This window comes from Bacillus cereus group sp. BfR-BA-01331 (assembly GCF_022663915.1).
GTDB classification, from domain to species: domain Bacteria; phylum Bacillota; class Bacilli; order Bacillales; family Bacillaceae_G; genus Bacillus_A; species Bacillus_A mycoides.
The window spans coordinates 745147-802817 of record NZ_JAKUGJ010000001.1 but is presented as its reverse complement, the minus strand read 5'-3'; the positions used below and the strand labels follow the sequence as shown (position 1 = coordinate 802817).

The following is a 57671-nucleotide window of genomic DNA, read 5'->3' as shown; positions in this document are numbered from 1 at the left end:
ATTAGGATATTTACTTGATATCCATGTTATCGGAACAATGCCAAAATCTTGGGGATCATTTACTAGCTTTTTAGGTGCTGCCGTATTCCCTATCGGTCTTATACTCGTTATCCTTGCAGGCGGTGAATTAGTAACTGGCAACATGATGACCGTTTCAATGGCATGGCTTCACAAAAAAATCGACTTATTTCACTTCATACGAAATTTAGTTATTGTTACGTTTAGCAACTTCATAGGTGCTATATTCGTCGCTTATTTTTTTGGTCATATCGTCGGCTTAACGGAGGGAGCTTTTTTAGCAAAAACAGTTTCTATTGCACAAGCTAAACTACAAGATACACCACTGCAAGCCTTCATTTCTGCAATCGGGTGTAATTGGCTCGTTTGTTTAGCTGTTTGGCTCAGTATGGGAAGTAAAGAATTTATCGGAAAGATTGTCGGTATTTGGTTCCCTGTTATGACTTTTGTTACGATTGGATTTCAACACGTTGTAGCCAATATGTTTGTCATCCCAGCTGCAATTTTTTCTGGTCATTTAACTTGGGTTAAATATTTTCCAAACTTCATTTTTGTTTTCTTCGGAAACTTAGTAGGGGGTATGTTATTTGTAGCATTACCTTATTTCATATCTTATAATAAGAAACTACCTTCCAATAAAGAGCAAACTGCATTAAAGAAAAAATCTGTATCCGCTTAAATTGAATGTCTATAAATTGGTCCTAAAAAATATTACAAATTTCATTTTTTTTACGAATATATGTGCGTACACTTGTTCTCGAATGTTTTATACGTTATAATAACAACTTAAATAGCATTATTTACATATGAGGTGAAAACATGAATAAAACAGAATTAATCAAAAACGTAGCACAAAACGCTGAGATTTCTCAAAAAGAAGCTACTGTAGTTTTACAAACTGTAGTAGAATCAATCACTAACTCTTTAGCTGCTGGCGAAAAAGTACAACTTATCGGATTCGGTACATTCGAAGTTCGTGAAAGAGCTGCTCGTACAGGCCGTAACCCACAAACGGGTGAAGAAATGCAAATCGCAGCTTCTAAAGTACCTGCTTTTAAAGCTGGTAAAGAACTAAAAGAAGCTGTAAAATAATGAAAAATAGCCTTCTCATTTATGAGAAGGCTATTTTTTTCATGACATAATTAATAAAAATTTGACCATTATGCTGCTTATTTTGTTCCTTTATGCAAATAAAACCTTTGCTTTCAAAGAAAGGTTTTGCTGTAATACTCGCCTCTGTATATATATCCCTATGCTGCAAGTTCACTGCTTCTTTTTCTAACTTCTGTAGTATGTATGATGCTATCCTTTTTCCTTGATAATCTTTATGCGTAAATAAGCGATCTACGTAATGATCATCATTATAATCCCCAAATCCCACTATCACACCTTTATAATCAGCAACGTAACAAATATTCTTTTCTAAAGACTGTAGCCATCTCTCTCTATCTAATCGCTCTGGGGCCCACGCCTGTAGCTGTAACTCGTTATAATCTTTTGCATTCACCGTATGAACCGTTTCATAGAACAATTGTAATACTTGCTCTAAATCCTCTTTCTGGAATGTTCTAATTTTAATATCTTTAAACATATGTAAAACTCCTTATCAAACTAACTCTTTTATTTCGGTTATTCCGATAATTATTTCGTGTTTATTTTCGAAACAGTTTCTACCACTATATATGATTCTACTTCTGCTCTTTCTATATTATATCGACTTTTCTTTCTAAACGAACAATAAACAATACTTATACAAAGTATTGTTTATTGTAAAAAGCATATTAAATTCGCTTTATAGCTGGAAGTGTTTAAGATTTCAATTTAACTCTTTGTAATCTTAATGCATTTAATACGACTGATACAGAGCTAAATGCCATTGCTGCACCTGCAACCCAAGGAGCTAAGAAACCGAGCGCCGCAATTGGAATTCCTAGGCCGTTATAAGCTAACGCCCAGAATAGATTTTGCTTAATATTTCTAATCGTCATTTTACTCATAAAAATTGCATCTGCAATACTATTTAAATCGCCACGGATTAACGTAATATCTGCCGCTTCCATTGCTACATCCGTTCCGGTTCCAATTGCCATACCGATATCCGCCGTAGCCAGTGCAGGAGCATCATTTATTCCATCTCCAACCATTGCTACTTTCTTACCTTGCGCTTGCAGTTTTTTCACTTCTTCTGCTTTTCCTTCTGGTAATACTTCTGCAATTACGTGATCAATACCAACTTGCTTAGCGATTGCCTGAGCAGTTTGTGTATTATCTCCTGTAATCATAACAACGTCTAGACCCATTTTCTTAAGTCTTGCGATAGCTGCTTTTGAAGTATCTTTTACAGTATCCGCAACAGCCACTATACCAGCATATTCTTTATTAATCGCAATAAGCATTGCTGTTTTTCCTTCTCGTTCTAGCGCTTCCATCGATTTAGAAACTTCTTCAATATCAATATCGAATTTCTTCATTAATCGACGTGTACCAATTAATAATTGTTTCCCTTCTACAACTGATTCGATGCCGAATCCCGGAATCGCTTCAAATGTTTCTGAACTTGGGATAACAATTTTCTTTTCTTTAATTCCTTCTACAATCGCTTCTGCAAGTGGGTGTTCAGAATTTTTTTCTGCTGCACCGACTAATTTTAATATTTCCTTCTCTTCAAATCCATCTGCTACAATTATATCCGTTAATACCGGCTTTCCATTTGTCACTGTACCCGTTTTATCTAAAATAATCGTATCTAATCGATGCGTTGCTTCTAAATGCTCTCCACCTTTAAATAAAATACCGTATTCAGCTGATCTTCCTGATCCAGCCATAATAGATGTAGGTGTCGCAAGACCTAAAGCACACGGACAAGCGATAACAAGTACTGCTATCATTTTCTCAAGTGCTCCGCCAAAATCACCAGGTGTAACAAATAGCATCCACACTGCAAATGTGATAATAGCAATCACAACTACAACCGGTACGAAAATACCTGAAATTTGATCTGCTACCCTTTGAATAGGAGCTTTTGAACCTTGAGCCTCTTCTACTACTTTAATAATTTGAGCTAATGCAGTATCTCTTCCTACCTTAGTTGCTTTCACTTTTAAAAAACCATTTTTATTTATTGTAGAACCGATTACTACATCCCCAATTGTTTTATCAACCGGAATACTCTCGCCTGTTAACATCGATTCATCTATTGCTGACTTTCCTTCTACAATTTCCCCGTCTACCGGGATTTTTTCCCCTGGTTTCACATAAACGATATCACCGGCTACCACTTCTTCGATTAAAATTTTTATTTTTGTTCCATCTCGTACAACAGTAGCGGTTTTCGCCTGTAGTCCCATTAATTTTTTAATTGCTTCTGACGAGCGTCCTTTTGCTTTCGCCTCAAATAATTTACCTAAAATAATTAATGTAATAAGTACTGCGCTCGTTTCAAAATACAAGTCTGTCATATGTTCCGAAGAACCAATCGACCTAATACTTAAATACACACTGTAGAAATATGCTGCAGACGTTCCAAGTGCCACGAGAACATCCATATTGGCGCTTTTATTACGTAACGCTTTATAAGCTCCAACATAAAACTGCCCACCAATGATAAACTGAACTGGAGTTGCAAGAGCTAGCTGCACCCAAGGGTTCATAAGCATATCAGGTAAATAAATAAAAGATGTAAATGAAAAATGACTCACCATTGCCCACAATAACGGAAATGATAAAATAAACGAAAAAATAAACTTCTTCTTTTGTCGCTCAATTTCTTTTAAGCGGTGATCTGTTGATGAATCTTGCTCATCTGATTTTACTTCTAATTTATATCCTAACTTTGTAATCGCGCTCTTCATTTCATTTACATTAATTTCATCAGGATTAAAGTCAACTGTAGCCGATTCTAAAGCAAAATTTACTGTTGCTTTATTCACACCTTCTAGCTTATTCAAACGTTTTTCTACTCTATTCGCACATGCTGCACATGTCATTCCCGAAACAGTAAACTCAGCTTTATCACTTACAATTCCATATCCTAACGATTCAACTTTTTCTTTAAATTGTTGCGGATTAGTTTTAGTTGGATCGTATATAATTTTTGTTTTTTCAAGTGCAAAATTTACATTTGCATCTTGAACACCTTCTACTTTTTTCAGGCCTTTTTCAATTCTATTTGCACATGCTGCACATGTCATTCCTGATATTTGAAGATTGGCCTCTTTTTGTTCATTCATGTCTCTCACCTCTATATACCCTTATAAGGTATAATTATTAGCAAAATAAATCGTACTTCGTTTAAAGTACGATTTATTTCCGTATCTAAAAATAATTATTGAACATCGTATCCTTGATCTTCAATTACAGCAACGATATCTTTTAACGTTACAACTGATGAGTCGATAGTAACTTCAACAGTTCCTTCTGATAATTGAACTTTCACTTGTTCAACACCGTTTAGTTCTTTCACGCTGCCTTCGATAGAATTTACACAATGTCCACAAGACATACCTTCAACTTGTAATGTTAACTGTTCCATTTAAAATCCTCCTCTTGTTTCTTCATTGTTTGTTAATCACAACTAAATTTTACCATACCCCCCTAAGGTAATCAATGGTTTTGTATCATGATTTTAATTCTTTTCTAAAATCTTTATTTTTTTGCTCCAATTATGAATTTATATACCTTCTCCTATATAAACAAAAGCCAAGCTAGTCAAATACTAGCTTGGCTTTTATGCTTTTGAAAAACGTTCAAATACTGTCATTAATTCTTCAATTGCTTCGTCACCATTACCATTTTTAATAGCTCCTGAAACACAATGACTCGTATGATTTTTTAAGACACCCATTCCTACTTTTTTCATCGCTGCATTAATCGCAGAAATTTGAACTAAAATATCCACGCAATAACGATCATTTTCAATCATATTTTGAATACCACGGACTTGGCCTTCAATTCTCTTTAATCTATTTATAATTTGTTCTTTTTCTTTTTCTGATCTATGTGTTACTGATTCATGGTCCTTATGATCCATATTATCACCTTCTTAAAGTTTCTCTTCATCCAATAAAACAATTGCTTTTATGAGTATACCAATTATATCATCAAATATCTATGTAGGATACCCCATATGAGTATATTTTCGCTTTATGATTATTCTTAACACATCATTAGCTTCTCAGTCTCAATTAATATGATACCCTTTCTTTTTTTCAAAAAAACAATAATAAGCAGGGATTGTCCATCCCCGCTTATTATTCATCCACAAATATAAAAGTCTCAATTTTCACACGTGTAAATTGAGACTTTTTTCTTCCTATATATAATTATTGCTGATCACATACTTTTGTATCATTCACTACTGAAGTTCCTTCAACGGTTACCGTATGAAAACAGTCATTTACACGAACTGTCACAACATTATCTTGCCGATCAATGATATGATAGTCATTAAAATTTTTATTCAGAGCACTGCGAATTTGTTCTCCTTCATAAATTGGAATACCATGTGATAAAACCCAAATAAGCCCAGCGATAGCAAGAATAGTTTTCATACGATCTACCTCCTTGAGAATATAGTGAACTTTTAATCCATGCTTTTTCAGCTCTATTAATCATGAATGGAATGAATCAAGCCTTTTTGGAAATAAGTTCATTTCGTCTATTTTATGTTTATGCTAATTGTGACCGAATTGTGACAACTTTTTGTCTATTTAGACGAAAAGTTGAAACAAAACTTTCAAAAAGGACAATTCTACTTATAAAAAAAAGGTTATGGAATGTTTCATCCATAACCTTTTTTCAGCCCTATTCTACAACTCATCCACCGTACTTCATGTGATTTTTGTAGAGTTATTTTATTTTTATTCATCGACATCAAAACAAAATCTTGAAAAAACTTCCCACACGAGTTCATTTCTACTACTTACCCCAGTCTTTTCAAAAATGGATTTTAAATGATCTTGTACCGTGTATATAGATATACAAAGTTCATGGGCTAATTCCTTTGTCGACATACCTGTAAGAATTTTACGTATTACTTGCTTCTCACGTGTTGTAAAACTATACACTTCCGTAATAAGCGGAAAGATTTCTTCCGGTCTTGCTCTTTCGAATAGAACAACATAACCACCCTGAAAACTACTTGTACGTTCTAACTTACTGGCCCGAATGATTAAAAAATGTCCATAGGCTAAAGGTATACAAACTTTTTCTTCTCTATTCATACAACCTACATTATATTCGTTAGCCTTTACTTTCGAACAAACCGCACGTATTGGCCTTGGTATTTCTTTTATATTTAACTGTTCATACTTTCTAAGATTTGAAAGCCAATCGCTGCCATCTTGATTCCAATATAATAAATTAAAATCCTCATTTAATATAATCGTGCCTGTCCCTATTACCTTATCTTCTGAAAAAGGTTTAGGAAATGCCTTTTTTAAAGCCTCTCCAGCAATCGGGACTATCGTTTCCAAATACTTACAATCATCTATATGAAAAGCGGGACTTGTACTCCCTCGAAATAAACTAAGATGCCCAAAACAGTTCCCTTTACTCATACAAACGCCTCTTAATTCATCTCCAAAACTTACTGGTTTTAAAATATTTCGGTATCTAGAGCTTTTCTTTTGTTCACCATTTGTCACCATACTAAGAGAAGCAACATGAGGATAGTGTTCTGATAAATATTTAAATTTATTAAAATCATCTTCTAGAAATTCATTCATAAACAATTGTGGATGAATCTTTTCAACACTTTCATCCGTAAATGCCCCAGTAGATAAAAAAGAAATTGGGTCTATAGCTGTAAAACAAGCGGCGTCAAAATCAATGACTTTACGTATTAAGTGGAGAAATGACTCTTGAAATGTCCTTATAGAACTTATACGATTCGCTACCATTGTAATTTCTTTCGTTATTTTTTCATACATCCTCTTCCCCCCAGATTTACGGGATTGTTTCCCTTCATAATTTCATTCCATAATAAACCTATAATACACATACTTAGGAGGTTAAAAATGAATTGGAATGATACTACCGTAAATTCATATGAACAAAGAATTCCATGTAAAATCCCAGGCTACTACAACCTATATGAAATGATGAATCATTTCTTGTTTACTACACTCCCTAAAGAAAATATGAATCCAAATTTACTAGTTATAGGTGCTGGTGGCGGACAAGAAATTCTTTCAATAGGCAAACAAAATGGCAACTTATCTTTTACAGGTGTTGATCCATCTGAAAGCATGCTACAGCTAGCTAAAAAAAGAATTGAAAGCGAAGGCATACAAAATCAAATTCACTTTGTACATGGAACTGTCCATTCATTATTAACCAATCCATTATTTGACTCTGCTACTTGTATGCTTGTTCTTCATTTCATACCAACTATTAAGGAGAAAAAAGAGCTTCTTAATGAAATCAGTAGTCGCTTAAAACCTGGTGCTCCATTCTTTCTCTCTACAATAAATGGTGTACCCCATACAAGTATGTTTTCTGCACAATTGAATGCTTGGCGCAACCACATGATGCAAAATCAAATTCCATTAGAAGATTGGAACCGATTTGAAAATTCTTTTGAAACAGAAATATTTCCTATTTCCGAAACGAATCTACTAGCTATCATGGAGGAATGTGGATTTACTCAAATCAATCGCTTTTTCACAAGCCTTTTAATTGATGGATACGTAGCAATAAAACAATAATGAAAAAAGGTAAGCAATTGCTTACCTTTTTTCATATACATCTTCTACACTTGACTAATAAATCTCAATCCTTTACTTAAAGAAGTCGGCACAACAGATGCATGATTCTCCCCTTCAGCTTCATAAAACATAAATCTAAACTGATCGTGTTTTACTTGGAGAAGGCGCTCTGATAATTCGTTTGCACCTACAACCATATGCTCTCGTTCCAATGACCCAACTGTAAGGAATACTCCCGTTTCAACCTTAGCATTGTTTAATTCATTTATAAGATTCTTTTCTTTTTCAAGCACGGATTGGTTATTCCACCAAATAGATGGACTACTTATAAAATAATTTTGAAAGGCATTTACGCTTGTGAATAGTATATGTAAAGCAAATAGACCACCTAAAGAATGTCCAAATAACGTTTGCTTTCCTTTATCAATCTCAAATTCCTTTTCAATTTGTGGTTTCAATTCTTCTTCAATAAAAGTAAAGAAGTTATGTGCTCCCCCTGTTTTAGGCCACGGTTTACCGTCCGGTTTTAACGGGGCATCTTTTGAAATTACGACAGGTGTAAGATCATAACATCTTTCTTCTCCTGAAAATGCGCCTTCAATTGGATAACCAATACCTACTATAATTGCTGGTGACACACCTGTTTTTTCTGCTCTTACCGATTGTATTTTAATAGCTTCATGGAACGTTTGGAAAAAGGCGTTCCCATCTAATACATATATAATAGGATAACCAGAATCCGGTGCTGGCTGCTTCGGTTTTGAAATATGAATTTGATACTCACGATTCTCTAATGTCGAATACATTTTCCACTGTTCGGTATTAGATACAATAATTTGTTGTTTTTCAATAGCAGTATTCATTATGCACATCCCCCCTTAACTCGTTACATACATCTCTACTTTTTCCTCTTGAAATACACTATCATAACCGAAGCAAACGGGAGCTCCGTTATATGGATCTATCATGACACGCGCATCGATATGAAATACCTCTTTTAGCACCTCGTTTGTAATAATTTCTATAGGACTACCAGTTGTAATAATGTTTCCTTCTTTCATTGCGATAATTTTATCTGAAAATCTAGCTGCGTGGTTAATATCATGTAATACCATTACGACCGTACAATTATGTTCTTTATTCAGTTTCTCAACGATTTGCAGTACATCTAATTGGTGTGACATATCAAGGTATGTCGTTGGCTCATCTAATAATAAAACTTCCGTCTCTTGCGCTAAGGCCATTGCTAGCCATACTTTTTGTCTTTGTCCACCTGATAAATTCGCAATTTGTCTCGTTCGAAACGCTGATGTTTTGGTAATATCTAATGCCCAATCAATCATTTCTTTATCTTTTGAAGTTAACTTATTCACGTTATTACGATGTGGATAACGCCCATAAGAAACCAACTCTTCTACCTTAATCTCTCCTGGGGCAATCGGATTTTGCGGAAGCAAAGCTAACTGTTTCGCGATTTCTTTCGTTGAAATCGTATTTAAATCTTGTCCTTGTAAATATACTTTACCGCTTTTTTGTTTTAAAATTCTTCCCATCGTTTTTAATAATGTCGATTTTCCGCATCCATTTGGACCTATAATTGTCGTTACTTTTCCCTTTTGTATTTCCACATTTAAATCGCGAAACACTGTAAGTTTTTCATAATTTGCTTCCAAGTTTTTTGCACTTAAAATATTCACTTATGTTTCCTCCTCTTACGCTTTCGCCTTATAAAGTAAATATAAGAAATACGGTACACCGACAATAGCAATAACAATCCCTACAGGCAGTTCTGCAGGCATAAAAATTGTTTTTGCGATAAAATCTGAAGCAATTACAAGTAGCATCCCAATTACTCCGCATGTAGGAATTACATATTTATGTTGAATGCCAACAAGTCTTTTGGCTATATGTGGCGCCATTAGACCAATAAATCCAATACTTCCTGAAACAGCAACACATGCACTTACAAGTCCAATACTGCTTAATAATAGAATAGACTTCTCTCTTTCTACTGAAACACCTAGACTTGTAATACTCGTTTCTTCCAATTGAAATAAATCTAGCAAATAAGCTTTCTTTTTTATAATTGGAATTAATATAATAAGCCATGGCAACATTGCAATAATGTATTTCCAGTTTGCATTATATATGCTACCTGAAACCCAGACAGCTGCCATTTCAAAGTCAGTTGCTTTCATTTTCAATGATAAATACATAGAAAGCGCTCCGAAACCTGACCCTATTGCGATCCCTGTTAGTAACAGACGCTGTGAATCTAACTTTCCATTTCGCCAAGAAAATATATAAATTAATATAGCCGCGCCTAACCCTCCAACTAAGCCAAACATCGGCATCATCATTATAGAAATCCAATCCGTACTCTTTATTTGTCCTTGGAAAAAGAACATAAAAATTACGATTGCAGTTCCTGCACCAGCATTTACTCCTAAAATACCCGGATCTGCTAAACCATTTCTCGTAATCCCTTGAATAACAGCGCCAGCTATCCCTAGACCTAATCCTACTAGGCCAGCAATTATGATTCGCGGCAGTCTAAAATCAAATATAACTAAATCATGTTCTGGGACTGGATCAATCCGAAAAATTGTTCGAAAGACGTCCATAATTGTAATATCAAATGTACCATTCGTTAAGCTAATATAAATGGTACATAAAATTAAAAGTATAATAGTCCCCATAGTCATTACAAAACGCTGATTTGAGCCTTTAAGCATGTCTCTCTCCCCCTCTTGTACGAATTAAATAAAGGAAGAAAGGAATTCCAATTAGAGACGTAACAACGCCTATTGGTGTTTCAAATGGATAGTTTACAAATCTGCTTAACACATCACATAAAGCAAGAAACACACCACCAATTACTCCAGCACAAGGCACAATCCATTTATAATCTACACCGATTAAAAAGCGGGTAATATGAGGAATAATTAGTCCTACAAAACCTATTTTCCCTACTAAAGCAACTGCTGTACCAGTCAGAAATACAACAGATAAAATTGCAGTCACTTTTATAATTTTCGTACGCTGCCCTAAATTAATAGACACTTCTTCTCCCAGTGAAAGGATTGTAATAGATTTTGAAATGAGAAGTGCTAAAATAATACCAACTATACCAAAAGGAATTGCTAATTTAAGTATATTGGGATCTACTTGATCTAATTTCGCGTTGTACCAAAAACTAATATTTTGAGAGACTTGAAAATAAGAAGCAATTGCGGCAGAAAGACTACTTAAGAATGTCCCTATCACGGTTCCTATAATTGCTAATCTTACAGGTGACAATCCGTTTCTAAGCAGTGAACCAAATCCAAAAACAATTCCCGCACCTAATGCTGAACCCAGCATAGAACATAAAATCATGTTGACTGAAGACATTCCTGGAAGGAATACCATACACATTGTAATAACAAAAGCAGAACCATCCGTCACACCCATAATAGAAGGGGATGCAAGATAATTCCTTGTCATCCCCTGCATAAGTGCTCCTGATATGGCTAGAAAAGCTCCAACTAAAAGAGCTCCAATTACCCTTGGTAAACGAGATGTAACAATAATATTATGATTTACATTACTCGAATCAAAATGAAACAATGCATTCCACGTCGTTTCAAAATCGATATTTTTTGTCCCATATAAGATAGATAAAATAACAGTAAGTAAAATACATATGGGTGCTAAGCATAAAATTATCATTGGAAGTGAATTTATTTTCCGCATATCATTCAACGCACCTTACTAATTTTATTATTTAGTCAAATTTTTCACTGCTTCTTTTAAAAATACTGTTTTACTCCAAGCAGTACCACCTTGTGCAATAGGATCTACAGTATTTACAAATACTTTCTTCTCTTTTACAGCATTTACACTTTGCCAAATTGGATTACTTTCTATTTCTTCTAGCACTTTCGGTTTATTATTTTCACTTGCTTCATATTGTAAAAATACGTAATCTGGATTTATTTGAGCCAGTTGTTCTAAAGAGAGTTTCTCTTGCGCTTTTACATTTTTAAGTTGTTCTGGAGCAGTTAATCCAAGGTCTTTATAAATTACAGGGTTGAAGTATACTCCTTCTGGATAAACGAATAATGTATTCGCTCTTAATCTTATTACAAGTACCTTTTTATCTTTTAACTTATCTCCAATTTTTGCTTTCGCTTTTTCAGCGTCTGCTTTATAATCCTTAATAATTTTTTCTGCTTTGTCTTTTTTACCAGATAGTTCTCCCATTAATTTTAAGTTTTCTTCCCAATCTGTAGAAACATGTGATATTGGGATTGTTGGAGCTACCTTCGTAAATTTCTCAGCCGCTTCTGCTGGGAATTTCGTACTTGATGTAATAACATCAGGTTTTAATTGAAGTAATGTTTCAAAGTTGGGTTCCATTTTCTCACCGACAGATTTCGCACCTTCTAAATCTTTTGCAACGTTCCCTGGTAATTTCCCACCAACCGTAATTGCACCTACCGGTTTAATTCCAAGTACTGCCGCATCTTCCATTGACTCTAAACTAGCTGTCGCAATTTTATCTACTTTTGCTGGTACTGTATATTCTTTACCTAAATATGTAATCTTTCGCTTTTCGTCTTTTTTCGTTTCCGTAGCCTTTGTCTGTTGTTTTTGTTCCCCAGAAGTTTTGTCTGCACTATTACATGCTGCTAAACCAACACTTAAAACTGTAACCATCCCTAATGTAAATAACTTCTTGTTCATCTTTATATATCTCCTCTCGAAATCTTCAAATATATTATTTCAACAATGAAACTTAATTATATGAAACATAATCCTCATCTATATTTCACATCATTAATAAATCTACGTAAAATGGAGAGCCATTCTCGTTCACTTCCCCTAGTATTAAATTCTTTACAACCCTCATCCCACGATAATCACTAACAGTGATAATGATTATCGTTATTAAGTATATATTTAATATCAGATTATTTCAAGAATGATTTGAAAAATTTTAACAAACTGAACAAAAAAGAAGTATCTCCTTTTTTCAGGAAGATACTTCTTTTTTTAGAAATCTATATGTAATTCAACTGGACAATGGTCCGATCCCATCACTTCACTATTAATTTTCGCATCGGTAATTTTATGTTTTAGCCTTTCAGAAATCACAAAGTAGTCTAAACGCCAACCGATATTTTTCGCTCTTGCACCCATACGATATGACCACCATGAGTACGCTCCTTCTTGATCAGGATAAAGATAGCGATACGTATCAATGAATCCCGCCTCTAAAACACATGTGAATTTCTCTCTTTCTTCATCCGAAAAACCAGGATTTTTCCGATTACTTTTCGGATTTTTTAAATCGATTTCTTTATGAGAAACGTTTAAATCACCGCAAAAAACAACTGGTTTCTTCTCATCTAACCGCTTAATATACGCCCTGAAATCATCTTCCCATTCCATTCTGTAATCTAAACGTTCTAATCCTCGTTTAGAATTTGGTGTATACAGCGTTATCATATAAAAATCATCAAATTCTAACGTAATAACTCGTCCTTCTTGATCATGCTCTTCAATCCCTAAACCATATGTAACAGAAATCGGTTCTTTTTTCGTGAAAATAGCCGTTCCTGAGTAGCCTTTTTTCACAGCATAATTCCAATATGTATAATATCCCTCGGGATTTAAATCAATTTGTCCACTTTGTAATTTAATTTCCTGTAAACAAAATATATCTGCATTAGATTCTTCTAGATATTCTAGAAATCCACCTTTTGCAATAACTGCTCGCAAACCATTTATATTCCATGAAATCAACTTCATCTATGTTCCTCCTCTTGATGTGCATTTTCAATTTTCATGCTAACACAAAATAGATACCCTATCATAGTTTCATCTTTGTAATCTTGCTCTTACATTCGTAAATACGTACATACGTACTTTATTCAGGTTATACTAATGCCAGAGGTGATGTTCTGTGCATAATGAAGAGTTCACAGTAACAAATGAGTATTGGCAAGCAATTATTCATAATGACTCCACATATGATGACAAATTCTTTTACGCTGTAAAATCAACCGGTATTTTTTGCCGACCATCATGTAAATCGAGAATACCGAATAAAAACAATGTACGTATTTTTCTTAAGGCAGAGCAAGCATTACATGAAAATTTTCGTCCGTGTAAACGTTGTAAACCAAACGGGCTAACTTTACCTAATGAAGAATGGGTAGAGCAAATTAAAGAATATATCCAAAAACATTATTGTGACGTGCTAACCCTCGACTTACTCGCAGAAATATGCCATGGTAGCCCTTATCATCTACAACGCACTTTCAAGAAAATTGTAGGGATTAGTCCAATAGAATATATACAGCAATTCAGAATTAAAAAAGCGACAGAATACCTTTCACATACAAATCAATCCATTATGGAAATTAGTACTGATGTCGGGATAGAAAATCCGGAGTATTTCGCGACTTTATTTAAAAAGAAGACAGGATTTACCCCTACTGAATATCGAAAAAAGAACGGAATAAAAGAGGTATGAAATAATGAAACCATATGAAAATAAAACTATATATTGGACATTGCTTATTCATAAACATTGGCGTATGCATATTGCAGCTACTTCAAATGGATTATGCTTCATCGGATCGCAAAATGAAACTTTTGAAGAACTAAATACGTGGGCTAGCAAAAAACTGCCACAACATACATTCATCCAAAATCCAGATCATCTGCAAACATATACAAAAGAACTTATCGAGTATTTGGAAACCAAACTAGAAACCTTTACAATTCCTATCGATGTTTACGGAACTGCATTTCAATTAGCTGTTTGGAATACAGTACGTGAAATTCCTTATGGGGAGGCACATTCTTATTCAGAGATTGCGGAAAGAATTCAAAAACCTAACGCTGTACGTGCAGTTGGGACTGCCGTTGGGGCAAATCCTCTGCTTATCACTATTCCTTGTCACCGCGTTATTGGGAAAAATGGTAAACTTACCGGTTTTAGAGGTGGTTTAGAAATGAAAAAAGAATTGCTCAAATTAGAAGCGCTTCGGGAGGAGTAAATATGACAGAGGGCTGTAATGAAATATTGTCTTTAGTCGTTCCAAAAGAATTTAGTTTTCAAGAAAACTTACGCTATCTATCGCGTTCTAAAAATGAATGTATGTTTCATATTGAAAACAATAAAATCTATAAAGTCATTCCTGTTCAAAACATAAATCCATTAGTTGAAATTGGTTTGAATGCCGATAGTAATATTCAAATACGTTTTTTAGGAGAATCATATGTCTCTGAAAAATGGGCACACGATGCCGTATCTAACTATGTAAAAGAGTGGTTTGATTTAACTACTGATTTAGCTCCCTTCTATAAATTAGCTAAACACGACCCACTCCTTCAAAAACCCATTAAAGAATTTTACGGTCTTCGTACTTTGGGAATTCCGGATTTATTTGAAGCACTATGCTGGGGGATTCTAGGTCAACAAATCAACCTCACATATGCCTATACTCTAAAAAGAAGATTAGTCGAAAATTTTGGCGATTATGTAGATTGGAACGATAGAAAACATTGGATATTCCCCTCACCTGAAGTAATAGCAAATCTACGTGTAGAAGATCTCGCAATGTTAAAAATGACTACAAGAAAGTGCGAATACTTAATTGACGTCGCGCAGCTCATTACAGAAGGTAAATTATCAAAAGAATCTCTATTACAAATACAAGGTGTGAAGCAAGCTGAAAAACAATTAACTAGCATTCGCGGTATAGGGCCATGGACAGCTCACTATGTTTTGATGCGTTGTTTACGATTCCCTTCAGCTTTTCCAATTGATGATGTTGGTTTGCATAATGCAATTAAATTTATAACAGGTTCCGAAAAGAAACCGACTAAAAATGAAATAAAAGAATTTGCAGTAAATTGGATACATTGGGAGTCTTACGCGACTTTTTATTTGTGGCGTGTTCTATATTAAAAAAAAGCATTTTTAAGTGCTTTTTTTTAATATATTTTCAGGCGATATTTCATCATCGCTTTTTGTATAATAGTTTTCATCATGATATGGTAAAGATAAGTGTTCTAACTTCTCATCGTCTTCTACACACATGACTTTTAAAGTATATCCTTCGAAATCAACTGGAAAGAAAACTTCTTCACTTTGATTTTCATTTATTGCCAAATCAATCATATCCCTTAATTGCTCTAACCCTTCTTTATTTCCAATAATAATAGCTTGATCATGCCACATTTGTTGTCCATATATATGACAGACCTTATAATCTTTGAAATTCATAAATGTTCTCCTATCTACTTTTTCACATGCAAAAACTTCACACATACCGGTTCTGGCGCACTTATTCCATCCTGTAAGAGCACTAATTTCCCCGTTAATTCATTTCTAGAGAATAAAGTCAATGTATTAGATTTTTCATTCGCAGCAATTAAAAATCTTTCTGTCGGATCTAAAGAAAAGTCCCGTGGCCAATCCCCTTCTGTCGATACTGTTTCAATAAAAGCGAGCTCTCCATTGTGCTCATTCACTCGGAAAACCGCGATACTATTATGTCCCCTATTTGCTGTGTAAACAAACTTGCCATCAGAAGAAATGTGAATTGCACTTCCGTAACTATCTTTTCTAAAATCTTCAGGTAATGTAGAAATGTATTGTTTTTCTTTAAAACTGCCACTCTTTGCATCATATTGAAGTACAATAATCTCTGAACTTAATTCTGTCATAACGTATGCAAGATGTTTATTGGGATGGAATACAAGATGTCTCGGACCGCTACCAGGTTTAACAGATAAACAAGCAGCTTCCATTAATCCTCCGTCACTTTCTTTATATGTAATCACCTTGTCTATTCCTAAATCAACTGCTACTACATATTTTTCATCAGGAGTAAAATCCATATAATGAGCATGTGCCTTTTCTTGCCTTTCCTTATTTGGTCCTGACCCTTTATGTTCTACAATTACCGTAGCAGTATTTAAACTTCCATTATCCTTTTTCACTAAATAGGACTCTACTGTTCCTTTATGATAATTAGCTGCTACTACTATACTATTCTCCCGATTCACACTTACATAGCACGGCGATACCCCTTCTAAAACTTGCATGTTAATCGAATTTAGATTACCGGATTTATTATGAATGGAAAAACTAGCAATTCCACCTAACCCATTATCTTTCGCAACAGAATAAAGGTACTCGTTGTTATGACTAATCGTTACATATGTCGGACTTCCTATATGAGCTGCTAATTCAATCCCTTTAAGTTCTCCGATGTTCGTATCAAGTATAAATTTATAAATCCCCTTACTCTCTGCTTTTGTATATGTCCCTATATAACCATGAAACTGATTTTCACTCATAACATTTCCCCCTTTTACAAACGTCTTGTAACAAGTTTCACTTTGTATTTTTTACTATAGAAAAGAACCAAGTAGCACTTCATTACTACTTGGTTCTCTTTTTAAGCTTGTTCTTCAAATCGTCTTGCAATTTCTACAATTACTTGAACAGCTTTTTCCATAGTATCTACCGAAACATACTCAAATTTACCGTGATAGTTTTCACCACCAGTGAAAATATTTGGCGTTGGTAATCCCATATACGATAATTGTGATCCATCTGTTCCACCACGAATTGGATGGATGTTCGGTCCGATATTTAAACTTTTCATCGCTTCATATGCAATATCAACAATTTCTCGCACTGGTTCAATTTTTTCAAGCATGTTATAGTACTGATCATTCATCTCTAAAACAATCGCATTTTCACCGTACTTCTCTTGCATGTTTTTCACAATATCTTTAATGTTATTTTTACGCGCTTCAAAATGAGTACGATCAAAATCTCGAATAATATAGTAAGCCTTACTTTGCTCGACATCACCATTTAAAGAGAGTAAATGATAGAAACCTTCATACCCTTCAGTATATTCTGGCGCCTCTTCTACTGGCAACTGTCTATCGAATTCCATAGCGAGTTTACTTGCGTTACGCATTTTGTTTTTCGCTGTTCCAGGATGTGTATTTGTCCCTTTAAAAGTTAATTTAGCGCTTGCAGCGTTAAAACTCTCATATTCTAAACCACCTAATGGACCTCCGTCCATCGTATAAGCAAACGATGCACCAAACGCTTCTACATCAAAATGCGCTGGTCCACGACCAATCTCTTCATCTGGTGTGAATGCTACTCTTATTTTCCCATGCTTAATTTGCGGATTATGTATTAAATAGTTCATTGCTACCATGATTTCTGTAAGACCAGCTTTATCATCTGCTCCAAGAAGTGTTGTACCATCAGTTGTAATAATTGTATGTCCTTTATATGATGGTAATTCCGGGAACTGTTCAGGTGTTAACACAACATTTAATTCTTCATTTAACGTAATCGCATTACCATCAAAATTTTCATGAATTTGTGGGTTTACGTTTTTCCCTGTAAAATCTGTTGCTGTGTCTAAATGCGCTAAAAAGCCGATTACAGGAACATCTTTATCTGTATTTGCAGGTAATGTTGCCATTACGTAACCATTACCATCCATCGTCACTTCTGATAATCCAATCTCTTTTAACTCTTCCACTAATAACTTACCAAATTCAATTTGTCCAGGTGTTGTTGGTACTGTATGACTTTCTTCATTTGATTGGGTATCAATTTTTACATATCTCGTAAATCTTTCAATAAGTTCTTGTTTCAAGTTCGTTCACTCCCTTTTCTGTTTCTTTCTCCATTATAATCCTTAAAACGAAATATTTTAACTTTTTTGACTGTGAAAATATATATCCATTTACATTTTTAATAAATCATAAAAAGACATAATATTTGTACATTAAAATTCAAACATGTAATATACATCATTATATATTGGGAGGTTTTAAAGATGAGGCTAACTCTCTTTCGCTATTTTCTTTTTTTCCTAGGATTAATTTTTTTTGGACTTGGAAATGCTCTCGCAGTCAAAGTTAAATTCCTCGGGTTACATCCTTGGGAAGTATTAAATATGGCTCTCTATGAACGATTCGGATGGACACTTGGTACTTGGAGTGTCATATGTGGATTATGTCTCGTTCTTATCTCTTTATTAGTAGATCGAAAATATATAAACGTAGGTACATTTTTAAATGCACTACTTATCGGTCCTATTATGGACTTTTTCTTACGATCAAACATCCTTCCAAACGCTAGTGATTATTTATGGATAAACTTACTCATTTTATTTTCTGGTATTGCAATTACAGGAATTGGGGGAGGGATGTATGTTGCGGCTGGGATTGGTGCTGGACCTCGCGATGGATTCATGCTTACTATTTCTGACAAAACTGGGTTATCTATTAGTCGTGCTCGAATCATTGTAGAATGCTTTGTACTAGTCATTGGATACATGCTAGGAGGTCCTATTTTTATCGTAACTTTTCTATACACTTTTATTCAAAGTCCAATATTCCAGCATTCATTTAAGGTATTTCAAGCACTCTTACATACTTTACATAGCAAAAACAAAGAGCAAATTAATGAAAATATATAAAACATAACTTAATACCAATTACTCTTTTCATTAACTTTCTTACAAATAATTCACCCTATTTACGATTCCCACCGCAAATAGGGTGTTTCTTTTTTCATCCGATAATATATATTTAATTAAACATCAAGAGCATATACTACTCATTCACAATAAAAGTATATACATCATTATAAATACAACCATTTACTCTAATAACATACTTACCCGGTTTATTGAACTGAACTGTATAATTACTTAATTGTACCGCTTCTTTATCTCCTGAAAGAATATCAATACTTCTACCACTCAATAAATAAGATTCACTTTGATTCATCGCTACATTAATAGTATTGAACTTCTCCTCTTTCACTTGCATTGTTTCTGCAGCGCTTACACTTGGTTCTAAAAAAAGTAATCCACTTAATCCAATTGAACCCGCTAGAGCTACTCCTGCAAATTTTTTCATTTTTTTCATCACAATGACCTCCTTATAATTTTAGTGTAAAGGCGATGTCCCCCCTTACACCACAAAGCCTATATGTTAAGAAATGAAAAGTAAACGTGTACAGTAAGACAAAATTCTACATTTTTTTCTCCTATTGAATATAAATCCAGCGTTTGGAGTTTTGTCACATTTAAAATTGTTTCCCTAAACCAATTTCTCAATAAACTATTCAAAAACTGAATAATTATTTATTGATTTAACATTCTAAAAATAGTTGATAAAGATGCTTTCTCTTCAAAAAAAGAGTGTGTGTTAAAAGTAACTTTTAACACACACTCCATATATCCCATTTCATTCTTCTCTCCATAATCTCTCTACATTTATTAATTGCTCGTCTTTAAATTCCAGCTTATATACGTCTGGCTTTGATGTATTCATTAAAAATTCAAGCCCATATTGGTTATCAAAATAGTTCATCATCAATGTCATTACAAGCCCATGTGTACCAACTACAATTTTATGTCCTTGAAAATCTATTAATATTTCTTTTAATATTTTCACTACTCTTCTCTGACAATCCACATACGACTCTCCTCCAGTTAGTGTGAAATCTGGATTAGAGAACATCTTCTTTACGAGTGGATACACTTCCTTATCTGATATAATCTTATCCTCACTTAAAAATCTACACTCTTTGAGATTTTCATATACTACTATTTCTTTTTCATGGGAATTAGCTAACTTTTCTATTGTTAACATTGCCCTCTTATACGGACTTGAAATGAAAGTATCAATCCCCTCTGTTTTTAATATCTCAGTTACTTTATGGGCATCTAAAGTTCCCTTCTCAGTTAATCCACGTGTTCTTTCATCTCCTTCTAATTTTGGTGATTCACCATGCCTAACCATATAGATATATGTATTCATAATTCCTCCTTGAAAATATTTATAAGTTAATTACTTACTTTAATCTTTTCCGTATCAAAACTTGAATACAATCAAAATATTAATTTATTCTTTTTTTATGAACTTTGCTGAGCAGTTCGTCTAACCCACTCCAAAACTAAATTCTCAAATAATTCAGGCTGTTCAATTTGTAAATTATGTCCCGCCATATCTAATACCGCTAATGTCGCTCTTGGATAATCTTCAATGATTCCTACAATATCTTGATAACCTACCGATATATCTTGTCTTCCAGCTAATAAAAGAACAGGTTTCTCATATTTTTTATGCTGGAAGTCCAAAGTAAGAGAGTAATTCTTTTGTAATCTTTCAATAAACCCATCATTAGCAATATCTAGCCCAGGCTTAATTTCTTCTTTGAAACGCTTATATGTATACTCATTCGCAACCACTGCTAACTCACAAAATTCTTCCCTTTCGGTTGAAGTAAGCGTATTTAAAAATTCTTCCTCTCTTACAATTACCTGTTTATCTGGGAGAAGCCTTTTTTCTCGTTGCGCTACAACAACAGGACATACTAACAATAATCCATTAACTCTATCAAACATCTTTGAAAGTATCCCGCTAGCTAAATATCCCCCGTAAGACTCTCCTACTAGTAAAAAATCTTTAGTTGGGATGATTTTCTCAATAAATGCAGTTAACAGTTCTAATATACAATCTGAACTATTTATCCAATCTGGGGCATTCGATTTCCCCATTCCAGGTAAATCAATATAAATTCGTTGATATCCTACAGACTTCTGAAACACTGTTTCCATACATTTCTTCATTAATCTATGGTCAGGAGAACACCCATGTATGATAAGTACTGGCTTTCCTTCTCCAATGATTTCATAGTATACTTCTGCATCCCTAATCCGGCATATCATAAAAAAACCTCCCTATTTTTATATTCACCTTTAAAAACAACCCGCTCAAACTCAAAAGAATACACGTTCTCATTTTACATCTTTTCAGAAGTTAATTTCAAATCTTAATTTTCAGATTACAAATACAAAAAGCTTCCCTATGAGTGTATCTCCTCCAAGGAAACTTTTTTATATTTTCTTATACTCTATCAAAATTCGAAACTTCTCTAGCCTCATTCTTCTATTTGCATCAATACAATTCTCCAACCATCTGGGTCCTCTATAGTAATCCCCTTTTCTTTCCAATATGGATTTTCTGGTTCTACTTCATCGTATCCCATTGCATGCAGCCTTTTACTCACTTTTTCTATTTCATTATATTCTCTTATATAAAACACAAGTAAATTATCTTTTGTTGGGGCTGGACATGGGCTTCCATCTATATGTCTTGTAAATTCTAAATGATATTCTTCATCCGGTAGACCAAACATGACTCCATCATAACCATCATGATCATAAAACTCACCTATACGTTTTAAACCTAATCCTTCTTCATAGAATGCAATAACCTCTTCAAATTTATCAGTTGGACGTGCTATTCTAAACTTCACCCATTTCATCGTGATTTTCCCTCCATATTAAAAATCAATTACTGTATTACATATTATTGTATATAATCAACACGTTTCTTTAATCCCTCATTAGTATGAGAATAGGTACATACAAAGGTCTTACTTAATACACTTTAATAACGAAAAACTCCCCTCATCTAGAGAGAAGTTCCCATCACTTTATATGCAATTTTACATCTCCGCTTGCAAATCACTAAAAAACCTTTAAAATCTAAAGGATGACTAAATATACAAATTCTATCTGCATTCCTTATAAATTGAAAAATCATTGAACTCAATACTTTTTCAATTTTAAGAAGTATTACATTCTTCATTTTTTCCTTATAAGCATGCTTTTTATAAGGAAATCTGATACAATCCTTAAGTAATATTATTATGTATAGATATTACGAATATAGTACATACTTAAAGAAGGTGATTTTTTTGAAATTAAATAAAAATTTACAGCTATGTATATTAATCACAACATTAATATGCTATTCAATCTATTTTATGTTTTTCTTTCTATTCCCTACTAATTTTTCAAATTTCAATGTACGCTTCGCTTCACTCATCGTTGAAGTCATTACATTTATATCGCTAATTTACTCTATATACTCTAAAAAAGTTAGTTCAAATCCTTTTTGGATATGTATTACAATTGCAATTGGTAGTTTTTTATTAGGAAAAGTAGTATATACGTATCAAGATACCTTTTTCGAACTTCCAATACATCATTTTACTATTTCTGATGTATTTTACATGTTTTTTCTATTCTTCTGCCTTATCGCTTTTTGCTATAAGATTTTAAAAGAATGCAATAAATGGGAAAAAGCTTTCTTTATTTGTGATATATGTATAGTACTTACTTCCATATTCACATTAGAATGGTATTTATTTAATCAGCCAAATTTAAATATATTCTCACTTTCACTCGCAGATATTTTCCTTTCATTTCTATATCCAATTGCAGATCTATTATTTCTTCTACTAGGTGTTAGTCTCTTTTTCCGCCCAACAATTTTTAAGTCCAAGCGGAAAATTTATATCTTTATTTTTGTATTAATTAGTTCTGCAACTTTTAACTATATTTATTTTTACTTAAATACCCATTTATCAACTGACACTATAACATTTTTACGTCTTTTATATAGAATACCTATATTGCTTATCGCAATAGCTGGGTCTATTTCAGAAGATGATAATAGCCATAAAAATTATTTCATTGTAAACCCTATACTAGGAAAGAAAGTTTTAGTCGTATTTCCCTATCTTGCTGTTGCAATACTAATCGGGTTTACGTTAAAAGAACAAACATCATCTTCAACTCTCATTACAGGAAATTGTATCGCTTTTGTTTTCGTACTTATTCGCCATTCTATTGTGCGTATGCAAAACGACACCCTAACAAAACGTTTACAAGTATTTAATGCTCAACTAGAAGAAAAAGTTACTTTAAGAACTTCTGATTTAGTCCATAAATCAGAGGCCCTATCTCAGAAACAACAAAAATTCAAATCATTATATGAATATCATCCTGATCCCATTTTTACGATTGATTTAAATGGAATATTCTTAAATGTAAATAAAGCAGGAAGTATACTACTTGGAGCACCAACGAACGAGTTACTTGGTGAGACATGTTTTTCTATTATTTTAGATGCAGATAAACATAAACTGATATCTGCATTAGAAAAAGTTAAACAACAAGAATCAGCATCCTTACAACTTAGTTCTCAATATAAAGATGGCTTTACTTATTTTTTATACGTTACCATCGTTCCTATTATGATAGATGGACAAATTTCAGGAAGCTATATTATGGTAAAGGATATTACCGCACTAAAAAAACAACAAGAAGAAATAAAATATTTAGCATTCCACGATACTGTAACGAAAATTGGGAATCGATCCTTTTTCCATAGGAAGCTAAGAAAATTTATAAAAAATGCTCAAACAACACAAAGTGAGTTTGCATTATTATATTTAGATTTAGATCGCTTTAAAGTAATTAACGATACACTTGGACATTCGTCAGGTGATTACATATTAGAAGAAGTAGCAAAACGTTTCCAATCATGTCTTCCATCACATACTCATCTGTCAAGAATCGGTGGTGATGAGTTTACAATCTTAATTGAAAACTATACTGACGAAGATTCCTTATTCGAGTTATGTAACCAATTATTTGAAAGCATGGAAAAGCCGTTTGTCATACATGAGCATAAATTAACTTTATCACTGAGTATCGGTATCTCCATTTATCCACATTCCGGAATCGATACCGCTACACTTCTGAAAAACGCTAATGTTGCAATGTATGATGCAAAGGCAAAAGAGCTCAACTCTGTCTCTATTTATGACGATGTAATCGCTAAAAAAATCGAAAGACGATTACGATTAGAAAAAGATTTACCAAACGCAATACAAAATGAAGAATTGTTCCTTTTGTATCAACCTCAAGTTGATAGTGAATCTAATAAAATTATCGGTGCAGAAGCTTTAATCAGGTGGAATCATCCTGAATTAGGTGTTATTTCTCCATACGAGTTTATTCCGATTGCAGAAGAAACACTACAAATTATTCCAATAGGAAAATGGACATTACAGCAGGCTTGTGAGCAAATGAAACGTTGGCACGAACTCGGATATTCGCATTTAAAAATAGGGGTAAATTTATCTGCTAAAGAATTTGAACAAGACGGCTTTGTAAAATCTATTTCTTCTACTTTAGCAACTACAGGCTTACCAGCAAGTTCCCTTGATCTAGAATTAACAGAACGAATTGCAATGATGGATGAGAGAGAAACATTGATAAAACTGCGTACACTAAAAAGTTTAGGGATTCACATTTCAATCGACGACTTTGGTACAGGCTATTCTTCCCTAGCCTACTTACCTTTATATCCAATCGATACGTTAAAAATCCCAAGAGAATTTATTACAATGTCTGAAACGTGTGAAGATGGAATGGAAATCATTAAAACAATCATCACATTAGCAAATACATTAGGAATGTCTGTCATTGCTGAAGGCGTAGAAACGAAAGAACACGTAAATTTCCTTCAAAAAAATAAATGTCAGTTTATTCAAGGTTACTATTACAGTAAACCTATTCATACTAATGCATTTACTGAGCTATTAGAAATCGGTATTCACCAATAGTACATAGCTAATCGGTATAAGTAATAATGAATTTGAGCAACTATAGTAAAAAGGAAAGAAGATACCTTCTTTCCTTTTGTATTTCTATTTAAATTTCTATTACTTCACCACTTCATTTATTATATCTATTAATTGATTAATCCCCTCATCATTTGTTTTCTTATATCCATTCATGTTTTGAATATATCTCTCCTTATTTGTATACAACTTATTTACTGCATGTGTAAATGTACTACTGTTTACTCTATCTTGAAGTAAAACTTCCGCATATCCTTGTCGTGCAAAATGGTCAGCATTTAAAACTTGATCCCCTCTACTGGAACCATTAGTTAACGGAATAAGCAACATCGGTTTCTTCAAAAATAACAATTCAGAAATAGCAGTAGAACCAGCCCTGGAAACTACAACACTTGCCATATTCAGTATATGTGGCAACTCTTCCCCTATATATTCAAATTGTATATAACCTTCCATTCCGATAGAAGGATCCACCTTCCCTTTACCACACATATGAACAATATTAAAATTTAATAATAATGTATCTAAACTTTTCCTTACCATATCATTTATCCACTTAGCACCTTGACTCCCACCCATTATTAACAATACCGGTTTATCTTGCTGAAATTTACAATAGCTTCTTCCTCGTAATACGTTGCCTCTCTCAATTTCTTCCCTTACAATTGGCCCTACATAAACCTTCTTCTCAGTACTTACATTACCCCCTGTTTGAGGAAATGTTGTGCATAGTTTTTTAGAAAAAGGTAATGCTATTTTATTTGCCAACCCTAACGTACTATCTGGTTCACGTATTATTATAGGTACACGATTTAACCATGCCCCTATAACTACAGGAACTGAAACAAATCCTCCTGCCGAAAAGATAACGTCAGGCTTCATTTTCTTAATTAATTTATAACTTTGTAAACAACCGTTTATAATTTTAAAAGGATCTTTAAAGTTCTCCCAATCCCAATATCTCCTAAGTTTTCCTGTTGAAATACTATTATACTTAACATTCTGAACTAATAATTTTTCAATTCCATTTTGAGATCCAATATACTCAACTCCCCATCCTTTTTCTATAAATTTAGGAATCAATACCATATTAATCATTACGTGTCCGGCTGTACCGCCCCCAGTAAAGAGAATCTTTTTATTCATAACTTATATCCACCTTTATCATTAAAAGTCTAGCTTTATAGTAATCTTTCAAATGTACATTAACTTACTATGATTTATATAAATCTTTAACTCCAGACCTATGTCTTGCAAAAGATCTTTAATGAGTTCATAAAAATCATTTCCATACTCACTACATTCATACTGAGTAAAGACTTGGATTACAGGCCTAGTTCCTGTATATATTGTTTTGGGGTTTCGATTAACCTTTTCCACATATGCTCGACATGTATTTATCGCCTCATAGATGCGCAAAACATGTTCTTCTTCATCTTTCCAATCCAACGTATCCACAATCGAAAGAAATAGCGTACTTTGATTATCTATCGCTTCATAACAATTCATATATTTGTTACATCCTTTTATATTTTTATTGAATGCAGATTTCACTACACTTCGCATATTCAAGTACATCTTTTAATGATTGCTGAAATTGAATTTCTGGGATCCATCCTAATTTTTTTATATCCTCTAATAATAAATTTTCATTTGAGCTGCTCCCACTATTCTCTTTTTCTTTTATAGTAAAATTCAGCTGTGTTAATCCTTTAAATTGCTCCAATACATCTAATAAAGAGCGTTTTACTCCTGATCCAATATTATATTGTTTTCCATTTATACCATCACGTAATAACACATGATACGCTTTAACTGCATCACGTACATCCAGAAAGTCCCTACTATCTTTCAAACTGTTTATTTCAATAATTGGTTCACTTTTCCCCAACTGTATATCTATCATTTTTTTTGCAAGAATAGAACAAATGCCATTCGATACTCCTGGGCCAATTAAATTTGAGGGCTTTGCAATGATAATATTTGAATCCATTAATCCGCCCCAAGCCTCTGCAATAATGACTTGCATAGTTTTACTTAAACTATATGGATTTGAAACTTTTATGTTTTTCATACTATCTGCTTGCAATGCAGATCCTATAACTAATGTTTTACAATGCGAGGCTTCCTGCTTAATGGCTTCTAATAAATATAAAGTCCCTATTACGTTAATCTCTATATATTCCAGAGAAGCTGTCCAAGACTCATTAACTGAGTTTCTTCCTGCTAAATGCAATACATAGTCTGGTTTTATTTGTTTAATTACCTTCATTACTTCACTCTTATTTGTTAAATCACAAGTAATACCATTTTCGATTTTTTCTCTATGTGAACGATTTTGAAACATAGGAATTACATGAAAGCCCTGCTCTAAAAAATATTGGTAAGCATGACGTCCTGTGAAGCCATTTGCACCAGTTATTAAAAGGCTCGCATTTTTTTTCATCGTAAAAACCCTCCTTTTTCTAACATTTGTTTCACCTCGTATTTTGTAAGTAAGTCTTGTTGAGAACTAAAACTATTCACATCCACAAGCGGATAACTAGCATAATATTCTTGGAGTCCTTCTATAGGAATAGTCGGTAGTACCACAAAATAATTTTGATCAAAACTAATACTTGTTTTACTCTCTACCTCAGATAAAAGCATTTCACTTAATTTTTCACCAGGTCTTATTCCTACCTCTTTTATCTTCACGTTTTCTTTTTTTGAATCTTCAATCAATACTTTCGCTAAATCCGTTATTTTACATGCTGGCATTTTCATAACAAAGATTTCTCCTCCTCTTCCTTCAGATGCTGCTTTAAATAACAATCCAACAGCATCTTCAATGGTTAAGAAAAATCTAGTCATATTTGCATCGGTAATCCCTACTTTTGAAGATTGCTTAATTTGCTTTTTAAAAAGCGGTACCACACTTCCACTCGTTCCTAAAACATTTCCGCCACGAACACAAATGAATTTTGTTTTCTTCGTTTGCACATTCGCATGAACCATTAATTTTTCACCAATTGCTTTTGTCATCCCATACGTATTTGATGGATCGGCCGCTTTATCAGTTGAAACATATATAACTTTCTCAACTTGATTCTGGATAGATGCTTCAATTACATTTTGCGTACCATGTATATTTGTTTTTATAGCTTCATAAGGATAATATTCACATACTGGAACATGCTTTAAAGCTGCAAGATGAAATACATAATGTACACCTTGGCAAGCATATACTAGTTGCTCTTTATCACGAATATCTCCAATAATAAATTTTAATCTCTCTTCATTTATAAACTGTTGCTGCATTTCAAACTGAACCGTTTCATTCCTTGAAAAAACTCTAATTTCTTTCGGTGATTTTTCTAATAGTTGTTTTATAAGTTCATGTCCCCACGAACCTGTACCACCAGTAATTAAAATTATTTTATTAAGCATTCCTTTTCCTCCTACCATACATTTCAATTCAAATTGTATTTATTAAGGTTATTGAATTATTTTCAATTGATTCAAATCATAATCGTCGTTTGTTACATTTAATTGACAAAATAAAAAAACAGAAACTATTTTTTAATAGTTTCTGTTTTTCATTTCACTTCTTAGCAATTAGATTTTCTTTATACTGTTTGAATGATCACTATATTACTGATTTAAAAAACACCGCTCATTTATTTCTTATACTCGTAATAAAATAAAGTGAAACTTTAATTAGTGGGGATTTTGTCCATCCCCCACTGATTATTAGTTGAATCAATCGGGCTTTTACGAGCAGCCCCACCCTCACCTAACTTCTTTGCTTTAGCCGACTTTTGAGATGGGAGTCTTACTGCTCGTTAATAGCGGGATAAATGGAATGATTCATAACCAATACCACATTTAAACTCATAGCAAAGGGAGGTAATGGAATGTACCAAAGCAATTCAAACAATACATCTAAGGAATTCTCAAAAGCACTCCCTCTCTCCCTATTCGACGTGAAAAACGAGTTACAACAAAAAAGCGATCTCATCTCTTCTGTTACCATATATAAATTAACGAAAGAAGAGCAACTTATCATCGATAAAATTAAAGCTCAGACAAAAGAACTAAATAAAAATAACGTCACAAGAACACGTGCATACTACCAATTTTACATTCAATATCCAGAAATACATTGGGCACTACTTGGGCATATCGTATCACGTAACGGTGGCTGGAATATGACAGATTTAAAGGGAGATTTATATACGAGGCTTTTATCCGAGAAAGATCAAATTACATTTTTCTCTTTTTTAGAAAGAGGGAATTGGCTCATTTTCCAAGATGTATATCCTCAATTTTTACTATATGAGCAAAGTGTAAAAAAATCAAAAAAGCTATTTCACCTTCTCACTCACTTAAATGTTTCTACATTTATGGAAACAATGTGGAACGATTTTTGGAAAACAGGTAACAAAAAAACATTAGCGATCGCAACTATTGTTAATGAACAAAACTACTTAGAAAAAAGAGTTATTCAAAATGCACACTTTAAAAAGACTGTATTAAATAGTATTGGATTTAAACTCTTTGATTTTTTTCAGTTCAATCATATCCTTTTCCCATTTTACGAAAATGATAAAAAGCAAAAAGTATTACTATTTGGTGATACAATGAAACATTTCACTTCTTTGCATGAACGAATTTCACTTGGAAAACGTTTGTATTCATTGTTATTTCGGGATACACATATTTTATCTCAAATAATAAACTGGGTCGATCACCATCCACATACAGGCTCAAGAAAAGATTACTGGCCTCATTTATTTTCTAGTGTAAATGAATCTTTTTCGCGTGAGTTTTATAAACGCCGAATAAAGAAATGCCAGTTACGTAGTGACGCGTATCGTATATACAGCCCTGCACTCATCTATGCATGGCGGGATATGAAACATGAAGAAGTTGAAAATGAAGATTGGTTTAACGATTGGCAAGTTGTAAATTATTTAGTTGATAAGGAGGAAAATATAAATGGACAAATTACAGAAGACTACTGCAAAACACTCGAAAAAATTGAACTCGCAATTCTCGCGAAGAAAAATGTCCTCCTTCGAGAAGAAGAATGATTTTTTAGCATTATTAGTTACAGTCTTACTTTCTTCTATTATTGGAACTTGCTTAGATGCTTTCTTTGTGCATACACAAATATATTCCTTTCCAGTTAGACCTTTCTCATCTATATTTTCAGTTAACATAGGCTTTACGTTGTTTGTGCTACCAATTTTAACAATCATTTTCATACAAATTTCAAAAACATTATCTGCAGTTTCTAGAACTCTATTTATTATTTTAATAGGGCTTTGTGCTAGTATTTTTGAACAAGTTGCTGAGAGGTTAGGCTTATTTGTACATAGTACGGATTGGCAGCATAGTTATTCTTTGTTTGGATATATCATTTTCTTTTCTCTTATTTGGAAATTATATACTTGGATGCAAAAATAAAGAGACCGTTATAATAACGGTCTCTCCTTAAGCATAATCTTCAGTTACTGCTACTGAACGACTTTGAAGGCTTTTTGATCGCAAACGATATGCAACTACTTTCTTCTTATATTGCTTTACCACATCAACGTGTTCCTCGTAGCTATATATAGAAAATCTAATCTCTCTTTTTCCTTTCTTCGTCTCCATGACTATCGGTGTACCATTCCCTTGCGGCGGAAAATAATGTTTATCTAAAAATAAAGCCTCGTTAAATTCATGAATAACTTGAAGTTTCATTTCTCCTTCTATACTTTCCCCATCTACCGTTACAGTAGTATTTTCCTCATCAAGTTTTTGGTGTAACTCAAATCTACTAATAATTGATTCTACAACAGAAGTTGGCATACTAGAAACTAGTACTTTAAGAGCACCAAAAATACATAATGTAACTATAAACCATGTTGTCATTTTCATCATCTCCATTACGCTCTAAAATGAGTAGTGTTATACTCCTTATTACGATTCATTAATTTTCAAAATAAAAATTTCACTCCATAAGGTACTAATATACTAATAAGTATCCCTGTTACAATCATCGTTACCGAACCGATAGTTGCCTCTTTCTCTCCTTCTTTCACTAGACGGCTCACACCAATAATATGTGATGCGCAGCCCATCCCCACTCCTTTTCCAATCGTACTTGTTATACGGAAAAACTTAAGTACTGTCGGTCCGATAATAGCACCTGTTATTCCTGCAACAACTACAAAACTAGAAGTCATAGATGGAATGCCACCAATTTGATCCGCTAATGAAATGGCAATAGGCATTGTCGCTAATTGTGGTAAAGTTGTTAATATAAGTTCCTTATCTATATTTAAAATTTCACCAATCACTACATTCATACTCGTTAAAGCCACTATACCTATCACTACGCCGATTAGTATCGCTAAAAAGTTTTTCATAAGTATCTTTCGCTCTTTAAATAGAGGTATGGCTAACGCTACAATTGCAGGACTCAAAAAACCTGAAAGAATGTCTCCCCCATTTTCCTTATACTCATGATGAGAAATACCAAATATCAAAAATAAGCAAATCATAATTGCTGTAACTGTTAATACCGGTAACGTAAATGGAAACGTAAATTTTTTATATAACTTTGTCGCCAATAAATAAATTACTACAGTAATAATAATTAAGACCATTTGAATCGTGCACCTTGTCGATTTTATTTTTTTGATGTTACTAATAATTGACTTACATACCCTGAAACAATCAATGTTACTACCGTACTTGCAACTACTAAAAGGAATATAACACTCCCCTTACTTAAAAGAAAAGATCCATATTCCATTAATCCTGTTGTCGAAGGAATTAGAAATAACGGTAAAAATACTATTAACTTTTCTGCCCCTACCTCAAACCACTTTAATGGAAAAACACGAGTAGAAAGGAGTAGAAACAATATTAACATCCCTATCAAACTTCCTGGCATCGACAGATGGAATACTCCTTGAATCCACGTACCAGCTAAGCTAAACACATATAGCACGCCTACTTGAAGTAAAAGCGTCACGTACTTCATTTCTTTCCCTCATTTCCATATTACGCTTCACTATTATGAAATCTCATTTAATGTTTCCCCAAACCTTGTAACTCCAAGCTGAATTTGTTCTACATTCGCTCTGCCAAAAGTAAATCGGATATATTCACTTTTCGAACCTAGGACGCTTCCTGGGACAAATGCTACACCATTTTGTATAGATTCACCTAGTAAATGATATTCATCAAACGTTCCTTGCACTTTGCACCATAAATGTATTCCGCCCTCAGGAACAAAAAATTCAATCTGGTCCCCTAATATTTCTTCAAGCTTTCTAATTAACTCATCTCTTCTTTGTTTCAGTTGTCCACGAAGCATCGTAATATGCGTATGAAAATCCTCAGATTCTAAAAATTGGTTCGCTACCCACTGTGTAAATACACTATGACCGAAATCAACTTGCTGCTTCGCATCTGCCAATCTCTCAATTACGCGCGTGGGGCCAATTACCCAACCAATACGTAATCCTGATGCAACAATTTTTGATAATGAGCTCACATAAAGAACATTCCCATTTTGATCCATCGATTTCAATGTTGGATTCACTTCTCCATTAAAAGAAGTCAAACTATACGGATCATCTTCTACAATCGGTATACCAAATTCAGAAGATAGTTCTAAAACCTTTTTACGTCTTGCCAATGAAAGTACCGTTCCAGTTGGATTTTGATAATCCGGATTTAAAAACACCATACGAATGCGATGCTTTTTGTGCAAATCGATTAAGTCATCTGGATTCATACCATGCTGATCAACTGGTAAACGGAATATTTTTAAACCTGCTGATTTAAACATTGGAAGTGAATAACAATAGGAGGGATCCTCAATTGCAATCGCATCTCCAGGCTTTAACAAACATTGAACGATAAGATTAAGTGCTTGCTGAGCTCCAGATGTAATAAGAATAGAGCTTGAATCTGCTTCTATTTGTTTATATTGCTCGACATGTGCCGCAATGGTTTTTCGCAACATTTCATTTCCAAGCGGATGGTCATAACCGAGATTTCCCATAAATGTTTTCTCCGACAAAATTGTTCGAAATCTATCACTCGGAATTAAATCTGATGACAATTCACCACTCGCTAAATTGATTAAATCATCTTTTTGTGTTTCCGTTCGAATTTGTTGAACAAGTGGTACATTAGGTAAGAACGATCCATCCTCAACGTACCTACCCCAGTTCGGTATTCGTTTATGTGACACACCCCATATATCTGTATTCACCCGAGTGCCGCTTCCTTTTTTCCGTTCTACTACCCCAAGTGATTTCAATTCCTCATAAGCAGCTACGACCGTACTCCGGTTCACTTGTAAATTCTGTGCTAACATACGCTCGGAAGGTAATTTTCTATCAGAAGGGAATTCACCGGTAGAAATGCCTCTTTCAATGTAATCAGCAATTTGTTTATAAACTGGTATCTTATCTTCACGATTCGGTTGCCATTCCATTTAGTTCCCTCCTCTCCAAGCTGGTGTCCTGAACTCATTAATAACAGTATTCACTGCATAAATGGTATTAATCAAGCGCATGATTTAAAAATGCCTCTACCGTCACATTAAAGCTAGTAGGCTGTTCTAAATAAGGCAAGTGTCCACTATTTTTCAACTCAACGAAAGTCACGTTTCTCAGGTGTTTTTCAAATGCTCTCACATACTTTTCCGGAACAAAATAATCATTCTCTCCTCGTATTATTAATACAGGACATGCAATGTTAGAGAGGTATGGTCTTTGATCGTAATCAACTAATTCAGCAAATAACCTTTGAATATGAATCGGATGAATCGTTTGTAGGGATTGATGAAATCCTCGGACAATTGCATCATTATCTTCTACTCCCATTGCTCTCAATAACGTATCAGCCCAAGTTTTCCCTTTATCCTGCAAGCTAAGTAAATCATATACTTCAAGTCGTTCTTTACGATCTGCCGGTTCTAAATAGGGAAATGCATTTACAACAATTAAGCTAGAAACAAAACGTGGATATTGAATAGCAAAATCGATACCCACTCTAGCTCCTTTTGAAAGACCACAAATTGTTACTGATTTTAGCTTTAAATGATTACATAACTCATATAAAACATTTGAATATTCTTTAAAACTAATTTCCATCCCTTCGGATTTCCCATGTCCAGGTAAATCGAGTGAGATTACGGTCCATGTCTTCTTGAAGTATTTTCTTTGATATAACCAATTATTCGAATTTCCTCCAAGACCGTGTAAAAACAATATGACAGGACCCGATCCTTCTATATTGTAAAAAATCTTTCGATTCTTATATTCAAAATACATATTCATCACCTTCAGATGTAGCATCACATATTTTTATCTTTGAATGAATATATCCAAAACGGTTCTCTTTCTAACCACTCAACTGTTTCTGGAACACCATCTTCATACTCTCTTTTCAGTTCCGTTACCTTAGTCGCAAATTGTGATGCATGTGCTTGCAATGCCTCGAGCTTTTTTGGAACATATTCTTTTACTTCATTTTTAAAACTTGGAGGTCCTATTTCTGCTTCATGATTATTTGAAAAAGCTACAGCATAAAATGTTGGCCTTTTATTTTCTGGAATATTAGCTAACGCCCCGGCTACCGCTTCTCCTGTTGCATCATGATCTGGATGCACTGCATATCCCGGATAAAAAGAAATGACTAACGAAGGATTCAATTCTTCCACATATTTTTGTATTACACTTCTTAATTCTCCAGGAGTTTCAAATTCAAGCGTTTTATCACGATATCCCATCATACGTAAATCTTTAATCCCTAAAATATTAGTAGCGCTCTTTAGTTCTTTCTCTCTTATAGCATATAAGGATTCACGTGTTGCAAAAGGAGGATTTCCCATCGCTCTCCCCATTTCACCTAACGTTAAGCAAACATAAGTAAGAGGGACTTTCTGCTCAGTATAAGCCAAAATTGTTCCAGCCACGCAATACGACTCATCATCCGGATGCGGGAAAACAACTAAAACGTGGCGCTCATTTTTCATCAATATATTAACTCCTTCATCATATACAAACTTTATAAAATAACGACCGCATACCAAGTAACTCCTACAAGAAGCACTAAAAGAAGAATGATATAGATAGCGGATAAGTTTTTCACATTCCTCTTTGTAGACTTACCGTAATTCTCCTCTACATTTCGTGCGACTAGTACGGTCCCAAACAGTGATACAACTACAATAATAACAACTAGTGAAATCGCAAAACTCATTGTCTTCCACCTCTCTAAGGCCAGTCTATTTTAAAGCATGAATAAAATACTACCTTTCTTCTCTTATCATAATAGAAGTTTATAAAAAACGGACCAACCACTTTTGTGTTTTTTTGCTCATCCACTTTAAAAATAAAAAGCAACTGCTCACTTAGGACCAGTTGCTTTTTTACAAGGCTACTTATATTCATTTTCAATTAAAATTAATCCGATTTAAAAGTTTAGTCTTTTCATAATGAAACATTGATTGAGATAGCTCGAAAATTGTTCCATTTACAAGATAAACTGTATTTTCAATAAGAAGCGCTGGATCACCTTCATTTAGTTCTAAAAGCTTTGCATTTTCTTTATTTATTTTTTCACAACTAATAACTTTATCGGCAAAGCCAATATTTAATCGTAAATCCTCAATGAAATAACTGTATACAGAACTTAATGCTATTTCTTCATTCAAATATGGGATGATATCTTTTTTGAAATAACTTACTTCAATAGAGAATGGCTTACCATCTACAATTCTTAAGCGCTTCAAAAAATATAGCCTAGTTCCAATCTCACATTGCATCCGTTCTACTATCTCTTCATTTGCCTCTATTACTTCAATCTCTAGCACTTTCGTTTCAATATTTTGTGAAACGAGATTTTTCGTTAATCCACGTAAACTTCCTAAATTAATGTAATCTGTTACAGAAGTTTCACGTAAAAACATACCACTACCTTGCACTTGAAAAATATAACCTCTATTCACAAGTTGACTAATTACTTTACGTATCGTATTACGGCTTACTTCAAATCGATTCATCAACGCTTCTTCTGTAGGTAATTTTTTCGTTTCATTAAAAAGCCCATCTCGAATGTTTTGCTCTAACACATCTGCAATTTGTTTATACTTTGCACTCATACACTTTCTCCTAAAATACTCTTTTATCTGTTATAACTCTTCTCCTCTCGTTTCGATCACATGTTTATACCAATGAAACGAAAGTTTCTTCTTACGTTTTAAGTTATCATTATGATCGACAAAAATAAAGCCATATTGCTTTTTATATCCATTTAACCAACTTAACAAATCAATAACTGACCATGCATAATAACCTTTTAAATTAATTCCCTCTTGAATTGCACGCTTCATTACTTTTAAATGCTCTTCAATAAATTTAATTCGCGGAACATCTACAATTTCTCCGTCAATGATTGGATCTTCATCACCAAGTCCATTTTCCGTTACATACATCTTTATGTCACCGTAACGCGCTTTCAACATATGCAATCCATCTAAGAAACCTTCGGGAGATATTTCCCAACCCCATTTGGTATATGTTTTATCATCCATTTTTACTGTTCGATAAAAACCATCAAAAGAAGGATTACCTGGAGCAAGTGTTGAGTTTTCTCGAGAATGCTCCTCGCTCTTTATATCCATATCATATCTTTCTACTCGTATTGGCTGATAATAATTCAAGCCGATAAAATCATTTTTTTCGGCATTTTGTTTAATGATTTCTAATTCTTCAACCGTCCAATTAGGAGTCCACCCATTTTCCTTTAATTGTTGTACAACATAAGACGGATACTCACCTTTTAAAACTGGATCGTAGTACCAATACGTTTCATATTCATTCGCATGAGTTGCTGCTAGTATATTTTCTTTTTGATCATCCACGCTATAAGCAGGTAAGAAAACATGTGTAATCCCAATCTCCCCATACTGTTTCAGCTGCTTGTACACCGCAACTGTTTTCGCATGCGCATAAAATACATAATGAGTCGCTTGAAAATACTTTGGAACATCATTTTGTATTCCTGGTGGATGTGCACCTTTTAAATAGCCTAATCCACAAAACATTACTGTTTCATTGAAAGTAATCCAATGTTTCACTCTATCACCAAATGCCTTAAAGCAAATTTCTGCATACTTTACAAAAGCCTCTGCTGTTCGTTTATTCGTCCACCCACCATCTTTTTCTAACGGTAATGGTAGATCCCAATGATATAAAGTGGCAAACGGTACAATCCCGTACTTTAAACATTCATCAATTAAATTGTTATAAAATTCAATTCCTTTTTCATTTACCTCTCCATCTCCAGTCGGCAATATTCTCGCCCAAGAAATCGAAAAACGATACGATTCCAATCCCATCTCAGCCATTAAACGAACATCTTCCTTATATCGATGATAATGATCAACCGCTACATCACCATTTGTTCCATCGTATGTTTTGCCAGGAATTTTTGAAAACTCATCCCAATTCGTAACACCTTTTCCATCCTCATTCCATGCACCTTCTACTTGATAAGAAGCTGAAGCAGCTCCGAATAAAAAATCATGTGGAAACTTCATAGTATATACCTCCATTTCATTAGAATAAATCAAATTCATTATCACATATAAAATTTATAGGTACAAATCTAAAAATTTATCATATAATAAGTTTCTGCTTTTCACTATAATTAAACATAGCATTCACACCATTAAAAAAAAGAACCTATGAAGGTCCTTTTTCACATTGTGCAACGCAGCACTATATTAAGTATCTTAAAGTTTATACTAATGATAAATGTTAACAGACTTATTCTTCAATAATGAATTGTGAAATTAGCATTTCTAAATTTTCGACTTTCTTTTTCATTTCATTAGATTTCGTCGTTATTTCTTGAATCAATGTGGCTTGTGCTTGAATTGATTGTACCGTTCGATTCGTTTCTTGTGCGACTTGTGTTGCAGTTTCAGAAACTATTGATAAAGAGGCATTCACTTCTTCTGTCCCAGCAGACATTTCTTCTGTGGCAGCAGACACTTCTTGAATTTGGGACGTTATTCTATTAATATCTTGCATAATAGATGAAAATGCGAGTTCTGCCTTATGTGCTGCTTCTTTACCACCGCTAGCCTGTTGTTGACCTTTTTTTATTACATGAACTGTATCCTGTGTATCTTGATGTATAAAACGTAATAAATTGTTTATATCATTTGCAGATGTTTTAGATTTCTCAGCCAGACCTCTTACTTCAGCTGCAACTACTGCAAATCCTTTTCCATTTTCTCCGGCGCGTGCTGCCTCAATTGCTGCATTTAAGGCAAGTAAATTCGTTTGTTCCGCAATATTAGTAATAATATCTAGTGCTTCTTCAATTTGTTGTGTACGCGTAACAAGTCTATCAATGACCTTAGAAGTTTCTTCGACAACTTCATTCACACTATTCATTTGACGAATAGATTGTTTTATAACTTCACTACCAGAATTTGCTTGATCTATTGTTGCAACAGCAACTTCCGCAACCATCGCTGAAGATTCAGCTACTGTTTGAACTCCAGTTGCAATTTCTTCCATCGAAGTTGAACTTTCTTGAATACTAGTCACTTGTCCCTCTATTTCTTTATTTACTTCAGAAGTAGTTCGAACAACCTCGTTTGATATATGTGCTGCCGTTTTTGTCTCTTGTAGCATATTTTCAGTTGAAATAATCACTTCTTTCGCTGTAACCTTCACCTGACCGACTAATTGTTGCAAGTTATCTAACATACTATTAAAGGATTGTACAATACGGCCTAATTCGTTCTCTGATTTATAAGAAGTTCGAATTGTTAAATCTCCAGCAGATACTCGTTCCATATCTTTTTGTAATAATACAATTGGTTTTTTTATAACATTTTTTATTATAAAACCAATAAAAATGATTATTATGATTCCAACAAATGAAATAATTACAAATGTTATTATTGTATTTTTCACACTATTAACATTCTCTTTTTGTAGTTGTTCAGCCGCGGTATTATTATATAAAATAAGTTCACGAATAGACTGAATTGTTTTTCTCATATTAGGTTCAATTTCTTTTAAATAATAGCTATACGCTTCTTCATTATTAGTCAATCCCAAGTCCTGTGCTTTCTTCATTTGTATTCTTAAATCTTTGAATTGACTTTGAAATGCATTATACAAGTCCTTTTCTTTATGAGAACTAATTCTAGTTTCAAATTGTTTTAATAACTCATCACTTTCTTTCCTAGTCTTATCTATTTCAGATATTAGTTCTTTCATTCTTTTTTCATCTTTCGATATCATAATCTCCATAAAATTCATATTAGCATGGTAAAAATTTGATTCTACAATTCCTATCCATTGAATTGGTAATAGCCTTTCGTCATACATACTAGAAGATGTATTTTCACCTTTTTGAAGCCCTAAAAATCCCAGTGAAGATAACATGATACAAGCCAAACTCGATATAATGACTAACACATTTAATTTCGTTCCAATTTTACTATTTTTAATAAAAGACAATAAATTCACTTCATCTATATATTACGTTTATATGTTTTATATTACAATAATTATCGACATTTATTTCAAATCAATCTTATAAATACATTAAATTATTATATAAACTATATAAATCTATTCAAAGAACTTTGATTCTCATAGTATCAAATACTAAAAAGTCTTATAGGAATTCCACAAGACTTTTAATAGAGTTACATTGTTTTTATGAAATTATGGTAAAAATTAAAGTGACTTATTAGTTCTTATAACTTCTTGATAGAGAATCGGGGACCACTTATCACTAACATAATCTTGGATAACCCAACCAACTCTTTTTGGATCCTCTTGTTTAATATATGCCGCAATTTCGGGATTTATATAAGAGGCATAATAATATGGACTATTCCATGCTGTACCACCAGAAGACAAGCTTGTAAAATTAATATATAGATGATTAACATCTTCACTATTGTTAATCGTCTCATTTATTGTATCTTTAATAGCGTTTACTTTCTCATCATAACTCACTTTATATTGATCTTGTACTGTTACATTTACATTTTGATTTATAGTTGAGGTAAACGTCTCATTGTCTGGCCAATAGAAATTATTATATCCCCCAGATTCATTACTACCACTATATCTTTTTAGTAATACAATTTTCCCACGAGCATCTCCAAGCTTTATATTCCCTTCTGTTTTTAAAAAGATTGGATCACGAAAATAATTTTTCTCAAATGTACTACTAAATGAGTTTTCCGCCCCTTTCATATCCTCATACTCTTTTTTTAAAGACATAATAATCGTTTCACTTGGATTATCTTTTAAAAATTGTTTCGCTTCATTTATAAATTCATGCAATGTTACATAAAGATATAATGGCCCATGATGAAGAACTATCGTATTATCATCTGTTAAACGCCCTCTAATATCAAAAATTCTAGCTCCGTGATCCATTTGGTAACGAAAATTATATTCTTGCGTCATTCCCCATACTTGCTTTATCGGATTTTGCAACTTGAACGTTCCACTATCATGTGTTCCTGGAATTGAAATTCGTGCTAACGGTACGTTATCGGGTATAGGTTGCATCCATTTTGACCAATTTTCAAGTTCATTAATAGAGCTAGCTGCAACTACTTGCTTATCATTTAAAGCAAATACAAATGTACTAAATATAGTACTACATATGAATAATTTCAAAAAAAATTTCTTATTGCTCATTATTATTCCTCTCTTTTTCTGTTTTTATATCAAATTTATTGAATGCAATATAGGGTAGTTAATAAAAAAACATTCACATATTCTCAATGCATTAGGAAAATTTAAAGTCCCTTTCTACTAGATAAATTATAGTAATCAACAACATAAACTTCAATGGGCTTTCATATGCAATATTTCATATTTGGGTCCTACATGATATAAATAAAAAACTTATGATGATTATTTATTCCATACGTGCTAATATACTTATATTAAAATATAAATACGTACCTTATATACTCTGAACTACATTATTCAACAGCTAAAACTTAATTTTTTATTAGGAGGATTTACAATGAAATTATTAAAAATAAAACATATAATTCCTTTATCTGCAGTAGCACTTACATTCGTATGTAATCAAAGTACAGCTGAAGCTTCCACCATACATACAGTAAAAAAGAATGATACACTTTGGGGCATCAGTAAGCAATATGGCGTTTCCATACAGGCCATTAAACAAGCGAATAATAAAGGAAACGATCAAGCTTTTATTGGAGAACAGTTACATATTCCAGAATCTATGAAATCAAATGAGGTTACAGTTCATCAAAACGAAAAAACTACGAACACTTCTGGACAAATTATTTACCAAGTACAACCGGGAGATTCATTAGAAACGATAGCAAAGCGCTATAACGTAACCGTTCAATCTATAAAACAAATTAACAACACAGTCGGTAACAAGCTTTATACAGGACAACATTTGAAAATTAATTCCAGTATTTCCGAAAAAGAAAAAGACTTAATGGCACGCTTAGTTACCGCGGAGGCAGGTGGCGAATCATATAAAGGAAAAGTAGCTGTAGCAAAAGTTATCCTAAATCGAGTAAATGCAAAAGGATTTCCAAATACAATAACAGGTGTTATTTATGAACCTATTAAACGCGGATATGCATTTACTCCTGTTACCGATGGTAGAATTAATCAGCCTGCAAGCGCTGAAGCAAAAATGGCTGTAGAAGAGGCTATCTCCACAAGTGGAATACATTCTGATTGGCTTTATTTCTACAACCCAAAAACATCAACAGACAAATGGATTACGACACGTCAAACAGTAGCAGTAATCGGTAACCACGTCTTCGCTAAATAAAACTATAATTCCCTTCAAATTTATACACTTAACAACTATTTCAAATGATTAACAGACCTCTTTACTTAAAAGGTCTGTTCTTTTTATATTTAAGCTTTTTATTAACCATATGATAAAATGATTGTTTAAAAGTATCTCTCTTTTCAAATAAAAAACTGTTGTATCTCATTCATCATTTAGAGTAATTGAGAAAGTATCAAATCCACAACTATGACTTTATTAATACAAGCTATTTCTTAACTTCATAAAAGTGTTATACACTAAGAAAATAAAAAACAAACTATTCGTTAGCAGGTGAAAGAATATGTATGATGTTACAATTATCGGAGCTGGAGTGAGTAGCATTTTTATGGCTTATTCACTAGCTAAAAGTAATAAAAAGGTTTTAATTCTTGATAAAGGTAAAGCGCTAGAAGATCGCCATTGTCCTTTAGACCAAGGAAAAGTGTGTAATTGTACTACATGTGATAAATATTTCGGGTTTGGTGGTTTAGGAAAATCTGAAGGAAAATTTAATTATACAAACGGATTTGGCGGAGAACTTGAGCAAAAAGTCGGTAAAGAAGGCTTTTTACAACTTATGGCTGAAGTAGATGAGATTCTATGTCAGTTCGGAGGAAATTCTGTTTCAAAATATTCTACAGAAAATCCAACCCTTAATAAGAGAGCTGAAACGTGTGGTTTACAAATGCTCACAACAGAAGTAAGGCATCTTGGCACTACACTTTCAAGTAATATTTTTCAGCAGCTCTACGAATTTTTACTTACGAAAATAAATATCCGATTCCATATAGATGTAGAACATATCATAAGGCAGAAAGATCATTTTAAAATAGATACCAATCAAGGAATAGTTCAATCTAAGCAACTCGTATTTGCAACAGGACGTTCCGGGGCGGATTGGTTAAAAGAAATGTGCACTTCTCTAAATATTTCTCAAGAGCAAACTCGTGTAGATTTAGGTATTAGAGTAGAGATGAAAGAACACCAATTACGTTCTATATTAAAAAATACATTTGAGACGAAACTTTCTTATGAGCATGAACTTTTCACGGCTACTACTTACTGTATGAATCCAAAAGGACGCATTATTCGAAAGTACGAAGACGGCTTGATTATGCCTGACGGTCAAAATTTCCGAGAGCAAGAAACTGGCACTTCTAACTTAAATTTCACTTTATTTATCCCGCGCTATTTTCCAACTCTCAAAGAAGCAAATGTATACGCAAGTTCAATTATTAAAAACATTAACCAAGGACGAGATCGGATTGTTATACAGCGTTTAGAGGACTTAATAAAGAAACAACCTACAGCGGAGAACAACATGAAACATAATCGTATACAGCCTACACTACACGGAGATTATGGAGACTTGAATAAAGAAATTCCTTCACTATATATTGAAGGACTCAAAAAATTTTTATTACGTTTAGAACAATTTATCCAAGAACCTATCGATCAAGATACTTTATTATATGGAATTGATGGCAAGTTCTACGCTCCTACAATAAAAATCAATAACCATTTTGAAACAAGTATGAATGGGCTATTTTTAATTGGAGATTGTTCAGGCGTCACTCATTCATTATCTCAAGCAGCTGCAAGTGGCCTGTATGTTGGAAAATACTTGTCTGACATTTAATTGCTATAATTTAGATACCAATCAAACATTTTGAGTTTCACCAGTACTTTATTATGTAGTAATAGCATGAATGAAATCCTTCCCGTGCTACTGATTAACCCACAAAGAATCGGGATTTTACAAGATACATATTTAATATAACCATGTATGTAAAACTATTGACATTCAATTCTAACAAATTGAATGTCAATAGTTTTACAAGTCTCTATTCATTTTCACTTTTATTTGTTCGATATTTTGTAACATCGCCGTAGTGTTTAATATGTTAGGATGTCTATAAGTATTTTTTACTACAACTATGACTTTTTCTGCTCCGTTTCTAAAAAAATTGGATTTATGTTACTTCGCTTTAAAATTCTCCATTATATGTATATGAATACTTCAAATTATTACCTTTAGGAAAATATAATCTAAATGGTTCACCACACTCTAATAGTTATAAAAATATAATATATAACATTGGTTAAATAATCCATATAAAGAAGGTGTAAAAATGAAGAATAAAATAAATTTACAAATGCAAAATATAAGCTTTGTTATAATAATTGCTTTAGCAGTATGGTTAAAAACATACCTTATTACGCGATTCAGTTTTGATTTAAAAATTGAGTCTTCTACACAAGAACTTATTTTGTTTATTAGCCCTCTCGCTGCATCGTTAGCATTTGTTGGATTAGCATTATTTGCAACCGGTGAAAAGAGAAATTATATAGCGCTATGTATTAATCTCTTATTAACAATCGTACTTGTTGGGAATGTAATGTTCTATGATTTTTATAATGATTTCGTTACGTTACCAGTACTTGGACAAACATCAAACTTCGGCCAATTAGGCGGCAGTATTATAGAAATATTGAACTACAAAACTATACTCGCATTCGTAGACATTATTTTCTTCTTTATTTTATTAAAAAAGAAAGCAATAGTCTTTAAAACAGAACGTGTAACTCATTCTTCACGCTTATTATATTTTCTTTTAACAATTGGTGTATTTTTTGCAAATCTACAGCTTGCAGAAAAAGAACGACCTGAATTATTAACGAGATCCTTCGACCGCGTAATGCTTGTGAAAAATTTAGGACTATACACTCATCAAGTATATGATTTAACACTACAAGTAAAGGCTGGATCCCAAAAGGCACTTGCAGATAGTAGTAAATTACAAGAAACTGAAAACTACGTAAAATCAAACCAAAGTGAACCAAATCCTAATATGTTTGGTGCAGCGAAAGGAAAAAACGTAATTGTCGTTACTCTTGAATCTTTGCAAACCTTTTTAATAGGTGCATCAGTTAACGGTCAAGAAGTTACGCCATTCTTAAATGAATTCATAAATGAAAGCTATTATTTCGATAACTTTTTCCACCAAACTGGTCAAGGAAAAACATCGGATTCTGAATTTCTAATAGATACATCGTTGTATCCATTAAATCGAGGTGCTGTATTCTTCACGCACGGTAACAACGATTATACTGCGACTCCAGAAATTTTACGTCAGCAAGGCTATTTCACTTCTGTATTCCATGCGAATAACGCAACATTCTGGAATCGTAATATTATGTACTCCGCTCTTGGTTATGATCGTTACTATAATGAACTTGATTACAAAATTACACCCGAAACAAATTTAAATTGGGGATTAAAAGATATCGAATACTTTGATCAATCAGTAGATATATTAAAAACTGTTGATCAACCATTTTACGCTCGTTTCCTTACTTTAACAAACCATTATCCATTTACGTATGATGAAGATACAAAATTCATTGAACCATACAACTCTGGTAATGGCGTATTTGATCGTTACATCGTAACAGCACGTTACTTAGACGAATCAATTAAAAAATTTATTGAGCGTTTGAAAGCCGAGGGAATGTATGGTGATTCTATTATTGTGTTATACGGTGATCATTACGGCATTTCTGAAAAACATAATCGCGCAATGGCACAGTTTTTAGAAAAAGATCAAATAACAGAATTTGATACTTTAAATTTACAACGCACACCTTTATATATTCATATCCCTGGCCAAACAGAAGGTCAAACTATTTCAAAGCCTACGGGACAAATCGATATGAAACCTACTATTCTAAATTTATTAGGGATTGATACTACTAACGATATCCGTTTTGGCCATGATATGTTTTCAGATGAATATACCGGTTTTGTTGTTTTACGTGATGGTAGCTTTATTACAGACAAGTATGCATATACAAATCATACTTTTTATAATCGAGAAACAGGTGAGGTTGTAGATTTACCAAAAAAAGAAGCTCAAGAAATGATTAACCGTGCACAAAATGAATTACGAATGTCTGACAAAATTATTGAAGGCGATTTATTACGTTTCTCAGAAAGTAATAAAATTAAAACTGGAGAAGTAAAAACTAAAATTAAAGAAACTGAAAAATAATCTATATGGAAAAGGAGCAACTTATTAAAGGTTGCTCCCTTTTTACTTTCTTATAACACATGGTGCAATTTTATATAAAAACCTGATATATTTTACTTTTATTCTACGCTTGTTTCTAAAGTTACATCTGTATAGGAATTACCCTCACCTATATTCAAGATTACTTCACATTGACGTAATCTCAATTCAAAGAGCTTTATAGGATCATGGTAAACTTCAGGGTTTGATTTCATTTTATGCAATTTATCTTGTTTTTCTTTTATTTCTAAATGAGTGTTTTCTATAGCTTGTTCCAACGCACCAAATGGATTTCTAAAGAACATATTAATATCCCGCTCTTGTGTGTTTTCAAACAGCTCAAATTGCAAGAAAAACTTCTTCATAATAGAAGTCGTTACATCGGTATAATCTTCATTTTCTAAATACTGTTTGTATTTGTTATATAGCATAGCTTTATTTTTAGGAAGAACTCCAAATAATTTACCGGCACTTTTCAGTAAAAATTGCGCTGGTGTAAATCGGCGTAAAATATTTACTTCTTCCATTTGTATTCTAGTTGTCATTCTATCAGTATCTCTGCGCCAATCATCAATTACTTTAAAGTCACATTCTAACTGTATTCGATTTTCTCCAAATAAAGAATTAAGTCCTTCACTGGTTTCTGCTAAGTACAATTGACTTTGAAGGAGCTCGTTATTAGAAGTCGCAATCCAATTCTGCATAGAGCGAGCAAGATTAGGTAATACAGTTTGTTCTAGATATTGTTGCACTCTTCCATTCATCGCTGTGTTTAGTTCAATATCAATGTGACTAAAATCGCTTTCTTCACTAATTAAATCGGAACAACTCTGCAATAGTTTCGGAATATGTTCTTTAAGATCATTAGTAATTTCGCTTTTCATCGTACGATATGATTCTGTAATTAAATGAATTTTTTCCTTCTCAAAAGCAGTAAGGTTATTAATACAACCATTAAGTTTAACTAACATATCTTCATTCCAATTAATAGAATCCACTAAATCTTTTTCACTCTCAACGCGTTTATCCAAAAGATATGTAATTGTTTTTCGAATGAAAAACAATAGCTTTTCAGTACGTTCTGCATCAATATTTTTATGGTTAAAGTTAAAATGAATAAACTCAGTTAAATCGTTTAGTTGTTTACTATTTATATATAACGAAGAATAAGGGAAAACTCTTGCATTAGGGAAATATGTGTTAATTCTCACTTGCGTATCTTGTATAACTCTTTTTGCTTCTGCTTCATTGTAAATGTTATCAATTTTATTTAATAAAAAATGAACTTGTAGATTTGGTGTATGTTCTTGGATACTCAATAGAATGTCACGTTCTTTGTCAGTAAAAGGTGAATCCGCATTCAATACGAATAATAATTCATCTACAGAATTTAAATATTCAAACACCTCATCTCTCGCATCATTGTTCCTATTAAAGCTAGGTGTAACAACGCATGTAAGTTTGTTTTTACTTAAAAATCTGCACGGTAACTTAAATTCAACACATGCTCTATCTCTATATGTTTGACGGTGCACTGCCATCATGTTATGGAAATCAGAGAAATTCTCAGTTGTTGTAATTTCCGAATCTGTTATAGCGTTAATTTTTGTATAAGCGTCATTTTTAAAAACAACTACATTTGAGATTGAGTTTTCTAATATATTTTCTCCTAAAATAGAGTTAATAAATGAAGCTTTTCCGTTCCCTGAAGTTCCAGTTACTAATAGGCGATTTGTTCTTAAATCTGCAAGTTCACCAACTAACCAGCTAAATCGGTGACCCATTTCTAAATCATGTTCTTGTGCCCAGTGTGTAATGGATTCAAAAAGATGTAAACTATACTCTAAGCCATTCACATGATTAATAGAATATGAAAGTAGTTTTTCCGCATCTTTTATATCCGCTGAATCTATTTTAGAAGGAAAAATCTCATCCCATGCCAATACTGCTGCAGATGGAAATACAGCATGAGAGGGATTGACTACCTTTAACCAATTTGTTAACAGATTTGGAATGATATCGTGTAATTGTCTAAGCATATATTGACCTTGAATTAATTCAAAGTATGTTTCTTCGTAAAGAGAAGAAATTTCGTCCCATATATCGGACGAATGTATTTCGATATGTATGAAAAATTCATTTATTGTGTTAAGCCATAATAAGTAATTTTGTTCATCTTTATAGCTGCGCCAAAGTGATGAAACTATTTGCGTAAATTGTACTTGATCTACATTATTTAATGTTATTAATGCTTTATAAAAATAATCTGGTGAAATATTTTTAGTAAATCCTTTATCGATATATTCTTTTAGAACTTCAAACCACGGATAAGATTCTGTTCGAATTAACTCGTTCACAGCAAGCTCTACTGCACTATCAAAATCTTGCTGTTCTTCATAAAAGGAACGGGCAATTATTGTGACGTTTGGATAATCGGGATTTAAAGAAACTGCTTCTTTAATAGCAGCGAAAGCTGAATCAAAATTATTTTGCTCGATATAAAGAGACAGTAATTGCAGTACAATTTCGGTCATCAGTATTTTATTATCAGTATTAACAGAAGTATACACGTTTTCAGCAACTGATAATTGGTTAAGTTCGAAGTAAGCATCCGCAATATTTTTTTGTGCCCATGGCGCTAATTCATTACTAACTTTCTCCCATTTAAAAATAGCTGCTTCAAAATCTTGATGGTGATAATAAAATTCACCTTGTGCAAAACGAATATAAGATCCATCAGAAATCTCATTTTTTTCTTCGTTTACATAAGCTTCTCCAAGTACTTGAAGAGGTGGGTGTGTTTCATTCTCTATTAGGAATGTTTCATAATACATCTTTTTTATTAATTGTTTTTCTAATCTCATCTTTTCCCCCACTATATCTCGAAAATACATTTTTTGAGATATGTCAATACTTTTTTGTATGTATGCTTTTTATCTTAACAAAGAATTCCTTTTAGAAAATTTCATTTTCCTTTCATTTTTCAAGTAAGATTGAATTTTTATGAGAAAAGTTTCAGTTCTTTTTCAATTCCCTTTCAGTTGTGAAACAACATTAAATGTTCCTAATAACCTAATAATAATATAATATTTCACATTATATTATCAGGAAAACTCTATATATATTACATTATAAAAACAATCTATAACGAATATATATGCAAGACTCCCTTCGCTAATAAATAAAACAAATCATTATAATATATTTCTCACATTGTTTTCCTTTGAAATATTTCAGTAGTTACGTAATTAAATTCCATTAACCTATATAAATAACTAGTCCAAAAAAAATCTATATGCATATCATGTTATAGTAAAGAATTCAGGAAATCCTAAAAGGAGGCATTTTCATGTTTGAAGATAAATCTAAAATAAACTACCCATATGAATTTACTGAAACTACAACAATCCCTCTAAAAAACCCCATCAATAAAACATACAAAAACGGCTCTGGTACACATACTTTCCCAATAAAAAAACACTACAAAGAACAAGTTCTATACACTGAAAAAATTAATAATAATAATAATAAAAATAAATAATCATATAGATCCTTATAACAATTAACAAAGTAAGAATCTATTTTTAGCCGTGCATAGTTACGCTTTTAATAATGTACAACCTTTATTTTAAAATCCACGTACCTTTTAAAAAGTGCTGATATACAGCGCTTTTTTATACATAGATAATGGAAGAACTTGAATTATAAATATAAGGTATGGATTTTTTTCCATACCTTTTTTGTTCTTTGCTATTTATAAATGGAGTACGCTCATGTTTACTTTGCATAATAGCACTTTAATGGCCCTTCTAGAAGTCGTTGGATTGAATTTATATAATACCTTGAATATTTTACGTCTATTTTTTCTTAAGGGATATTTATTCAGGTTACTTATTAGATTATCAATTATATCCCTTCCGACCCCTACTTTTTATAGGCATTATTGCTCTATTATATATATTTAAAAATTTACCAAACGTTGTTTCAAAGCTACTTAGTTTTCATAAAATATTTTTTGTTTCCGTTGGAACGGATAGGCTTTAATCTCATCTGTATCTAAATTTTCATGAAATAAATGAATGGCTATAATTTGTCTACAATCGTAAGTATGATAATAATATGTTCCGGACTCCATACACATTACGCTTGTATAAATGGTATTATCTAATGCACCGTCTTCTGTTATTACTCCGCCTTTAGGAACCTCGCAATTTGATAAGATATGAAAAAGGGCCGATACTCCCTCTTCTTCACTATCTATACCTTGAATGTTTTGTTTGCCATATGCTGCCCGCACAAACCTTGATGGCGGGGTGAAATCCCCTGGAAGTCCCATTGAACCTGAGCCCTGACCAAAAGCACTTAATGGTACATTACTCCACTCAGTTGGCGCGAATGGCTGCGATTTAAGGCCTATATATTGTCTTAAATTTTGCAAATGCCAATTAAACTCTGGACTATTCGTCATCACTCCTAGTGGGTTGTCATACATTTTTAATCCTTCATTTGTCGGCTCCAGTACAATGCAATCTCCCCATTTATCCGCTAAAATCCAATGTAGTGGTGGCGTAATTCCTAAATCCGGTAATGGTATATCCAAAAAGGTAAGGCTATCTACAGATTTCTTTAACTCTTTGACAGAATTGAATTGTGTGAGACTCCAAGTCACAAAATCAAATGGAGCCAAATTCGTTTTGTTGTCATCTATGCTTTGACTATAAGTTGCGAATCCTGGAAAATAGAGTGTTGCACATGTCATACCTGCTTCATTTACTCCGTCCGCCATAATGATCCTTCCTTGATGATTAATTCCCATTCCGACCGTAGCATGTTTCGTATTAATGATTTCACCAGTTATATTATTCCACTGGTAATGCCGAGGAATGATTATTACTTCTTGATTCATATCTAATGTAAAATCCATCGTTCTTGCAAAAAGATGCTGACCGTTTTTTGTCTGTAATGTCAAACTAGTACACATAAAGAACACCCCATTTTATGGTTTTATCTACACTTTACATAATTCTGATAAATCTGTAAATTAAAAACCCCTTTCCTTACAAAAAAATGAGAAAGCACATATACATTACAAGTAGGTTATTTCTAGTTTATAAATGAATTTTTAAAATATAGTTGCAAAAGAATTATATTAAAAAGGAGCGACTTGTTACTATCGCTCCTTTTTATTTCTCTCAATATTTTATTAAAATAACTGTAGAGAACATTGCTATTACATATTTATTTTATTTTCTTTCAACACATATAAATAATACTAGGCACTTTCAAACCGTTTCAAATAACTGGGAACGAACTTTTTCTCTTTGGACATTAATCCCTACATAACCCTCTTAAACATCTTCTCCAACTCATAAGTAGAATGATGCACCAGAATCGGTCTTCCGTGCGGACATGTATATGGGTTTGTTGTTGTACGAAGTTCTTCAAGTAAAGCAAATATTTGATCGTTCGTTAAATATTGATTTGCTTTAATTGAAGCTTTACAGCTCATCATAATCGCTGCTTCTTCGCGTAGTTTTTTTATGTCTACTTTTTTCAGTTTTACGACTTGCTCCATCATTTCATCAATGATTTCTGTTTCTTGTCCTTTCGGGAACCACGTTGGGTGCGAGCGGACAATAAAGGATTGATGGCCGAATTGCTCTAAAAATAGTCCGACTTTTTTTAGTTCTTCCAGCTGCTCTTCGACACGTAAAAATTCGGTAAGAGATAAATCGATGCGGTACGGTACAAGTAATTCTTGTACTTCTTGCGTAACTCGTCCCACTTTATCACGGAAATATTCATAATTGATGCGCTCCTGCGCAGCATGCTGATCAATCATATATAGCCCGTTATCATTTTGAGCGAAAATATATGTTCCGTGCATTTGTCCAATTGGATAAAGCGGTGGTAAATCATTACGGTTCATTTCAATCTCTTTTATTTCGTGAACTTCTTCTTCCAATTCCTCTAATTCAAAATCGTCATCGTTGCTAGTCCATTCCTTTTCCTCTCGAACCGTTTTTTCTATTACCGGCTTAGAGGATGGCTGCCAGCTTTGCTCTTCTCTTACGAGTGACTGTGGTGGTTGCCATTCTTGCTTCGGCGGTTGCCACAGTTGTGCTGGTTGTTTTACAGTCGTTGTTTCTTCTTGTTTTTCATCCATTCCTGTTGGTAACACGATGTTAGGCATAGATGATTCTCTCGGTTTTGTATGCTCAAACTTGAACTGTTCTTGCACACTTTCATCTTTTTCTTTTTTCTTCGTTGTTACACCAGCATCTGGAATGAGTTGTATTTTTTTGAATGCAGCTTGCAATGTTTCTTCGATAAGCTTTAGCAATTCTTGTTCTTTACTAAAGCGTACTTCTAATTTTGCTGGATGTACGTTGACATCAACAAGCATTGGATCCATTTCAATTGATAAGAAGCCGATTGGGTATCTTCCGATTGGCAATAACGTATGATATCCTTGCTGAATTGCTTTCATTAATACGAAATTTCGAACGTAACGGCCATTTACAATCGTTGACATATAGTTACGCGACGCTCTCGTTACTTCTGGTAATGTTACATATCCTTTAATTGTAAAGTCTAGAGACTCAGCTTCAATCGGAATAAGCTTCTTCGCAACTTGAATGCTGTAAATCGATGCAAGTACTTGTCTTACATCACCGTTTCCTGATGTATGAAGCAATTTCTTTTCATTATGAAACAGTTTTAACGATACTTCTGGATGTGACATTGCAATACGATACACGATATCTGTAATGTTCCCAAGCTCTGTATGAATCGTTTTCATATATTTAAGGCGCGCTGGTGTATTAAAAAATAAGTTTTGTACAGTAATATCTGTTCCTTTTCGGCTTGCCGTTTTCTCTTGTTTTATAATGTCTCCACCTTTAATAATAAGGTGTGTACCAGGCGCATCACCTGTGCTCGTAATTAACTCTAATTCACTCACTGAGGCAATACTCGGCAGGGCCTCTCCGCGGAAACCGAGCGTTCTTATACGAAATAAATCATTTTCATCTTTAATTTTACTCGTCGCGTGTCGTTCAAATGCAACGATACAATCTTCTTCAGCAATACCATCTCCATTATCGATGATGCGAATCTTCGATAATCCAGCTTCTTCTAAGTGGATTTCAATAGATGTACTATTCGCATCGATGGAATTTTCCACGAGTTCTTTTACAACTGAGGCAGGGCGTTCTACTACTTCCCCTGCCGCAATTAAGTTAGAGAGTTGATCATCGAGTTTGCGAATTTTCCCCATCTACTTACTCATCCTTTCTTTAACTTTTTCTGTAAACGATACAGTTCATTCATCGCTTCTAAAGGCGTCATATCGAGTAAATCAATCTTTTTAATTTGTGCAAGTACTGCCGTTTCTTTTGCATCTAGAACTGACTTGTCTTGTTTTTTCGAAGACTGTTCTCCACCAAAGAATGATAATTGCGATTCTTCCTCAGTCTCTACTTTCGTCTCTTGTATTTCTGCTGGTTCTTCTTTTACAACAACTGGTTCTGGAGCGACTTCTGGCACTTTCACTTCTACTCGTTTCGGAATAACAATTTCTTCCTGTCCTTCTAGTTGTGCTAACACTTCTTTCGCGCGAGCGATTAAGCTCTCTGGAAGCTCGGCAAGTTGAGCAACGTGAATTCCGTAACTTTTATCAGCCGCTCCATCTTGAATTTTATGAAGGAAAACTACTTTTCCATTCTCTTCAATTGCTGAAACATGTACATTCTTTAGTTGGTCTAAACTTTCTTCTAACACTGTTAATTCATGATAATGTGTAGAGAATAATGTTTTCGCACCAATTTGGTCATGAATATGTTCAATGATTGCTTGCGCAAGTGCCATACCATCATACGTAGATGTACCGCGTCCAATTTCATCGAATAAAATTAAACTTCTCTCTGATGCATTTGCAATTGCATTTTTCGCTTCTAACATTTCAACCATAAATGTACTTTGACCTGAGATTAAATCATCCGCTGCACCAATTCTCGTAAAGATTTGATCGAAGACAGGTAATACTGCTTCTGTCGCTGGTACAAAACAACCAATTTGTGACATAACAGTAACAAGTGCTAATTGTCTCATATACGTACTTTTACCAGACATGTTCGGTCCTGTAATTAAAAAGACATCCATCTTCTCCGGCATAATACAATCATTCGGTACATACAATTTCCCGTTCAATACTTTTTCAACGACAGGATGACGACCATCTTTAATAAAGATTTCGCGCTTATTTGTTAAAATAGGTTTTACAAACTGCTCTTCTTCACTAACTGTCGCAAAGCTTTGCAGTACGTCTAGTTCACTAATTACTTTCGCTAAATGCTGTAATTTCGGAATGAATACTTTTACTTCTTCGCGAAGTGTTGTAAATAAATCGTATTCTAATTGTACAATTTTCTCTTCTGCTTCTAAGATTAATGTTTCTTTTTCTTTTAGCTCATCTGTTATGAAACGCTCTGCATTTGCAAGTGTTTGTTTACGCTCATAGCGCCCTTCTGGAAGTGCTGCAAGATTAGCCTTCGTCACTTCAATATAGTAGCCGAAAATACGGTTGTACCCAATTTTTAATGATTTAACCCCTGTAATATCACGCTCTCGTTTTTCAAGCTCAGCAATCCACGTTTTTCCGTTTTTACTAACGTAACGATATTGATCAAGCTTGTCATTATAACCGTCTTTAATAATATCTCCATCTTTAATAGAAAGCGGTGGGTTTTCTTGAATACTTCTTCCTAGTAATTCAGTTAAGCTCTCACATGGATCCGCACCTTGAATTAACCTTGCTGCATAAGCATTATCCAAAAGACTAATCGCTTCTAAAATAGCTGGTACTTGAAGTAAAGAACGTCTTAATTGTAATAAGTCCCGTGCATTTACATTACCAAATGCAACTTTCCCTGCTAAACGCTCTAAATCATATACTTCTTTTAACTTTTCTTTTAAATCTTCACGTAAGAAGTAATCATTTACAAACATTTCAACCATTTCTAAACGCTCTTCAACTTTTTCTTTCTGGATAAGTGGACGTTCCATCCACTGTTTTAACATACGCCCACCCATAGCCGTTTTTGTTTTGTCTAATAGCCATAATAATGAGCCTGTCTTTTCCTTCGTGCGAAGAGTCTCTGTTAACTCTAAATTACGTTTTGAATGCACATCAATTTTCATAAATTGATTCGTGTAATAAATTTCTACTGGTTGCAAGTGATCTAACGAACGTTTTTGTGTTCTTATCACATAGTTAAATAAGCGTCCAATTGCTTTAATTAATTTTGCTTGGGAAACACTTTTCACAAGATGCTCTAATCCTTCTGGAATAGTTGTTGTATCTTCATACGAAATCGTCATTTTTAATGTTTCAGTTAACTTATTTAATTCATCTTTTGAAAATGTAGAATCTACAACAATTTCTTTTGAACCAGTCGCATACACTTCTAATAAAATATCTTCTACTGAACCAGTTAATAACGTCACTGTATTTTGTCCAGTCGTTAAGTCATTACAAGCTAGCGCATAAGATCCATCTTCGAAATGTGTTAATGCTGCTAAGAAGTTATTCTCCTTCTCGTCTATTGTACGCCCTTCCATCATCGTTCCTGGCGTAATTAGTTGTACTACTTCACGACGTACTACACCTTTAGCTGTTTTTGGGTCTTCCACTTGCTCACAAACAGCTACTTTATATCCTTTTTCAACAAGTTGTTCAATATAATTTTTAGCTGCATGATGCGGTACACCACACATCGGTATACGTTCACTACTACCACCATCTCGGCTCGTTAATGTAATTTCAAGTTCATGAGCTGCTTTAACCGCATCTTCAAAGAACATTTCATAAAAATCACCTAATCGGAAAAATAAAAAGGCATCTTGATAGTCTGCCTTAACCTTTAAGTATTGCTGTATCATAGGCGTATATTGCGTCATGTCTTTCCTCCATAATTCTTACATAATAATCTATATTCATATATGTCACACTTCACGGACATCCATATCTCCTATTCCAGGAGTCTTTCCTCATTATAGCACATTTCATAAGGAATCATGTTCATGCAGAACCACTTATGTACTGTAAAAAGCTAGGAAGAACTTCTCCCTAGCTTTCTCTTACTCTTCTTCTGCATCGACGATAAAGTTCGGATCTAATTCTTCAAACTCATCATCATCGACTTGGAAATCCTCGTCTGATTCTACGCAACCTTCAGGATTTACACTTACACAAATTTTCGTTTCCCCAACTACTTCTGTTACAAATTCACGTTCTACCGTCACAACAATTTTATTACCATTTGGCGATACAAGAGCTTCTAAACAATTTGGCGGCTGAATTACACGAGCGATAATTTCTAAATCGTCACCAGAGAAGTTTTTATCACGATACCCAATACTTACTTCATCATTGTAGTTAACACGTTCTGTTACAACTTCAGTCTTTGTGTTTCCATCAAATGAATACCAAGTGTTTACATCATAGAAACCTTCAATTTCCACATGTTTTCCATTCTTTCTCGCTTCGTACGAATGGTTAATTACCCAGCACCCTAAAATACTTGTTGGCTCATTATTCGATTCACATGTATGCGTTGACTTTGTATACTTACGTCCTTTTCCAACCACTGCTTTTGTAATAATCTCTCTAAATTCGGACATTCGTAACCCTCCTCAATCACTATTCACTTAATCATATGCGTGACAATAGCGGAATGTGTCATTCTTTTTTTTGAGAAGAATTTCCGATATAACCCACTAAAAAAAAGAGATGTCAATAAGACATCTCTTTAACAACCACAATTTCCTTTTTTACTTTCTACTGCTGCACCAGTTTCACCCTTCAACACATCGCCGCCAGTTGAAACTAATATTTCATCTGTTACATTGTTAGAAATGGTACTAGCAACTAGCTGTAGTAAGTCATTTACATACGTTTGTGAAGATTTAAACTCCTGTACAACTGGGATATTATCTAACTTATCTTGAAGTGCATCAATTTCAGCTTCTACTTTTTTCAAAGCTTCCCATTTCCCATAATGTTGCAAGTTTACTGCTTGTTTTTGCAAAGCTTTTATTTCATCAATTGCTCGCTTTACATTTTCATTTTTATGAATTTGTGCTTCTGCTCGCTTAAAGAAATCGACTTCTTCTGTTTCAGAGATCATTTTCGCTAATTCTTTCGCTTGCTCAACAATTTCATCTTTCGTATATACTTTCATCTATTATTTCACCTCAATCGGCTCCTTAACCAATTCCCCGTTAAGAGACCAAGTTTTTGCTTCCGTTATTTTTACTTTCACAAGCTGACCAATTAAAGATTTTGAAGCAACAAAGTTTACAAGTTTATTCGTACGTGTATATCCCGCAAGTACTTCAGGATTATTCTTACTTTCTCCCTCAACTAATACTTCT

55 protein-coding genes (2 of these 55 only partly in view) are annotated in these 57671 nt (G+C 33.4%); 14 read left to right on the top strand and 41 right to left on the bottom strand.

Annotated features, from left to right (window positions below; genetic code table 11):
* Together MR155_RS04160 and MR155_RS04155 are read left to right on the top strand one after the other, a co-directional pair.
* A protein-coding gene (locus MR155_RS04160) for a formate/nitrite transporter family protein (RefSeq protein WP_219303367.1) crosses the window boundary here: on the top strand, window positions 1-697 show its 3' portion. The gene continues 119 nt to the left of window position 1, outside the view; 697 of the gene's 816 nt are visible here — the last part of the coding sequence; its start codon lies off the left edge, out of view; its stop codon occupies window positions 695-697.
* Window positions 698-837: 140 nt separating this feature from the next.
* Window positions 838-1110, top strand: a complete 273-nt coding sequence (locus tag MR155_RS04155; RefSeq protein WP_002033657.1) for an HU family DNA-binding protein — start codon at window positions 838-840, stop codon at window positions 1108-1110.
* 19 nt (window positions 1111-1129) lie between these two features.
* Here MR155_RS04155 and MR155_RS04150 read toward each other — a convergent pair whose 3' ends face one another.
* From MR155_RS04150 to MR155_RS04125, 6 genes are all read right to left on the bottom strand, one after another.
* Entirely contained in the window at window positions 1130-1609 is a 480-nt protein-coding gene (locus tag MR155_RS04150; protein WP_002033656.1) for a GNAT family N-acetyltransferase, read from the bottom strand.
* A gap of 217 nt (window positions 1610-1826) precedes the next feature.
* Complete coding sequence (locus tag MR155_RS04145; protein WP_242308218.1) at window positions 1827-4247, bottom strand: heavy metal translocating P-type ATPase; 2421 nt, start codon at window positions 4245-4247, stop codon at window positions 1827-1829.
* A 95-nt stretch (window positions 4248-4342) separates the two neighbouring features.
* The gene (copZ, locus tag MR155_RS04140) at window positions 4343-4549 is read right to left on the bottom strand and encodes a copper chaperone CopZ (protein ID WP_002066751.1); all 207 of its coding nucleotides are present in this window, start codon (window positions 4547-4549) and stop codon (window positions 4343-4345) included.
* Between the two features lie 195 nt (window positions 4550-4744).
* Entirely contained in the window at window positions 4745-5047 is a 303-nt protein-coding gene (locus tag MR155_RS04135; protein ID WP_002014668.1) for a metal-sensing transcriptional repressor, read from the bottom strand.
* A 292-nt stretch (window positions 5048-5339) separates the two neighbouring features.
* The gene (locus tag MR155_RS04130; protein WP_002190443.1) at window positions 5340-5567 is read right to left on the bottom strand and encodes a hypothetical protein; all 228 of its coding nucleotides are present in this window, start codon (window positions 5565-5567) and stop codon (window positions 5340-5342) included.
* A gap of 309 nt (window positions 5568-5876) precedes the next feature.
* Complete coding sequence (locus MR155_RS04125) at window positions 5877-6947, bottom strand: helix-turn-helix transcriptional regulator (RefSeq protein ID WP_242308216.1); 1071 nt, start codon at window positions 6945-6947, stop codon at window positions 5877-5879.
* An 87-nt stretch (window positions 6948-7034) separates the two neighbouring features.
* Here MR155_RS04125 and MR155_RS04120 point away from each other — a divergent pair, with 87 nt between their 5' ends.
* Complete coding sequence (locus MR155_RS04120; protein WP_219303369.1) at window positions 7035-7724, top strand: class I SAM-dependent methyltransferase; 690 nt, start codon at window positions 7035-7037, stop codon at window positions 7722-7724.
* A 44-nt stretch (window positions 7725-7768) separates the two neighbouring features.
* On the opposite strand, the gene MR155_RS04115 is transcribed toward MR155_RS04120, so the two are convergent.
* The 6 genes from MR155_RS04115 to MR155_RS04090 form a co-directional block, all read right to left on the bottom strand.
* Window positions 7769-8587 carry an alpha/beta hydrolase gene (locus tag MR155_RS04115; RefSeq protein ID WP_113936879.1) on the bottom strand — a complete coding sequence of 273 codons (819 nt, stop codon included), beginning with the start codon at window positions 8585-8587 and terminating at the stop codon, window positions 7769-7771.
* A gap of 15 nt (window positions 8588-8602) precedes the next feature.
* Window positions 8603-9421 carry an ABC transporter ATP-binding protein gene (locus MR155_RS04110; RefSeq protein WP_219303370.1) on the bottom strand — a complete coding sequence of 273 codons (819 nt, stop codon included), beginning with the start codon at window positions 9419-9421 and terminating at the stop codon, window positions 8603-8605.
* A gap of 15 nt (window positions 9422-9436) precedes the next feature.
* On the bottom strand, window positions 9437-10459 hold the full coding sequence (locus MR155_RS04105; RefSeq protein ID WP_219303371.1) for a FecCD family ABC transporter permease: 1023 nt from the start codon (window positions 10457-10459) through the stop codon (window positions 9437-9439).
* The gene (locus MR155_RS04100) at window positions 10452-11459 is read right to left on the bottom strand and encodes a FecCD family ABC transporter permease (protein ID WP_002087983.1); all 1008 of its coding nucleotides are present in this window, start codon (window positions 11457-11459) and stop codon (window positions 10452-10454) included. The genes MR155_RS04105 and MR155_RS04100 overlap by 8 nt, the downstream gene beginning before the upstream one ends.
* A gap of 27 nt (window positions 11460-11486) precedes the next feature.
* The gene (locus MR155_RS04095) at window positions 11487-12452 is read right to left on the bottom strand and encodes an iron-hydroxamate ABC transporter substrate-binding protein (protein WP_002087985.1); all 966 of its coding nucleotides are present in this window, start codon (window positions 12450-12452) and stop codon (window positions 11487-11489) included.
* 309 nt (window positions 12453-12761) lie between these two features.
* The gene (locus MR155_RS04090; protein WP_242308214.1) at window positions 12762-13520 is read right to left on the bottom strand and encodes an exodeoxyribonuclease III; all 759 of its coding nucleotides are present in this window, start codon (window positions 13518-13520) and stop codon (window positions 12762-12764) included.
* Window positions 13521-13674: 154 nt separating this feature from the next.
* Here MR155_RS04090 and MR155_RS04085 point away from each other — a divergent pair, with 154 nt between their 5' ends.
* Genes MR155_RS04085 through MR155_RS04075 form a run of 3 tightly spaced genes read left to right on the top strand, consistent with a single transcriptional unit; the run spans window position 13675 to window position 15690 of the window.
* Complete coding sequence (locus MR155_RS04085) at window positions 13675-14247, top strand: bifunctional transcriptional activator/DNA repair enzyme AdaA (RefSeq protein WP_002014656.1); 573 nt, start codon at window positions 13675-13677, stop codon at window positions 14245-14247.
* Window positions 14248-14251: 4 nt separating this feature from the next.
* Window positions 14252-14776: a methylated-DNA--[protein]-cysteine S-methyltransferase gene (locus tag MR155_RS04080; protein ID WP_113936875.1), complete on the top strand. Its 525-nt coding sequence runs from the start codon at window positions 14252-14254 to the stop codon at window positions 14774-14776.
* Window positions 14777-14778: 2 nt separating this feature from the next.
* Window positions 14779-15690, top strand: a complete 912-nt coding sequence (locus tag MR155_RS04075; protein ID WP_242308191.1) for a DNA-3-methyladenine glycosylase 2 — start codon at window positions 14779-14781, stop codon at window positions 15688-15690.
* Window positions 15691-15702: 12 nt separating this feature from the next.
* Here the strand turns inward: MR155_RS04075 and MR155_RS04070 are convergent, their stop codons facing one another.
* From MR155_RS04070 to pepT, 3 genes are all read right to left on the bottom strand, one after another.
* Window positions 15703-16008 (bottom strand): hypothetical protein, encoded by a 306-nt coding sequence (locus MR155_RS04070; RefSeq protein ID WP_016362105.1) that lies wholly within the window; start codon window positions 16006-16008, stop codon window positions 15703-15705.
* Between the two features lie 14 nt (window positions 16009-16022).
* Window positions 16023-17087 (bottom strand): lactonase family protein, encoded by a 1065-nt coding sequence (locus MR155_RS04065; RefSeq protein ID WP_242308172.1) that lies wholly within the window; start codon window positions 17085-17087, stop codon window positions 16023-16025.
* Between the two features lie 101 nt (window positions 17088-17188).
* Window positions 17189-18421 (bottom strand): peptidase T, encoded by a 1233-nt coding sequence (pepT, locus tag MR155_RS04060; protein ID WP_242308169.1) that lies wholly within the window; start codon window positions 18419-18421, stop codon window positions 17189-17191.
* A gap of 183 nt (window positions 18422-18604) precedes the next feature.
* On the opposite strand from pepT, the gene MR155_RS04055 reads away from it, so the two are divergent.
* Window positions 18605-19249: a YczE/YyaS/YitT family protein gene (locus MR155_RS04055; protein WP_242308152.1), complete on the top strand. Its 645-nt coding sequence runs from the start codon at window positions 18605-18607 to the stop codon at window positions 19247-19249.
* A 136-nt stretch (window positions 19250-19385) separates the two neighbouring features.
* On the opposite strand, the gene MR155_RS04050 is transcribed toward MR155_RS04055, so the two are convergent.
* The 4 genes from MR155_RS04050 to MR155_RS04035 form a co-directional block, all read right to left on the bottom strand.
* Window positions 19386-19703, bottom strand: coding sequence for a hypothetical protein (locus tag MR155_RS04050; RefSeq protein WP_219303377.1), 318 nt, complete (start codon window positions 19701-19703; stop codon window positions 19386-19388).
* A gap of 321 nt (window positions 19704-20024) precedes the next feature.
* Window positions 20025-20600, bottom strand: a complete 576-nt coding sequence (locus MR155_RS04045; protein WP_219303378.1) for a histidine phosphatase family protein — start codon at window positions 20598-20600, stop codon at window positions 20025-20027.
* A 95-nt stretch (window positions 20601-20695) separates the two neighbouring features.
* Window positions 20696-21511 carry an alpha/beta fold hydrolase gene (locus tag MR155_RS04040; protein ID WP_242308133.1) on the bottom strand — a complete coding sequence of 272 codons (816 nt, stop codon included), beginning with the start codon at window positions 21509-21511 and terminating at the stop codon, window positions 20696-20698.
* A gap of 212 nt (window positions 21512-21723) precedes the next feature.
* Entirely contained in the window at window positions 21724-22110 is a 387-nt protein-coding gene (locus MR155_RS04035) for a VOC family protein (RefSeq protein WP_113936867.1), read from the bottom strand.
* Window positions 22111-22545: 435 nt separating this feature from the next.
* Between MR155_RS04035 and MR155_RS04030 the strand changes: the two genes are divergently transcribed.
* Complete coding sequence (locus MR155_RS04030) at window positions 22546-25266, top strand: putative bifunctional diguanylate cyclase/phosphodiesterase (protein WP_242308130.1); 2721 nt, start codon at window positions 22546-22548, stop codon at window positions 25264-25266.
* 99 nt (window positions 25267-25365) lie between these two features.
* Here MR155_RS04030 and MR155_RS04025 read toward each other — a convergent pair whose 3' ends face one another.
* The 4 genes from MR155_RS04025 to MR155_RS04010 are packed head-to-tail and all read right to left on the bottom strand — an operon-like array spanning window position 25366 to window position 28713.
* A complete protein-coding gene (locus tag MR155_RS04025; RefSeq protein WP_242308111.1) occupies window positions 25366-26430 on the bottom strand; it encodes an undecaprenyldiphospho-muramoylpentapeptide beta-N-acetylglucosaminyltransferase in 1065 nt (354 codons plus the stop codon).
* Between the two features lie 48 nt (window positions 26431-26478).
* On the bottom strand, window positions 26479-26793 hold the full coding sequence (locus tag MR155_RS04020; RefSeq protein ID WP_219303383.1) for a DUF6572 domain-containing protein: 315 nt from the start codon (window positions 26791-26793) through the stop codon (window positions 26479-26481).
* 25 nt (window positions 26794-26818) lie between these two features.
* Window positions 26819-27730: an SDR family oxidoreductase gene (locus MR155_RS04015; RefSeq protein ID WP_113936864.1), complete on the bottom strand. Its 912-nt coding sequence runs from the start codon at window positions 27728-27730 to the stop codon at window positions 26819-26821.
* Complete coding sequence (locus tag MR155_RS04010; RefSeq protein WP_242308076.1) at window positions 27727-28713, bottom strand: UDP-N-acetylglucosamine 4,6-dehydratase family protein; 987 nt, start codon at window positions 28711-28713, stop codon at window positions 27727-27729. The genes MR155_RS04015 and MR155_RS04010 overlap by 4 nt, the downstream gene beginning before the upstream one ends.
* Before the next feature lie 467 nt (window positions 28714-29180).
* On the opposite strand from MR155_RS04010, the gene MR155_RS04005 reads away from it, so the two are divergent.
* Window positions 29181-30359, top strand: coding sequence for a DUF2515 domain-containing protein (locus MR155_RS04005; RefSeq protein ID WP_219303385.1), 1179 nt, complete (start codon window positions 29181-29183; stop codon window positions 30357-30359).
* Window positions 30334-30735: a CBO0543 family protein gene (locus MR155_RS04000; protein ID WP_242308072.1), complete on the top strand. Its 402-nt coding sequence runs from the start codon at window positions 30334-30336 to the stop codon at window positions 30733-30735. Before MR155_RS04005 ends, MR155_RS04000 begins: the two co-directional genes overlap by 26 nt.
* A 27-nt stretch (window positions 30736-30762) precedes the next feature.
* Here the strand turns inward: MR155_RS04000 and MR155_RS03995 are convergent, their stop codons facing one another.
* The 11 genes from MR155_RS03995 to MR155_RS03945 form a co-directional block, all read right to left on the bottom strand.
* Complete coding sequence (locus MR155_RS03995; RefSeq protein ID WP_113936858.1) at window positions 30763-31185, bottom strand: YfmQ family protein; 423 nt, start codon at window positions 31183-31185, stop codon at window positions 30763-30765.
* A 65-nt stretch (window positions 31186-31250) separates the two neighbouring features.
* On the bottom strand, window positions 31251-31922 hold the full coding sequence (locus MR155_RS03990) for an LrgB family protein (protein WP_242308069.1): 672 nt from the start codon (window positions 31920-31922) through the stop codon (window positions 31251-31253).
* 23 nt (window positions 31923-31945) lie between these two features.
* On the bottom strand, window positions 31946-32302 hold the full coding sequence (locus tag MR155_RS03985; protein ID WP_113936857.1) for a CidA/LrgA family holin-like protein: 357 nt from the start codon (window positions 32300-32302) through the stop codon (window positions 31946-31948).
* Between the two features lie 33 nt (window positions 32303-32335).
* On the bottom strand, window positions 32336-33769 hold the full coding sequence (pdxR, locus tag MR155_RS03980; protein WP_242308052.1) for a MocR-like pyridoxine biosynthesis transcription factor PdxR: 1434 nt from the start codon (window positions 33767-33769) through the stop codon (window positions 32336-32338).
* Between the two features lie 67 nt (window positions 33770-33836).
* The gene (locus tag MR155_RS03975) at window positions 33837-34634 is read right to left on the bottom strand and encodes an alpha/beta fold hydrolase (RefSeq protein WP_242308038.1); all 798 of its coding nucleotides are present in this window, start codon (window positions 34632-34634) and stop codon (window positions 33837-33839) included.
* Window positions 34634-35314, bottom strand: coding sequence for a bacillithiol biosynthesis deacetylase BshB2 (bshB2, locus tag MR155_RS03970; RefSeq protein ID WP_242308277.1), 681 nt, complete (start codon window positions 35312-35314; stop codon window positions 34634-34636). Before bshB2 ends, MR155_RS03975 begins: the two co-directional genes overlap by 1 nt.
* A gap of 32 nt (window positions 35315-35346) precedes the next feature.
* Window positions 35347-35541, bottom strand: coding sequence for a hypothetical protein (locus MR155_RS03965; RefSeq protein ID WP_002066705.1), 195 nt, complete (start codon window positions 35539-35541; stop codon window positions 35347-35349).
* A 193-nt stretch (window positions 35542-35734) separates the two neighbouring features.
* Window positions 35735-36442, bottom strand: a complete 708-nt coding sequence (locus MR155_RS03960; RefSeq protein ID WP_002033710.1) for a GntR family transcriptional regulator — start codon at window positions 36440-36442, stop codon at window positions 35735-35737.
* A gap of 30 nt (window positions 36443-36472) precedes the next feature.
* Entirely contained in the window at window positions 36473-37882 is a 1410-nt protein-coding gene (locus tag MR155_RS03955) for a glycoside hydrolase family 1 protein (protein ID WP_113936852.1), read from the bottom strand.
* Window positions 37883-38111: 229 nt separating this feature from the next.
* On the bottom strand, window positions 38112-39827 hold the full coding sequence (locus MR155_RS03950) for a methyl-accepting chemotaxis protein (RefSeq protein WP_242308035.1): 1716 nt from the start codon (window positions 39825-39827) through the stop codon (window positions 38112-38114).
* A 222-nt stretch (window positions 39828-40049) separates the two neighbouring features.
* A complete protein-coding gene (locus MR155_RS03945; protein WP_242308031.1) occupies window positions 40050-41030 on the bottom strand; it encodes a phosphatidylinositol-specific phospholipase C in 981 nt (326 codons plus the stop codon).
* A gap of 334 nt (window positions 41031-41364) precedes the next feature.
* Here MR155_RS03945 and MR155_RS03940 point away from each other — a divergent pair, with 334 nt between their 5' ends.
* The 3 genes from MR155_RS03940 (at window position 41365) to MR155_RS03930 (ending at window position 46217) form a co-directional block, all read left to right on the top strand.
* Window positions 41365-42162: a cell wall hydrolase gene (locus MR155_RS03940; protein WP_219303394.1), complete on the top strand. Its 798-nt coding sequence runs from the start codon at window positions 41365-41367 to the stop codon at window positions 42160-42162.
* 304 nt (window positions 42163-42466) lie between these two features.
* Window positions 42467-43804, top strand: a complete 1338-nt coding sequence (locus MR155_RS03935) for an NAD(P)/FAD-dependent oxidoreductase (RefSeq protein WP_242308030.1) — start codon at window positions 42467-42469, stop codon at window positions 43802-43804.
* A 493-nt stretch (window positions 43805-44297) separates the two neighbouring features.
* Window positions 44298-46217: an LTA synthase family protein gene (locus MR155_RS03930; RefSeq protein WP_242308029.1), complete on the top strand. Its 1920-nt coding sequence runs from the start codon at window positions 44298-44300 to the stop codon at window positions 46215-46217.
* Between the two features lie 98 nt (window positions 46218-46315).
* Here the strand turns inward: MR155_RS03930 and MR155_RS03925 are convergent, their stop codons facing one another.
* Window positions 46316-49099, bottom strand: a complete 2784-nt coding sequence (locus MR155_RS03925; protein ID WP_242308028.1) for a dynamin family protein — start codon at window positions 49097-49099, stop codon at window positions 46316-46318.
* 485 nt (window positions 49100-49584) lie between these two features.
* Between MR155_RS03925 and MR155_RS03920 the strand changes: the two genes are divergently transcribed.
* Window positions 49585-49776: a hypothetical protein gene (locus MR155_RS03920; protein WP_242308025.1), complete on the top strand. Its 192-nt coding sequence runs from the start codon at window positions 49585-49587 to the stop codon at window positions 49774-49776.
* A 453-nt stretch (window positions 49777-50229) separates the two neighbouring features.
* On the opposite strand, the gene MR155_RS03915 is transcribed toward MR155_RS03920, so the two are convergent.
* From MR155_RS03915 to miaB, 6 genes are all read right to left on the bottom strand, one after another.
* Window positions 50230-51216, bottom strand: a complete 987-nt coding sequence (locus MR155_RS03915) for a choloylglycine hydrolase family protein (RefSeq protein WP_242308023.1) — start codon at window positions 51214-51216, stop codon at window positions 50230-50232.
* Between the two features lie 354 nt (window positions 51217-51570).
* Window positions 51571-53514, bottom strand: coding sequence for a DNA mismatch repair endonuclease MutL (mutL, locus tag MR155_RS03910; protein WP_242308021.1), 1944 nt, complete (start codon window positions 53512-53514; stop codon window positions 51571-51573).
* Between the two features lie 8 nt (window positions 53515-53522).
* Window positions 53523-56195 carry a DNA mismatch repair protein MutS gene (gene mutS, locus MR155_RS03905; protein WP_242308017.1) on the bottom strand — a complete coding sequence of 891 codons (2673 nt, stop codon included), beginning with the start codon at window positions 56193-56195 and terminating at the stop codon, window positions 53523-53525.
* A 180-nt stretch (window positions 56196-56375) separates the two neighbouring features.
* Complete coding sequence (gene cotE / locus MR155_RS03900) at window positions 56376-56918, bottom strand: outer spore coat protein CotE (protein WP_002014610.1); 543 nt, start codon at window positions 56916-56918, stop codon at window positions 56376-56378.
* Window positions 56919-57046: 128 nt separating this feature from the next.
* Entirely contained in the window at window positions 57047-57478 is a 432-nt protein-coding gene (locus tag MR155_RS03895) for a YlbF/YmcA family competence regulator (protein ID WP_002033698.1), read from the bottom strand.
* A 3-nt stretch (window positions 57479-57481) separates the two neighbouring features.
* Window positions 57482-57671, bottom strand: partial view of a tRNA (N6-isopentenyl adenosine(37)-C2)-methylthiotransferase MiaB gene (gene miaB, locus MR155_RS03890; protein ID WP_002137905.1) — the 3' end only. 1340 nt of this gene lie beyond the right edge of the window; only the last 190 of its 1530 coding nucleotides appear in the window; its start codon lies beyond the right edge, outside the window; its stop codon occupies window positions 57482-57484.

What these genes read in the sequence shown, in the direction of transcription:
- MR155_RS04095 (WP_002087985.1), bottom strand. Translation starts at nt 12,452, where the DNA reads ATGAACAAGAAGTTATTTACATTAGGGATGGTTACAGTTTTAAGTGTT.
- MR155_RS03985 (WP_113936857.1), bottom strand. Translation starts at nt 32,302, where the DNA reads ATGAAGTACGTGACGCTTTTACTTCAAGTAGGCGTGCTATATGTGTTT.
- MR155_RS04020 (WP_219303383.1), bottom strand. Translation starts at nt 26,793, where the DNA reads ATGAATTGTTATGAAGCGATAGATAATCAAAGTACGCTATTTCTTTCG.
- MR155_RS03975 (WP_242308038.1), bottom strand. Translation starts at nt 34,634, where the DNA reads ATGCTACATCTGAAGGTGATGAATATGTATTTTGAATATAAGAATCGA.
- MR155_RS04065 (WP_242308172.1), bottom strand. Translation starts at nt 17,087, where the DNA reads ATGAGTGAAAATCAGTTTCATGGTTATATAGGGACATATACAAAAGCA.
- copZ (WP_002066751.1), bottom strand. Translation starts at nt 4,549, where the DNA reads ATGGAACAGTTAACATTACAAGTTGAAGGTATGTCTTGTGGACATTGT.
- MR155_RS04025 (WP_242308111.1), bottom strand. Translation starts at nt 26,430, where the DNA reads ATGAATAAAAAGATTCTCTTTACTGGGGGCGGTACAGCCGGACACGTA.
- MR155_RS03955 (WP_113936852.1), bottom strand. Translation starts at nt 37,882, where the DNA reads ATGAAGTTTCCACATGATTTTTTATTCGGAGCTGCTTCAGCTTCTTAT.
- MR155_RS04155 (WP_002033657.1), top strand. Translation starts at nt 838, where the DNA reads ATGAATAAAACAGAATTAATCAAAAACGTAGCACAAAACGCTGAGATT.
- MR155_RS04115 (WP_113936879.1), bottom strand. Translation starts at nt 8,587, where the DNA reads ATGAATACTGCTATTGAAAAACAACAAATTATTGTATCTAATACCGAA.
- MR155_RS04150 (WP_002033656.1), bottom strand. Translation starts at nt 1,609, where the DNA reads ATGTTTAAAGATATTAAAATTAGAACATTCCAGAAAGAGGATTTAGAG.
- MR155_RS04120 (WP_219303369.1), top strand. Translation starts at nt 7,035, where the DNA reads ATGAATTGGAATGATACTACCGTAAATTCATATGAACAAAGAATTCCA.
- MR155_RS03990 (WP_242308069.1), bottom strand. Translation starts at nt 31,922, where the DNA reads ATGGTCTTAATTATTATTACTGTAGTAATTTATTTATTGGCGACAAAG.
- MR155_RS04055 (WP_242308152.1), top strand. Translation starts at nt 18,605, where the DNA reads ATGAGGCTAACTCTCTTTCGCTATTTTCTTTTTTTCCTAGGATTAATT.
- MR155_RS04105 (WP_219303371.1), bottom strand. Translation starts at nt 10,459, where the DNA reads ATGCTTAAAGGCTCAAATCAGCGTTTTGTAATGACTATGGGGACTATT.
- MR155_RS03920 (WP_242308025.1), top strand. Translation starts at nt 49,585, where the DNA reads ATGTTTGAAGATAAATCTAAAATAAACTACCCATATGAATTTACTGAA.
- MR155_RS04070 (WP_016362105.1), bottom strand. Translation starts at nt 16,008, where the DNA reads ATGAATTTCAAAGATTATAAGGTCTGTCATATATATGGACAACAAATG.
- MR155_RS03940 (WP_219303394.1), top strand. Translation starts at nt 41,365, where the DNA reads ATGAAATTATTAAAAATAAAACATATAATTCCTTTATCTGCAGTAGCA.
- MR155_RS04130 (WP_002190443.1), bottom strand. Translation starts at nt 5,567, where the DNA reads ATGAAAACTATTCTTGCTATCGCTGGGCTTATTTGGGTTTTATCACAT.
- MR155_RS04100 (WP_002087983.1), bottom strand. Translation starts at nt 11,459, where the DNA reads ATGCGGAAAATAAATTCACTTCCAATGATAATTTTATGCTTAGCACCC.
- cotE (WP_002014610.1), bottom strand. Translation starts at nt 56,918, where the DNA reads ATGTCCGAATTTAGAGAGATTATTACAAAAGCAGTGGTTGGAAAAGGA.
- MR155_RS04090 (WP_242308214.1), bottom strand. Translation starts at nt 13,520, where the DNA reads ATGAAGTTGATTTCATGGAATATAAATGGTTTGCGAGCAGTTATTGCA.
- MR155_RS04050 (WP_219303377.1), bottom strand. Translation starts at nt 19,703, where the DNA reads ATGAAAAAAATGAAAAAATTTGCAGGAGTAGCTCTAGCGGGTTCAATT.
- MR155_RS04125 (WP_242308216.1), bottom strand. Translation starts at nt 6,947, where the DNA reads ATGTATGAAAAAATAACGAAAGAAATTACAATGGTAGCGAATCGTATA.
- MR155_RS03995 (WP_113936858.1), bottom strand. Translation starts at nt 31,185, where the DNA reads ATGACAACATGGTTTATAGTTACATTATGTATTTTTGGTGCTCTTAAA.
- MR155_RS04000 (WP_242308072.1), top strand. Translation starts at nt 30,334, where the DNA reads ATGTCCTCCTTCGAGAAGAAGAATGATTTTTTAGCATTATTAGTTACA.
- MR155_RS03960 (WP_002033710.1), bottom strand. Translation starts at nt 36,442, where the DNA reads ATGAGTGCAAAGTATAAACAAATTGCAGATGTGTTAGAGCAAAACATT.
- MR155_RS04010 (WP_242308076.1), bottom strand. Translation starts at nt 28,713, where the DNA reads ATGCTTAATAAAATAATTTTAATTACTGGTGGTACAGGTTCGTGGGGA.
- MR155_RS03935 (WP_242308030.1), top strand. Translation starts at nt 42,467, where the DNA reads ATGTATGATGTTACAATTATCGGAGCTGGAGTGAGTAGCATTTTTATG.
- MR155_RS03930 (WP_242308029.1), top strand. Translation starts at nt 44,298, where the DNA reads ATGAAGAATAAAATAAATTTACAAATGCAAAATATAAGCTTTGTTATA.
- MR155_RS04040 (WP_242308133.1), bottom strand. Translation starts at nt 21,511, where the DNA reads ATGATATGCCGGATTAGGGATGCAGAAGTATACTATGAAATCATTGGA.
- MR155_RS04015 (WP_113936864.1), bottom strand. Translation starts at nt 27,730, where the DNA reads ATGAAAAAAAATGCGAGCCTTTTAATAACTGGTGCAAATGGCTTCACA.
- MR155_RS04005 (WP_219303385.1), top strand. Translation starts at nt 29,181, where the DNA reads ATGTACCAAAGCAATTCAAACAATACATCTAAGGAATTCTCAAAAGCA.
- MR155_RS04045 (WP_219303378.1), bottom strand. Translation starts at nt 20,600, where the DNA reads ATGAATACATATATCTATATGGTTAGGCATGGTGAATCACCAAAATTA.
- MR155_RS04135 (WP_002014668.1), bottom strand. Translation starts at nt 5,047, where the DNA reads ATGGATCATAAGGACCATGAATCAGTAACACATAGATCAGAAAAAGAA.
- MR155_RS04035 (WP_113936867.1), bottom strand. Translation starts at nt 22,110, where the DNA reads ATGAAATGGGTGAAGTTTAGAATAGCACGTCCAACTGATAAATTTGAA.
- MR155_RS03895 (WP_002033698.1), bottom strand. Translation starts at nt 57,478, where the DNA reads ATGAAAGTATATACGAAAGATGAAATTGTTGAGCAAGCGAAAGAATTA.
- MR155_RS03915 (WP_242308023.1), bottom strand. Translation starts at nt 51,216, where the DNA reads ATGTGTACTAGTTTGACATTACAGACAAAAAACGGTCAGCATCTTTTT.
- pdxR (WP_242308052.1), bottom strand. Translation starts at nt 33,769, where the DNA reads ATGGAATGGCAACCGAATCGTGAAGATAAGATACCAGTTTATAAACAA.
- MR155_RS03945 (WP_242308031.1), bottom strand. Translation starts at nt 41,030, where the DNA reads ATGAGCAATAAGAAATTTTTTTTGAAATTATTCATATGTAGTACTATA.
- MR155_RS04080 (WP_113936875.1), top strand. Translation starts at nt 14,252, where the DNA reads ATGAAACCATATGAAAATAAAACTATATATTGGACATTGCTTATTCAT.
- MR155_RS03925 (WP_242308028.1), bottom strand. Translation starts at nt 49,099, where the DNA reads ATGAGATTAGAAAAACAATTAATAAAAAAGATGTATTATGAAACATTC.
- bshB2 (WP_242308277.1), bottom strand. Translation starts at nt 35,314, where the DNA reads ATGAAAAATGAGCGCCACGTTTTAGTTGTTTTCCCGCATCCGGATGAT.
- mutL (WP_242308021.1), bottom strand. Translation starts at nt 53,514, where the DNA reads ATGGGGAAAATTCGCAAACTCGATGATCAACTCTCTAACTTAATTGCG.
- MR155_RS04145 (WP_242308218.1), bottom strand. Translation starts at nt 4,247, where the DNA reads ATGAATGAACAAAAAGAGGCCAATCTTCAAATATCAGGAATGACATGT.
- MR155_RS03965 (WP_002066705.1), bottom strand. Translation starts at nt 35,541, where the DNA reads ATGAGTTTTGCGATTTCACTAGTTGTTATTATTGTAGTTGTATCACTG.
- mutS (WP_242308017.1), bottom strand. Translation starts at nt 56,195, where the DNA reads ATGACGCAATATACGCCTATGATACAGCAATACTTAAAGGTTAAGGCA.
- MR155_RS04075 (WP_242308191.1), top strand. Translation starts at nt 14,779, where the DNA reads ATGACAGAGGGCTGTAATGAAATATTGTCTTTAGTCGTTCCAAAAGAA.